40 protein-coding genes and 1 pseudogene are annotated in these 48,324 nt (G+C 58.6%); 24 read left to right on the top strand and 17 right to left on the bottom strand.

What is annotated here, in order from left to right; all coding sequences use genetic code 11:
- The first annotated feature begins 97 nt into the window (after positions 1-97).
- A complete protein-coding gene (locus GAL01_RS14385; RefSeq protein ID WP_082790608.1) occupies positions 98-1,132 on the top strand; it encodes a retroviral-like aspartic protease family protein in 1,035 nt (344 codons plus the stop codon).
- Between the two features lie 3 nt (positions 1,133-1,135).
- Here the strand turns inward: GAL01_RS14385 and amaB are convergent, their stop codons facing one another.
- Entirely contained in the window at positions 1,136-2,674 is a 1,539-nt protein-coding gene (amaB, locus tag GAL01_RS14380; protein WP_062027501.1) for an L-piperidine-6-carboxylate dehydrogenase, read from the bottom strand.
- Positions 2,675-2,910: 236 nt separating this feature from the next.
- Here amaB and GAL01_RS14375 point away from each other — a divergent pair, with 236 nt between their 5' ends.
- Positions 2,911-4,068, top strand: coding sequence for an iron-containing alcohol dehydrogenase (locus GAL01_RS14375; protein WP_062027495.1), 1,158 nt, complete (start codon positions 2,911-2,913; stop codon positions 4,066-4,068).
- A 30-nt stretch (positions 4,069-4,098) separates the two neighbouring features.
- Here the strand turns inward: GAL01_RS14375 and GAL01_RS14370 are convergent, their stop codons facing one another.
- Positions 4,099-4,689: an NAD(P)H-dependent oxidoreductase gene (locus GAL01_RS14370; RefSeq protein ID WP_062027493.1), complete on the bottom strand. Its 591-nt coding sequence runs from the start codon at positions 4,687-4,689 to the stop codon at positions 4,099-4,101.
- Between the two features lie 123 nt (positions 4,690-4,812).
- On the opposite strand from GAL01_RS14370, the gene GAL01_RS14365 reads away from it, so the two are divergent.
- Positions 4,813-5,760 (top strand): LysR family transcriptional regulator, encoded by a 948-nt coding sequence (locus GAL01_RS14365; protein WP_062027491.1) that lies wholly within the window; start codon positions 4,813-4,815, stop codon positions 5,758-5,760.
- Here the strand turns inward: GAL01_RS14365 and GAL01_RS14360 are convergent.
- Positions 5,735-6,637 carry a S1/P1 nuclease gene (locus tag GAL01_RS14360; protein ID WP_174694491.1) on the bottom strand — a complete coding sequence of 301 codons (903 nt, stop codon included), beginning with the start codon at positions 6,635-6,637 and terminating at the stop codon, positions 5,735-5,737. The two genes, GAL01_RS14365 and GAL01_RS14360, sit on opposite strands and share 26 nt — an antisense overlap.
- Positions 6,638-7,182: 545 nt before the next feature.
- Between GAL01_RS14360 and GAL01_RS14355 the strand changes: the two are divergent.
- From GAL01_RS14355 to GAL01_RS14340, 4 genes and pseudogenes are all read left to right on the top strand, one after another.
- Positions 7,183-8,829: pseudogene (locus tag GAL01_RS14355) on the top strand (lactate permease LctP family transporter).
- A gap of 426 nt (positions 8,830-9,255) precedes the next feature.
- Positions 9,256-9,873 carry a sorbitol dehydrogenase family protein gene (locus GAL01_RS14350; RefSeq protein ID WP_062027489.1) on the top strand — a complete coding sequence of 206 codons (618 nt, stop codon included), beginning with the start codon at positions 9,256-9,258 and terminating at the stop codon, positions 9,871-9,873.
- A 20-nt stretch (positions 9,874-9,893) separates the two neighbouring features.
- Positions 9,894-11,531, top strand: a complete 1,638-nt coding sequence (locus tag GAL01_RS14345; RefSeq protein WP_062027487.1) for a GMC family oxidoreductase — start codon at positions 9,894-9,896, stop codon at positions 11,529-11,531.
- The gene (locus GAL01_RS14340) at positions 11,524-12,840 is read left to right on the top strand and encodes a cytochrome c (protein WP_062027485.1); all 1,317 of its coding nucleotides are present in this window, start codon (positions 11,524-11,526) and stop codon (positions 12,838-12,840) included. The genes GAL01_RS14345 and GAL01_RS14340 overlap by 8 nt, the downstream gene beginning before the upstream one ends.
- Positions 12,841-12,921: 81 nt before the next feature.
- On the opposite strand, the gene GAL01_RS14335 is transcribed toward GAL01_RS14340, so the two are convergent.
- The 5 genes from GAL01_RS14335 to GAL01_RS14315 form a co-directional block, all read right to left on the bottom strand.
- The gene (locus tag GAL01_RS14335) at positions 12,922-13,176 is read right to left on the bottom strand and encodes a hypothetical protein (protein WP_062027483.1); all 255 of its coding nucleotides are present in this window, start codon (positions 13,174-13,176) and stop codon (positions 12,922-12,924) included.
- A gap of 187 nt (positions 13,177-13,363) precedes the next feature.
- Positions 13,364-14,902 carry a glycerol kinase GlpK gene (glpK, locus tag GAL01_RS14330; RefSeq protein WP_099253357.1) on the bottom strand — a complete coding sequence of 513 codons (1,539 nt, stop codon included), beginning with the start codon at positions 14,900-14,902 and terminating at the stop codon, positions 13,364-13,366.
- 51 nt (positions 14,903-14,953) lie between these two features.
- Complete coding sequence (locus GAL01_RS14325) at positions 14,954-15,850, bottom strand: MIP/aquaporin family protein (RefSeq protein WP_062028389.1); 897 nt, start codon at positions 15,848-15,850, stop codon at positions 14,954-14,956.
- Between the two features lie 36 nt (positions 15,851-15,886).
- Entirely contained in the window at positions 15,887-17,467 is a 1,581-nt protein-coding gene (gene glpD / locus GAL01_RS14320; RefSeq protein WP_062028387.1) for a glycerol-3-phosphate dehydrogenase, read from the bottom strand.
- 118 nt (positions 17,468-17,585) lie between these two features.
- The gene (locus GAL01_RS14315) at positions 17,586-18,371 is read right to left on the bottom strand and encodes a DeoR/GlpR family DNA-binding transcription regulator (protein ID WP_062028397.1); all 786 of its coding nucleotides are present in this window, start codon (positions 18,369-18,371) and stop codon (positions 17,586-17,588) included.
- Between the two features lie 270 nt (positions 18,372-18,641).
- Here GAL01_RS14315 and GAL01_RS16110 point away from each other — a divergent pair, with 270 nt between their 5' ends.
- Positions 18,642-18,932, top strand: a complete 291-nt coding sequence (locus GAL01_RS16110; protein ID WP_062028385.1) for a hypothetical protein — start codon at positions 18,642-18,644, stop codon at positions 18,930-18,932.
- Positions 18,875-19,030, top strand: a complete 156-nt coding sequence (locus tag GAL01_RS16105) for an RcnB family protein (RefSeq protein ID WP_231865248.1) — start codon at positions 18,875-18,877, stop codon at positions 19,028-19,030. Before GAL01_RS16110 ends, GAL01_RS16105 begins: the two co-directional genes overlap by 58 nt.
- Before the next feature lie 20 nt (positions 19,031-19,050).
- Here the strand turns inward: GAL01_RS16105 and GAL01_RS14305 are convergent, their stop codons facing one another.
- Entirely contained in the window at positions 19,051-19,995 is a 945-nt protein-coding gene (locus GAL01_RS14305; RefSeq protein WP_062028395.1) for a ribokinase, read from the bottom strand.
- 333 nt (positions 19,996-20,328) lie between these two features.
- Between GAL01_RS14305 and GAL01_RS14300 the strand changes: the two genes are divergently transcribed.
- The 3 genes from GAL01_RS14300 (at position 20,329) to GAL01_RS14290 (ending at position 23,439) form a co-directional block, all read left to right on the top strand.
- Positions 20,329-20,556, top strand: a complete 228-nt coding sequence (locus GAL01_RS14300) for a YtcA family lipoprotein (RefSeq protein WP_231865247.1) — start codon at positions 20,329-20,331, stop codon at positions 20,554-20,556.
- A gap of 2 nt (positions 20,557-20,558) precedes the next feature.
- Positions 20,559-21,608: a multidrug transporter subunit MdtN gene (gene mdtN / locus GAL01_RS14295; protein ID WP_062028381.1), complete on the top strand. Its 1,050-nt coding sequence runs from the start codon at positions 20,559-20,561 to the stop codon at positions 21,606-21,608.
- Positions 21,609-21,726: 118 nt separating this feature from the next.
- Complete coding sequence (locus tag GAL01_RS14290; RefSeq protein WP_062028393.1) at positions 21,727-23,439, top strand: FUSC family protein; 1,713 nt, start codon at positions 21,727-21,729, stop codon at positions 23,437-23,439.
- Positions 23,440-23,490: 51 nt separating this feature from the next.
- On the opposite strand, the gene GAL01_RS14285 is transcribed toward GAL01_RS14290, so the two are convergent.
- Complete coding sequence (locus GAL01_RS14285; protein ID WP_062028378.1) at positions 23,491-24,576, bottom strand: glycosyltransferase; 1,086 nt, start codon at positions 24,574-24,576, stop codon at positions 23,491-23,493.
- A gap of 316 nt (positions 24,577-24,892) precedes the next feature.
- Between GAL01_RS14285 and GAL01_RS14280 the strand changes: the two genes are divergently transcribed.
- Positions 24,893-27,100 (top strand): TonB-dependent receptor, encoded by a 2,208-nt coding sequence (locus GAL01_RS14280; protein WP_062028376.1) that lies wholly within the window; start codon positions 24,893-24,895, stop codon positions 27,098-27,100.
- 7 nt (positions 27,101-27,107) lie between these two features.
- Here the strand turns inward: GAL01_RS14280 and GAL01_RS14275 are convergent, their stop codons facing one another.
- Both GAL01_RS14275 and GAL01_RS14270 read right to left on the bottom strand, forming a co-directional pair.
- Positions 27,108-27,749 carry a TetR family transcriptional regulator gene (locus GAL01_RS14275; RefSeq protein ID WP_062028374.1) on the bottom strand — a complete coding sequence of 214 codons (642 nt, stop codon included), beginning with the start codon at positions 27,747-27,749 and terminating at the stop codon, positions 27,108-27,110.
- 79 nt (positions 27,750-27,828) lie between these two features.
- The gene (locus GAL01_RS14270) at positions 27,829-28,191 is read right to left on the bottom strand and encodes a hypothetical protein (protein ID WP_062028372.1); all 363 of its coding nucleotides are present in this window, start codon (positions 28,189-28,191) and stop codon (positions 27,829-27,831) included.
- Positions 28,192-28,397: 206 nt separating this feature from the next.
- Between GAL01_RS14270 and metH the strand changes: the two genes are divergently transcribed.
- The 6 genes from metH to GAL01_RS14240 all read left to right on the top strand — a co-directional run bounded on the left by metH (position 28,398) and on the right by GAL01_RS14240 (position 37,438).
- Complete coding sequence (gene metH / locus GAL01_RS14265; protein ID WP_062028369.1) at positions 28,398-31,904, top strand: methionine synthase; 3,507 nt, start codon at positions 28,398-28,400, stop codon at positions 31,902-31,904.
- Between the two features lie 38 nt (positions 31,905-31,942).
- A complete protein-coding gene (gene purU / locus GAL01_RS14260; RefSeq protein ID WP_062028367.1) occupies positions 31,943-32,821 on the top strand; it encodes a formyltetrahydrofolate deformylase in 879 nt (292 codons plus the stop codon).
- 100 nt (positions 32,822-32,921) lie between these two features.
- Entirely contained in the window at positions 32,922-33,368 is a 447-nt protein-coding gene (locus GAL01_RS14255) for a hypothetical protein (protein WP_145995655.1), read from the top strand.
- 155 nt (positions 33,369-33,523) lie between these two features.
- Positions 33,524-34,942, top strand: a complete 1,419-nt coding sequence (locus GAL01_RS14250) for an FAD-binding oxidoreductase (RefSeq protein WP_062028362.1) — start codon at positions 33,524-33,526, stop codon at positions 34,940-34,942.
- Positions 34,943-34,998: 56 nt separating this feature from the next.
- On the top strand, positions 34,999-36,492 hold the full coding sequence (gene mqo, locus GAL01_RS14245; protein ID WP_062028359.1) for a malate dehydrogenase (quinone): 1,494 nt from the start codon (positions 34,999-35,001) through the stop codon (positions 36,490-36,492).
- A 127-nt stretch (positions 36,493-36,619) separates the two neighbouring features.
- Entirely contained in the window at positions 36,620-37,438 is an 819-nt protein-coding gene (locus GAL01_RS14240) for a DeoR/GlpR family DNA-binding transcription regulator (RefSeq protein ID WP_062028358.1), read from the top strand.
- 23 nt (positions 37,439-37,461) lie between these two features.
- Here the strand turns inward: GAL01_RS14240 and mntR are convergent, their stop codons facing one another.
- Complete coding sequence (gene mntR, locus GAL01_RS14235; RefSeq protein WP_062028357.1) at positions 37,462-37,953, bottom strand: manganese-binding transcriptional regulator MntR; 492 nt, start codon at positions 37,951-37,953, stop codon at positions 37,462-37,464.
- A gap of 169 nt (positions 37,954-38,122) precedes the next feature.
- Between mntR and GAL01_RS14230 the strand changes: the two genes are divergently transcribed.
- On the top strand, positions 38,123-39,457 hold the full coding sequence (locus GAL01_RS14230) for an Nramp family divalent metal transporter (protein WP_062028356.1): 1,335 nt from the start codon (positions 38,123-38,125) through the stop codon (positions 39,455-39,457).
- Between the two features lie 3 nt (positions 39,458-39,460).
- Here the strand turns inward: GAL01_RS14230 and GAL01_RS14225 are convergent, their stop codons facing one another.
- The 3 genes from GAL01_RS14225 to GAL01_RS15565 form a co-directional block, all read right to left on the bottom strand.
- Positions 39,461-40,417, bottom strand: a complete 957-nt coding sequence (locus GAL01_RS14225; RefSeq protein ID WP_062028355.1) for a glutaminase — start codon at positions 40,415-40,417, stop codon at positions 39,461-39,463.
- Positions 40,418-40,559: 142 nt separating this feature from the next.
- Positions 40,560-41,981: a siroheme synthase CysG gene (cysG, locus tag GAL01_RS14220; RefSeq protein ID WP_062028353.1), complete on the bottom strand. Its 1,422-nt coding sequence runs from the start codon at positions 41,979-41,981 to the stop codon at positions 40,560-40,562.
- A 143-nt stretch (positions 41,982-42,124) separates the two neighbouring features.
- On the bottom strand, positions 42,125-42,349 hold the full coding sequence (locus GAL01_RS15565; protein WP_145995654.1) for a hypothetical protein: 225 nt from the start codon (positions 42,347-42,349) through the stop codon (positions 42,125-42,127).
- A gap of 206 nt (positions 42,350-42,555) precedes the next feature.
- Here GAL01_RS15565 and GAL01_RS16100 point away from each other — a divergent pair, with 206 nt between their 5' ends.
- From GAL01_RS16100 to GAL01_RS14205, 3 genes are all read left to right on the top strand, one after another.
- Complete coding sequence (locus tag GAL01_RS16100; protein ID WP_255308594.1) at positions 42,556-42,681, top strand: hypothetical protein; 126 nt, start codon at positions 42,556-42,558, stop codon at positions 42,679-42,681.
- Positions 42,682-42,710: 29 nt separating this feature from the next.
- Positions 42,711-43,298, top strand: a complete 588-nt coding sequence (locus GAL01_RS14210) for an HD domain-containing protein (protein WP_062028349.1) — start codon at positions 42,711-42,713, stop codon at positions 43,296-43,298.
- A gap of 154 nt (positions 43,299-43,452) precedes the next feature.
- Entirely contained in the window at positions 43,453-46,113 is a 2,661-nt protein-coding gene (locus GAL01_RS14205; RefSeq protein WP_062028391.1) for a TonB-dependent receptor plug domain-containing protein, read from the top strand.
- Between the two features lie 6 nt (positions 46,114-46,119).
- On the opposite strand, the gene alr is transcribed toward GAL01_RS14205, so the two are convergent.
- Positions 46,120-47,223, bottom strand: coding sequence for an alanine racemase (gene alr / locus GAL01_RS14200; protein WP_062028347.1), 1,104 nt, complete (start codon positions 47,221-47,223; stop codon positions 46,120-46,122).
- Between the two features lie 284 nt (positions 47,224-47,507).
- Here alr and GAL01_RS15560 point away from each other — a divergent pair.
- The coding region (locus GAL01_RS15560) for a site-specific integrase (protein ID WP_145995653.1) at positions 47,508-48,324 on the top strand (817 nt) is incomplete at its 3' end.

The raw sequence follows: 48,324 nt of genomic DNA, 5'->3' as shown, positions 1-48,324 counted from the left end.
AATCCTGAGCGGGTTGGTCGTATAAACCATTTGGTTTTTATTACAAAACACGACAGTATCCGTTCAGGACTTCCTGACCAGTCAACAAGGATCAGTGATGGGTAAACTGACCTTGTGGTGCAATCTTCCCGCATTCGTGGCAGCGGCTCTCGTGCTCTGCACGCCTGTACACGCTCGAAGCATCCATGACTGCGTTACCATGAGCGAAGTCCTCCCCTTCCTCAACCCGGCTGGCGCTCCCGTCATCCATGCCCAGATCAATGGCCATGATGTCGGCTCTTTCTTCTCGACATTCACAACACGGACCAGCGTCTGGGATGCGAAAGGCTTTGATTTTTACCGGTTCGACCCTGTCAGAACCATGTCAGTCACAGGAACGGGCGGGAACTATTCCACCACGATCGAAAGCCTCCAGATCGGCCATTCCGTACTCAAGGACATGACAGCATTACTGGTCAACGAGCGGCCACCCAAAACGCCGGATGGTCTGCTTCTGATGATGGACCTCGGATGGGACATTCTTGGACAATATCATCTGCTGATCGACAGATATTCGCAGAAAATTGGGATTTTTACTTACGATACCGCTGCGGACTGCCCGGATATCGGAACACTTCTGAAAAACCCGGGGCCAGCCATTCCCCTGACATCCATTGATGATGAGTCCCCGCAACTCAATCAGATGACGGCTCTTCTGGATGGCCACAAGGTGGACATGCAGATCAATACGAGCGCCAACCGCTCCATTATCCAGCAATGGGTAGCGCGGAAGATGGGGATTTCACGGCGTATGCTCGCGCAGGATGACGAAATCCGCGTTGGCGCTGGCGACGTCCTGCTGGGGCACAGGCATCATTTCAGCACGCTGCAACTCGGCTCACACACGCTGCATGACATCACCCTGGATGTCGTCCCTGATGCGGAATTCAATATTCTGGGAATGGACGTCCTCAAGCATTTCAACGTCCTGATCAACCCTATGGCCGGTAAACTCTGGCTGGAGGACTACGTTCCTCCGCCCGGCCATATGGAGGAAAAGGCCCTCCCTTGGTCGCCGACCCATGACCGGCTGAGCATCACTCACGCCAGCGAGGAAAAGCAGGCTCCTCCTCTCCCCGCCGGACCACAATGAAACTCAGGCTTCTGTCGAACCGCCGTCCACGTCAAACGTCACACCCTGTGCCAGCGGCAGCGTGCGCCCATAATTGATGGCATTGGTCTGCCGCCGCATATAGGCCTTCCATGAATCCGAACCGGACTCACGACCACCGCCCGTCTCTTTTTCGCCACCAAACGCCCCGCCGATTTCCGCACCGGACGGTCCCATATTCACGTTTGCAATGCCACAATCCGATCCCCGCGCAGACAGGAACTGCTCCACTTCCCGGATATCGGTCGCAAAAATCGAAGACGACAGCCCCTGTACCACGTCATTCTGAAGCGCGATGGCCTCCTCGAGTGTGTCATATTTCATGACATACAGGATTGGCGCGAACGTCTCTTCCAGAACCGGCCCCACTTGAGACGGCATTTCAACCAGTGCCGGGCGCGCATAAAATGACGCCTCCCCGTTCACATCGACGCGGGTTCCGCCATGAACCGTGCCGCCCGCATCTGCCGCAGCCTTGAGACTGTCCTGCAACATTGTGAAGGAAGCCGCGTCAATCAGGGGTCCGACAAGCGCCGCTCCCTCGATCGGATTACCGACCGAAATGCTCCTGTAGACATTCACCAGCTTGGGCACGAGCGTGTCGTAAACGCTGGAATGGACGAACAGACGCCGTAATGTCGTGCAACGCTGACCCGCAGTTCCCATCGCGCCGAACGCAACAGCCCGCAGCGTCAGATCCAGATCGGCAGACGGCGTGACGATGGACGCATTGTTGCCGCCAAGTTCCAGAATGGAATGACCGAAACGCCGCGCCACGCGCTCGCCCACGTCACGGCCCATACGGGTCGAACCCGTTGCGGAAATGACCGGCACACGGCGGTCTTCTACCATCAGTTCGCCAATATCACGTCCGCCGACGAGCAATGTGCTGAGCGCAGCTGGCGCATCAGTGCCGAAGCGCGCTGCGGCCTTGAGGAACAGAGCCTGGGTTGCCAGCGCGGTCAGGGGTGTCTTTTCCGAAGGCTTCCAGATCACGCTGTCACCGCAGACCAGCGCCAGAGCCGCATTCCACGACCAGACCGCAACCGGGAAGTTGAATGCCGAAATGATACCGACGGGCCCTGCAGGATGCCACTGTTCCGTCAGGCGATGATCCGGTCGTTCGGAGGGGATCGTCAGGCCGTACAGCTGGCGGGACAGACCAACTGCGAAATCGCAGATATCAATCATTTCCTGCACTTCGCCCAGACCTTCGGACGGAACCTTGCCCACTTCCAGCGTCACGAGCCGGCCAAGCGCTTCCTTGTTCGCCCGCAATTCCTCTCCCAGCAGGCGGACAAGCTCACCACGACGCGGCGCCGGCACCGTGCGCCAGACCCTGAACGCCTCTGCCGCACGGCCGATCGTCGCCTTCGCGTCTTCCGCGCTGATTTCCGCAACTTCCGCAATCCGCTCGCCCGTCAGCGGCGACGTTACCGCCAGAGTACCTCGCGTGTAGAGATCAGCCGACACGCCAAGGCTGTCGAGAAGCGTTGTAACTTCGGAGCGGAGAGAGGCAGCCATCGTTCTTCCTGTCTGGGTTTCATAGCACTTATCCCATTCACAAACCGTTACGACCCGCACGTCAAGATGATCCCGGAAACACTCTCCCCTGACAGGCACATATTTTCCGGTCTGGGTGAAACGCCAAAAAACCGTTAGGATCAGGTCAGACACAGCCATGCCGTCATCCTGCACAGGCCACAAAGGCTGCATTAATGACGGCGCAATCAGAAACACCCGCTCTGAAGGCAGCACCTATGCAGAATTTTGAATTCTACAATCCCACGCGCATCATTTTCGGTGAGAATACGATCCCGAAACTGGCGGAACAGGTCCCGGCCACTGCCCGCGTCCTGATCCTGTTCGGAGGAGCGAGTGCGGAGCGCAACGGAACACTCCCGGCCGTGCGCGAGGCGCTTGATGGACGTTTCACACGGGAGTTCGGAGGCATCGAAGCCAATCCGACCTTCGAGACGCTGATGAAGGCGGTCGAACTGATCCGGAACGAGAAACTGGACTTCCTGCTGGCCGTCGGCGGCGGCTCCGTCATTGACGGCACCAAATTCGTCGCCGCGGCCGTGGATTTCGAAGGCGATCCGTGGAGCATCCTCACGACGCATGGTGCAAACGTCAAAGCCGCGATGCCACTGGGAACGGTCCTTACTCTGCCGGCAACCGGTTCGGAGATGAACAGCTTCAGCGTCATCACCCGTCAGGCCACCCGCGAAAAGCTGGCTTTCGGCAGCCCACACGTCTTCCCGCGCTTTTCGGTTCTGGACCCGACCCGCACCTACTCCCTGCCCGTCCGGCAGATTGCAAATGGCGTCGTGGATTCTTTCGTCCACATCATGGAACAGTATCTTACCTATCCGGCAGACGGTCTGGCTCAGGACCGCTTTGCCGAAGGGCTTCTGCTCAGCCTGATCGAAATCGGGCCAAAAGTCGTTTCAGAACCCGAAAACTATACGCTCCGCGCCAATTTCATGTGGATCGCAACACTGGCGCTCAACGGGATCATAGGTGTCGGCATGCCGCAGGACTGGTCCACGCACAGCATCGGACACGAACTGACGGCGCGTTACGATATCGACCATGCCAGGACGCTGGCCATCGTCCTGCCGTCCATGCTGCGTGTCCGGAAGGAAGCCAAACGCGGCAAACTCCTGCAATATGCAGCCCGCGTCTGGAACCTGCATAACGGCACGGAAGACGAGCAGATCGAAGCCGCCATTGTCAGGACGGAGAAGTTTTTCGAAAGCCTCGAGATTCCGACCCGCCTCTCCGCTTACGAGATCGGCAAAGACGGCATCGACCCACTGCTCGCGCAGCTTGAAGCCCATGGTATGACTGCTCTGGGGGAACAGTCTGAAGTCACTCTGGACGTCAGCCGCCGCGTACTCCAGCTGAGCCTGTAAAACTGGGGGCGGCTCAGGCCGCCCCTCCTTTCACGACGCAGTCCCGATGACCTCTTTCAGATGCTGGGCATAGGCTGCGAGCGTTGCGTCCACATTCGGCGCCTTCATCACGTCCGTCGCCAGAAACGTCGGAAGCGCGGACATACCAAGAAATTCGTGGGCCTTGTGAAAGGGAAAATAAACCCCGTCTACGCCGCGCCCCTCGAAGAAATGATCGGGGTCTGTAAAGGCATCTTCCGGCGCGTTCCAGGTAACCGACAACATGTAATTCTTGCCCTGTACCAGTCCGCCGGAACCATATTTGCGCTCCGGATGCGCGCGACTGCGGCCGTCATTGGCATAAAGCTTTCCATGACCTGCCGTCATGACTTCGTCCATGTATTTTTTGACGGTCCAGGGCACGCCCATCCACCAACCGGGGCATTGGTAAATAACCAGATCGGCCCACAGGAAATGTTCGACCTCCTGCTCGACGTCATATCCGTCATCAATTTTCGTCTGGCGAATTTCGTGCCCGCTTTTAGAGAGGATGTCAGCAGCACAGGCCTGAAGCGTGTCATTCAGCCGCCCGTGGGAATGGGCAAAGGCCTTGCCGCCATTCAGAAGAAGAATTCTTGTCATGATTGCATATCCATTGTTGTCCCATTCCGGGTCCGTTAGAGCATCATGGACTTATGAAACCCACTTGATAAGCGTCGCGATCTCCACAAAATCTGTGAAGCAGTTTCACAGATGAGGCAGAAAATGGACAACCGTTTCGGCGAGATGAAAATCTTTCTACGCGTGGTGGAGAGCGGCAGTTTTTCCGAAGCCGCCCGCCTGTCCATGATGACGCCCTCCACGGTCAGCAAACTGATCGGGCGCGTGGAAAGTCGTCTGGGTGTTCAACTTGTAGAACGCTCGACCCGTAAACTGTCCATCACACCCGAAGGACTAGCCTATTACGAACGGGCGCAGGCCTTGATTGCGGAACTTGACGACATCGAAGGCTTCCTCTCCAGAAAAACCGTCCAGTTAACAGGTACGATACGGATCAATGCATCCGTGGCGTTCGGAGCGTTAATGGTGGAGCCGCTGCTGCCGGAATTCTGGGCGACATATCCTGACATCGTGGTGGATCTGTCCCTGTCGGACGAAATGGCAGACCTGTATCTGGACCGAACGGATATCGCGTTCCGGGTGGGAAAATTGCAGGATTCGAGCCTGACCGCGCGTCATCTGGGAAATGTCCCCCGGCTGATCGTCGGGGCACCGGATTATCTGGAGCGGTTCGGTCGGCCTGAGAGCGTGAGCGACCTGGAGCGTCACCGGTGTCTGGGATTCAATTTCCGGCGCGCGGCTCCGGTCTGGCCGTTGCAGGATCGCGGACGGATCGTGGACCGGATCGTCCGGGGGCCGCTCCTGGCCAATAATGGCGAAACCGTCAGACGCGCTGCAATCCGTGGCGCCGGGCTGGCCCGGCTGGCGGAATATCATGTCCGCAAGGATCTGATGGCGGGGCGCCTGGTTGAAGTTCTTGCAGATACAGGCACACGGGACGAGGAGGAAATCCACGCCCTCTATCAGGGCGGAAAACGGGTCCCGCAACGCATCCGGGCGTTTCTGGACTTCGTTGTTCCGCGCCTTCAGGCCAGTCTCAGCCCCGATTTCAGCTCCGGCCGCGACCTCAGTCGTTACCCAGAGCCGTGTTGAGAACGGCAGCCAGGCGCACGCCAGCCTGCTCAAGACGCAGTTGCATGATCGGCCAGGTCAGTTCGGTATAAGCTTTGCCAACATCGGCGCCCTTGTTTGCCGGAAGCGCGCCATAAGCCACGCTGCGAGCCAGTGAATGGCTCTCGTCGGCCCAGTTGACAGTGGCATCGTGAACGTCGCCAGCCGCCAGATCCTGCACCCAGTATTGCGCCTCGTCCGGCGTAATCAAGGCTCCGAGGCGATCGGCTTCCTGCTTCGCGCGGGCGGGTTCGATGCTGTAGAACGGACCAACATGCAGGTTCGCTTCATGGTCGATCACCCCTTCATCCCATAGGGAATGCAGATTCATGTGACCATTCGCGTTATTGCCGAAATAGGTCAGGTGAATCGCATTGCCCCCCATGTCCTTGTTCCGCTCGGCGGCATGCAGGGGTTGGTGGATGTCCCCCATCAGGTGAACGACCCATTTCAGCGCAACCAGACGGTCCTGAGGCGATGCATGCGTATCAGCAAGGACACTGATTTCTTCGGGAAGTTTTTCAACAACACAGGCACGGTCCGGACAGTCGCGGGCCTGATCATAAGCCGGATGAGACACATCGATATCGACGTAATGCCATTTCAGCGTCTCGGGAGCGCCCCCCTTCTTCTTCGGAACATGGCCGATCGTATCGGGCCATGAGGCGACCTGATCGAGGGTCTGATGATTTTCAAGCGCCAGCAGGGCTGTGGCAGCCTTCTGGGCCTGCGGCGTCAAACGCTCTTGTGCGATATCTGCCACGATGGCGTGACCATACGGCCCCCAAGCAAATGCGCTGGAAGAAAAAGCAAGCATGCCGGCCCCGATCAGGGACGCACAGAGAACACGAAACTGCATGAAAAACCTGACTGCCCATCTCTGGAAATGACGTTACCTCTGTTTCTCACCCTTTCGGGAGCACCACAAGGCATGGCGTTGTTACAACACGTGCAGGTCCTGAGGAATTACGCAGAGGAGATCCGCAATAAAAAATCTCTGGAATGGCCTCATATCATTCACAATTTTTGATCCGGGAAATAAATTTTCTTCCACCAAAAAACTACACCACTCAATATTACGGATGATCGACATCCAATCATTGGATTTATTTCATATCATCCCGAGATAGTTTCTCGTTCACGTCGACAGAGAGAGAATTTTCTCCAAAATTCCCTGCATCTATCAGGATACTTTACCGATAAACATGAAACGCCATTCAAATTGAACTGTAGCTTTATTCTTGATAATCCAACTATTAAAAACAGTATGTCATAAAATTTACCATAAGGAACAAAATATCATCATTGCCATTATTATTTTCAAAAAATACCATTTACCCAAGAAAGCACGACAAAGACACAACTCGCTTAAAATCACTTAATTTTTATTTTGGAGGCTCCAGAATGTCACCCTGGGCACAGGTTTACGATCCAATAGGCAACATCTGGATTTCTGGAGCAGTCGCCCTTATTCCAATCCTGTTTTTCTTCTTCGCCCTTCTTTATATGCATATGAAGGGTCATATTGCCTGCACCATTACTGTAGGTATTACTTTCGCACTCGCTGTCCTGTTTTACGGAATGCCTGTTTTCACAGCCCTGGCCGCCTGCCTGTATGGCTTCGCTTATGGATTATGACCGATTTCGTGGATCATCATCGGTGCGGTTTTTCTGTACAAGATCTCCGTCCGGACGGGTCAGTTCGACATCATCCGCCATTCCATTTCCACCGTTTCAAAAGACCAGCGCATTCAACTCCTGCTGGTCGCGTTTGCTTTCGGGGCCTTTCTGGAAGGAGCGGCCGGCTTTGGCGCGCCTGTAGCCATCACGACAGCCCTGCTCGTCGGGCTTGGTTTTCCGCCGATCTATGCCGCCGGCCTGTGCCTGATCGCTAACGCTGCACCCGGTGCATTCGGCGCCATGGGTATTCCCGTGATCGTCGGCGCGCAGGTGATCGGGGCAGAACCTTATGCTGTGGGTCGCCTGGTCGTGATGCAGCTTCTTCTGATCGGCATCATCATTCCGTTCTGGCTGGTCGCGGTTGTGGACGGGGTCCGAGGCATTCGTGAGACGTGGCCTGTCATTCTCTTCACCGGCGTCGTCTTTGCCCTCACACAATCTCTGACGACACTGCTGATCGGACCGGAACTTCCTGACATCATCGCACCGCTGGTGACGATGGTGGCCATCCCGGTCTTTCTGCGGTTCTGGAAGCCAAGCCAGGTTTTTCGTTTCGACACCGGCGATACGGCCGCCGATGCCGTGGTCGACACCACATCCTATACGCCGTCGCAGATCCTGCGGGCATGGTCTCCGTTCATCATTCTCACGATCTTCGTCGCCGTCTGGAGCATCAAGCCCTTCAAGGCGCTGTTTACGGCGGGTGGCCCACTGAACTGGACGGTTCTCGTCATCCAGTTTCCGGGGTTACACAATCTGGTGCTGAAAACGGCTCCGATCGTTGCCAGCCCGACCCCTTATGCCGCAATCTTCAAGCTGGATTTCATATCCTCTGTCGGAACAGCCATTCTGCTGGCCGGTGTGGTGACTGTTCTGTTCCTGAAGATGCGCCCTGCAGACGCCCTGAGGACATTCCGCGACACCCTGCATGAACTGCGTATTCCGATTTACGCCATCGGTATGGTGCTGGCTTTTGCATTTCTCGCAAACTACTCCGGCCTTTCCACCACGCTGGCTCTGGTTCTCGCCATGACCAAGGGCGCTTTCACGTTCTTTGCTCCGCTTCTGGGCTGGCTCGGGGTGTTCCTCACAGGCTCCGATACGTCGTCCAACGCCCTGTTTGGCGGACTTCAGGCAGCAACCGGACGGCAGATCGGGGTGAGTGGAGAGCTTCTGGTTGCAGCGAATACGGTGGGCGGCGCCGTAGGAAAGATGATTTCTCCACAATCCATCGCCGTGGCTTCGGCGGCCGTCGGGCTGGTCGGACGCGAAGGTGAACTGCTTCATTTCACTCTGAAATGCAGCATCATTCTGGCCGTTCTGGTGGGACTGATCACGACAGCGCTGGTTTTCATGGGAGTAGGCACCTGACTCATCGCTGAACTGAGAGCGTTTATGACCGGGCGCAGGAGAATTTCTGCACCCCTTTTCTTTTTCAGGACCTGAAGAGATTGAGGAATTCCGCTACAAAAATTGATTGAGAAGCATTCTCAATAAAAATAATGACCGCCGCAGGAAGATTCTGACACTCCTGTCCCCGGCATGAAGACTCCCAATAATAACGTACCATCGAAATATTCAGAATTTTTCGGGAACCATAATAAGATAACGGGCGTTTTCGCTTTCTATCCTTTCGCCATATCGTCCGGAAACTTTATCTTTCATGGGATTATTTACCGATAATCAGCGCTCCACGGTTGCATGATCACGCGACGTCTGTAGGTTGCAGACCTCTGTAAGGTGACACTGATCACGGTCATGTCATCCGTCTCGAGTGTATGAGAAGAGTGATCCTACATGACGAAAGATCGTCACTGCCCTCTTGTTAACCTCCATGCGTCCTCCCCCAATGCCATGCGCCTGAACCGACTGATGCGAATGTCGCGCCGCGATACGCTGATGACAGGCATGGCGGGTATGGGCGTTCTGGCGGTTGGTAATGCCGTGGCCGCAGACCCCACGACCAGCACTGATCCTGAACTTGAGCGCTTCATGACAGTGTCAGCACGTCTGACAGACCGGGCGTCTCTCGATCCGCGGATCGGTCAGGCATTATACGAGCGCATTCTCCAGTCCGGCCCGGAGCGCAAGGCCCAGCTTTCAAAGCTCGCAGCGCTTCTGGAGAGCGGGACTTACGAAAACGCTTCCGCCTTCGCCAAAGCCGCCGAACAGGCTGATCCGGTATTCAAGGACGTCATTCATGACATCATGACCGGCTGGTATCGCGGTGTCGCGGACGGCAAGGTCGTGGTCTATCGCTCGGCCCTGATGTTCGACGTCACCAAGGACGCGATCTATCCCAAGACCTACGCCGCGGGCGGCCCATTCTACTGGACGACGCAGCCTCCCGAAGTCGACAAGCCGACCGGCGCGCCTGCGCTGTCGCCCTCCAAGTTCGACGTGGAACCTACCTGAGAGCGGGAACAGCATCTCTTATGTCTTCTGATCAGAATCTCTCCGCCGATGTCGTGATCGTCGGGTCCGGCGTGGCTGGCAGTTCCATTGCGAACGAACTGGCGCGCGCTGGCATTTCCGTCATCGTGCTGGAAGCCGGCCCGCGTGTGGACCGTCAGCATTTCGTGGACAATTTCCGCAATCTGGAAAACAAGCCGTCCTATCAGGGCCCCTTCCCGTCCACGCCTTGGGCCGTGCATCCGCCCAACCAGATGACGCCGAACCAGTATCTCCATACGAGCGGCCCGAACGCGGAAGCCTATCAACAGGTCTATCTGCGGATGATGGGTGGCACGACCTGGCACTGGGCCGGATGTGCATGGCGCTACCTTCCGTCGGATTTCGAGCTTAAGACCCGCTATGGGCAGGGCCGTGACTGGGCGCTGAAATACGACGATCTTGAGCCGTTTTATTATCAGGCCGAAGTCATGATGGGCGTATGCGGCCCGGACCCGAAGGTCGAGGATCTGGGCTCTCCCCGCCAGCAGCCCTACCCCATGGAAGCGCTGCCGATTTCCTATGCGGCGCAACAATTCCGCAAGCTCATCAACGAAAAGACACCCTACCGCGTCGTACATGAGCCGCAGGCCCGCAATACGCGGCCTTATGATGGCCGTCCGACCTGCGAGGGACACAATAACTGCATGCCGATCTGCCCGATCGGGGCGATGTATAACGGCGGCTATTCCGTCTATCACGCCGAAGCTGCTGGGGCGAAATTCGTGCCCAATGCCGTGGTCTATAAAATCGAGCGTGACAGCGCGAACAAGAAGGTGACGGCCGTTCACTATTACGATCCGGACAAGGGATCGCACCGCGTGACAGGCAAGTATTTCGTCATCGCGGCGCACTGCATCGAAACGGCAAAGCTGCTTCTGGTTTCGGCCGACGAACAGAGCCCCGATGGCATTGCCAACAGTTCGGGCCATGTCGGCCGTAACATGATGGACCATACCGGCGTGCAGGTGACGTTCATCAGCGGCGACAAGGCCCTGTGGCCGGGACGTGGCCCGCTTGAAACCAACGTGATCGACAATTTCCGCGATGGCGACTGGCGCGGTGACCGTGGCGCGTATCTCGTGCACATGGTTGATGACAACCAGGTTGATTTCGCAACGCAGCTTGCAATTTCAAAGGGTTATGTCGGAAAGGATCTGGAAGATCAGATCCGCTATCTGGCGTCCCACACGGTCCGTCTGTTCAGCCATAACGAGGCCCTGCCCGATCCGGACAACCGCCTGACGCTCAGCAAGACACACAAGGACGCGCTCGGAATTCCGCATCCGGATGTCTATTACAAGCTGCCGGAGTACACGGTCCGCAGTTGCGAGCATACGCGCGGACTGTTCAAAGACCTCATCGGCCTGATGCATGGCACGGATGAACAGTGGACGCCGGGCTATTTCCCGCAGGATCATCCTTCGGGCAGCACCATCATGGGCGTAGACCCCAAGGACTCCGTGGTGGACGGCCATTGCCGGACGCATGACCACGAGAACCTGTTCATCGCAAGTTCGTCCGTGTTCTCCACGGTCGGGACCGGGAACATCACCCTCACCGTCGCAGCCCTTGCGCTTCGTGTTGCCGATACGCTGAAAAAAGAACTGCTCCATGCCTGATTTCAAAACCGTTTTCTGGTCTTTTCTTGTTGGTGGAACGGTTCTGAGTGGACTGTCTGCCCCTGCTGCGCGGGCGGCGGATGTAGATCAGGATGTCATGAACCGTGGCGCCTATCTTGCCACGGCTGCGGACTGCATCGCCTGCCACACCAAGCCGGGTGGCACGCCGTTCGCGGGTGGACTGAAGATCGCCACCCCCATGGGCGACATCATTTCCACGAACATCACGCCTGACGCCGATCATGGGATCGGCAAATACTCGGAGCATGATTTCGAGCAGGCCCTCCGCAGGGGCAAGCGCCGTGATGGCCAGAACCTGTATCCCGTAATGCCGTATGTTTCCTACGCAGCCATGACGGATCAGGACGTTCACGCGCTCTATGTGTGGTTCATGAACGGGGTGAAACCTGTCGCGCAGACGCCGCCCGCCACGCAACTCAGCTTTCCGAGCAATATCCGCCTGACGCTGTCAGGCTGGAACATGCTGGCGGGGACCGAGACGCAGGAAACAGGCGATTCTGCGAGTTATGACAGGATGCGTCGAGGTCGGTATCTGGCCATTGCGCTCGAACATTGCGGAACCTGCCACACGCCGCGCAACGTCATGCTGATGGAAAAGTCGGACCAGTATCTGGCGGGAAGCCCACTGTCCGGCTGGTACGCTCCAAATATCACACCCAGCAAAACAGGCGGGATCGGAGATTGGAGCGAAGACGATCTCGTCCAGTATCTGCGCACGGGCCGGGCAAAAGGCAGAAGTCAAGCAGCCGGACCGATGGGAGAAGCTGTCGAACACAGCACGAGCCATCTGACGGATGCAGATCTGCATGCACTGGCAGCGTTCGTCCGTCAGATCAAACCGATCGACGATGCTTCCGACCATGAGCCGCGTGATGGTTTTGGCAAGGCGAACGATATCCCCGACCTGCGTTCGGGCAACCTGACGCGGATCGATAACCTGTCGCAGAAAGCCCCGGAAAACCTGTTTGATGCCAACTGTGCCGCCTGTCACGGGCAGAACGGCGCGGGCACCGTCGATCAGTATGCGCCGTCGCTTTACAAAAACTCCGTGGTCGGTGCGGGCCGTCCGGACAATCTGATCATGACGATCCTGACGGGTGTGAACCGCAAGACGGCGGATGGTCATGCCAGCATGCCGGCGTTCGGCAGCACTTCAGATGTGCAGCGTCTGGATGATACGGAAGTCGCGAGTCTTGTGAACTATGTCAGTAAGACCTTCGGCAGCGGCACCTATACCGTGACCGCGGATCAGGTCGCAAAGGTTCGCAAGGACCACACTCCGCACTGAGCGCCACCAGTCACGGGCAACGATAAAAAAGGGGAGATGGAGCAGATCCACCTCCCCTTTTTTTATCGAAAAAACTGCGGGTCAGCCTTCGCTGGAAGGGCGCTTTGTCAGGCGCAGCAGGAAATAGGGCACGAAGAAATAGAGCGCGATCACGACCATGAGCGGTTTGAGAAGCCAGTTCATGTTCTGGTGCAGCAGCGACTGACTGAGAAGATTGCTCAGACCCATCATGCAGATCACCGAGAAAAGGCAGGCCAGATTGGCAAAAAATCCACGATCGCCGTTGATCTCGCGCAGTTGCTGAAAAAACGACCTGGACTGCGGCGCAACGCTCATGAGGGCATACTTCCTGTTCGTCGGCAGAGCATGGGAAAAGCACGCCACTCGTGGTTTTCATGCTGCCGGGCGGTGGGGAAGGATACTGCCAAGTTCGGCAGGATCAAAGCCTCAACTCGATGAAGCAGAGCTATTGAAAAAAACCGGCGCCTTTATGGGGCGCCGGTTTTCAGAAGTTATTGACCGCTCAAGCCGCCTGACTGGAGACCGCGGCGACTGTAGCGGGCGCGGCCACAGCAAGAGGCGTCAGCGTGCGACGGACGGCATCATGCCAGCCATCAATCATGATACGACGCTGCGCCGGGTCCATCTTCGGTGCGAAAACACGCTCCTGCTTCCAGGTCGCCGCAACTTCGTCCAGGCTCTTCCACAGCCCGACCTGCAATCCGGCAAGGAATGCTGCGCCAAGAGCCGTGGTCTCGATATTGACCGGCCGCTCGACTTCGGCCTTGAGCATGGAAGACAGGAACTGGGCGAACCAGTCATTAACTGCCATGCCACCATCAATGCGCAGGATACTCGTGCGCATGGCACCATCTTCACGCATGGCGCGGATCAGATCGTAGGTCTGATAGGCCACGGATTCCAGCATGGCACGTGCGATATGAGCCTGCGTCGAGCCGAGCGTCAGGCCGCAGATCAGCCCGCGCGCATCGGGGTCCCAGTGTGGGGCACCGAGGCCCACGAAGGCCGGAACCATGTAAACGCCGTGGCTGTCCGGGATACGGGTTGCCATGTCATCGGTCTGGGAGGCATGCGTAATCAGCTGCAACCCGTCGCGTAGCCACTTGATGCCCGCACCAGCCACGAAAATGGAGCCTTCCAGCGCGTAGAAGGTCTTGCCGCCAATACGGTAAGCGATTGTGGTCAGCAGACGGTTGTTGGACATGATCGGCTTTTCGCCAGTGTTGAGCAGCATGAAGCAGCCCGTACCGTACGTCGCCTTGGCCATGCCTTCATGAAAGCACGCCTGCCCGATGACAGCAGCGTGCTGATCGCCTGCCATGCCGCCGATAACAATCTTCTCACCGAACAGCTTGGCTTCCGTTTCGCCGAAATCGCTGCTGTTGTCACAGACTTCCGGCAGAAGGGCGCGCGGCACGTTGAAAAGCTGGAGCAGTTCGTCATCCCACTGCTGGGTATGGATATTAAACAGCGACGTGCGGCAGGCATTGGTGATGTCGGTCGCGTGTTTACGGCCACCCGTCAGGCGCCACAGCAGGAAACAGTCGATCGTTCCCGCCGCGAGTTCCCCGGCTTCCGCACGGCGGCGCGCATCGGGAACATGATCGAGGAGCCAGGCAATCTTGCTTGCCGAGAAATAGGGATCCAGCAGAAGCCCGGTCTTGTCGCGAACCATGGCTTCCTTACCCTGCTGACGCAGGATGCTGCACTCATGGGCCGTCCGGCGATCCTGCCAGACGAGCGCACGGTGGATGGCCCGGCCCGTTTCACGGTCCCAGATCACGACGGTTTCGCGCTGGTTGGTGATGCCCAGAGCGGCAATCCGCTCCGGACCACCAACCTCGTCGATGGTCTCCCGCGCTGTGGCGAGCACGTCACGCCAGATATCCTCGACGTCATGCTCCACCCAGCCGGGCTCGGGGTAATGCTGCGGGAACTCACGGCGGGAAATGGCCAGAGCCTGCGCATCCTTTCCAAAGACGATGCTGCGGGTCGAGGTCGTGCCCTGATCGATGGCGAGGATGCAGTCTTTCTTGTTCATGATGTGCACTCCGGCAAAAATCTTGAAAGTTCGGGGAATTTCAGACTGATTTCAGGAAACCCTGTTGACGGCCGGGAAGGCAGGATCGTCAGGATTGGACACGACCAGAACCGGCTCGGCGGGATTGATTCCGGCGGGGGAGACGATCACCGTCTGCTCCAGATAGCGCGGCATGAACGGACGCAGACCGAACTGATAGACCGCTGCACCGATCGGGCCACCGATCAGAGGAGCAACGATGGGTACCCAGAAGTAGTTGCCCGGTGCCGGCAGTGCGCTCTGCCCCCAGCCCGCGAAGAAGCAGAACAGGCGCGGACCAAAATCACGGGCCGGGTTGATGGCCCAGGCATCCAGATAGCCGCAGGACGCACCGATGATCGCTACCAGAAGACCAATGATCAGCGCGCTGGAATTCGCCTGAGGTGCCTGTGTATTGTACTGGCAGGTGATCGCAAAAATTCCGAAAACCAGAACGGCTGTCAGAACCAGTTCGTCCCAGAACGCATGCGACACCGTGACGAAATCGCCGGGATGGGTGAAGAACACGCCCGCAGCACCGCCATCAACGCCGCGCGTCAGGTTATGCGCCAGGTTGAAGTGGTCGATAACCGGGACATAGAGCGAGTAAATCAGTGCCGCACCCGCAAAGCCACCCAGAACTTGAGCGCTAATGTAGGGAAGCACTTTTTTCCACGAAAAGCCACGGAACATCGCCAGTGAAAGGGTGACGGCCGGGTTTGCATGGGTTCCGCTGATCGCGCCAGTGGCATAGATGGCCACCGTCACGCCCAGACCCCAGACGATACACACGCCCCAGTAAGCCGTTTTGTACGGGCTGGGGTCGTAGAGCGAGTACATGGCCGCAACGCCATCTCCGAAGAGAATGATGATTGCGACTGCGAAGAACTCCGCAAGGAGTTCACCAAGGTAACGCCTGTTTTCTGACATGACTGATATCCGCCATGAAAAATGAAGCAAAAATGGTCAGGCGACGTTCTGACGCACGACCGGATCGGGATTGGAGACAGAGGCAACACCTGCGGACAGACGCTCCTCCACATAGGTCTGAAGAGCCGCGCGATCGGCATCGCTGACAAACAGGCCAAGCCGTGAACGACGCCACAGGATGTCCTCGCCGGTACGGGCCCATTCGTTGTCGATCAGGTAGTCCACTTCCCGCGCACTGAGCGTATCGCCGAACATCTGGCCCATACCCTGCGCATCCGCTGTGGCGATTTCATACGCCCGCAGGCCGTAATTGCGCATCAGGCGCCACGAACTGCGCTCGGACAGGTGCGGGGCATATCCCCGAAAACGCCGGAGCTGTGCGTCGAAATCCTTCGGAGCAAATTCGCCTCCCGGAAGCGGCGTTCCGTCCGTCCAGCCCGGCTTGCGCAGGACTGGAAGATGCGGCGCCAGCTTCTCGACAGCATGTTCCGCCAGTTTGCGGAAGGTCGTAATCTTGCCGCCGAAAACGGACAGGATCGGCGCGGCAGTCGCATCCACATCCAGCACATAATCGCGCGTCACAGCCGAGGCATTGCCCGAATTGTCGTCATAGAGCGGACGCACGCCAGCGTAAGTCCAGACGACATCATCGGGACTGACAGTTTTCGTGAAATAGCGGTTCACGCTCTCGCACAGATAGCTGATTTCGTCAGGCGAGATGTCGACCTTCCCAGGATCCTTCTCCCACGGAACGTCCGTGGTCCCAATCAGGGTGAAGTCCTGCTCGTAAGGAATGGCGAAAACGATCCGCTTGTCCGGGTTCTGGAAAATGTAGGCCTGCGCCCCATCAAAGACGCGCGGAACCACGATGTGGCTTCCTTTAACCAGGCGCACCTTGTTGCGGCTCGGCACGTTCAGGCGATCCTGAAGCAGTTCCGCAACCCATGGACCGGCGGCATTAATGAGCGCTTTCGCCTGAACGGTGCTCTGCTCGCCCGTACGGGTGTTTTCGAGGGTTGCGGTCCAGTTTTTCGGGCCACGAACAGCCTTGACGAGGCGAGTGCGGGTCTGAACGTTCGCACCGACGCGCACGGCATCCATGGCGTTCAGAACCACAAGCCGACTGTCCTGCACCCAGCCATCCGAATATTCGAAGCCGCGCACATACTCCGAACGCAGCGGTTTGCCCGCCAGAGCAGACCGCAGGTTCAGCGCCTTCGTCTTGGGAAGGGTCATGTTCGGGCATAGATGATCGTACAGAAACAGCCCCGTACGCAGCAGCCAGGCCGGGCGCAGCATTTTCGAATGCGGCAGGACAAAGCGCATCGGCCAGATGATGTGCGGCGCAATCTTTAGCAGACGCTCACGCTCCATCAGGGCCTCGCGGACCAGCCGGAACTCGTAATATTCGAGATAGCGCAGACCACCGTGAATGAGCTTGGTGCTGGCAGACGACGTATGGCTTGCAAGGTCATCCTGCTCGACGAGAAGCACACTCGCTCCCCTGCCTGCGGCATCTCTCGCAATTCCGCAACCATTGATCCCGCCGCCAACGACCAGCAGATCGTAGGGCACGGACGGGGTGGCCGCAGATGAAACCTCGTGAATCGATGACATCATGATCTCCTGTCATCACGCTCCAAAACGAGCGGTCGATGTTCGTTTTGGAGCATGTTGAGCGATAAAGAAAGAGTTTTATGTTATTCGTAACGCAATAGTGTTAGAAGATGCGGCTTTATTCGTGATTTTCAGCCACATGCAGCGTGACGCCTGCAGCTTCCAGAAGCCGCTGGAAGGATTCGGAGACCGGACGATCAGTGATCAGATCATTGATGTCGCGCAGATCCCCTACCCTGCCCAGCGGGTGTCGCGTGAACTTCGTATGATCCGCCAACAGCAGAACACGTCGCGAGTTCCGGATGATTGTCCGGGCACACTGGATTTCCTCCAGATCGAAATCCAGCAACGTGCCGTCTTCCTCGATCCCGCTGATCCCGATCACGCCAAATTCCGTGCGGAACGAGGACAGCGTGTCGATGGCTGTGGCGCCGAGAATGGCGCCATCCTGCGGGCGCAGCTGCCCCCCCGCAATGATGGTATGAAAATCAGCCCGTCCCGACACCAGCGAAGCCACATGCAGGTTGTTCGTTACGATCCGCAGATCCCGGTGGCTCGTCAGGGATCGGGCAAAGGCTTCCGTCGTGGTGCCGATATTGATGAACAGGGACGAACGATCGGGAATCAGTGCCGCGGCATAACGTCCGATCGCATCCTTGGCAGAAGAATTGAGGATCTGGCGGGCGTCATAATCCAGATTTTCTACCGTGGAGACCGGCGTCGCGCCTCCATGATGGCGACATAGCAAACCCAGTCCCGCAAGATGGGTCACATCCCGGCGAATGGTCTGGACCGCAACGCTGAAATGCTGCGCCATCTCCTCATTGGCCATGTAACCCTGACTGCGAACCAGACGTACGATCTGGTCCTGTCTCGGGCTGGTGGAGGACGGATCGTAGGGCATGATATGTGGTCCGGACACGAAATGTGAGAAAGCGAACATAAGCGCACATTTTCTGTCACGGGAAGCCCGCAATATTCCCAAAACCTTCCTTCCAGATGCAGGAAAGCAACCACCGGGCCTCACAGGCCGTTACATATCGTGCTCCAAAAGCCATATTCCGGCCATGTCAGAAGATTTACCTGACGCTAGCATGCCCGGAACGGAACAACCGGGTCTGAAGGTGAGTTATGAAGACAAGATTATTCGCAGGATTGATGGCAGGCTGCCTTCTTGCCGCAGCCCCTCTCGCTTCCGCCGACCCGCGCGACGCAGGCCCCCGGGGCGGACCAGGGAATGGGCCATCGGGAAATGGTGGACCCGGATGGCATGGGGGCCCGGGACGGAATGGCGATTATCGCGGTGGCGGCCGAGGCGGCCATGACCGCGTCTGGCGCCGGGGGGATCGTTATGACGGCCCTCGTGGCGGCCGTTGGGCTGTCAACAACTGGCGTAGCTATCGCGGCCTGTATGCCCCACCCCCTGGCTACTACTGGACGCGATATAATAACCAGTTTCTGTTGACAGCTCTGGCGACCGGTCTGATCGCAGGAGTCGTCACTGCCAATAACATGACGCCTCCTCCTCCTCCGCCGCCCGGATATGGCCCGGGACCGCGCTGAAAAACAGCTTCCCGGCTGCTTCAGCCCTGAATCAGCGCCGCGACCTCGCTCCACTCCGGTGCAGCGTCCGCGGCGCCATGACGCGTCGTGGCCAGAGCGCCACAGGCGGAGGCGATCCGGGCGGCTTCCGGCAGGGTTTCTCCACGGGCCAGTGCAACGGCGAGTCCTGCATTGAAGCAGTCCCCGGCGGCTACGGTATCGACGGGAACAACCTGAAATGGCGCCAGATGCCCTGATGAAGTGCCATCGTGCCAGAACACCCCCTTCGCCCCCATCTTCACCAGAACGGCGCGAACACCCTTCTTCAGAAGAGCTTCCGCAGCGCTCTCTGCCTCTTCTACCGTTGTCGGCCGCAGACCGGTGAGGCTGAAGGTCTCGCTTTCATTGGGCGTAAGAATGTCGATCTCGGCCCAGAGGGCCTCAAGAAGCCCCTGTTCAGGAGCAGGAGCAGGATCGAGCACGACCAGGCCCCCTGATCGCTTCGTCTGGCGCGCCGCTGCCAGAACCGCCGTCTGCGGGATTTCAAGCTGAAGCAACAGAACCTTCGCCCTGTCCAGCCAGGGCGAGGCCAGCATGACATCCGTCTCGTTCACCGCCATGTTCGCTCCTCCAGCGACGGTGATGCAGTTCTCTGCCGAGGCGTCGATCCCGATCAGGGCAATGCCGGTCGGGTGCTCGGGATCATCACGCAGCGGCGACAGATCGACGCCGAACCCCTCAAGGCTGGCCCGCGCCTGCGCCCCGAAAGCGTCGCACCCTACACGCCCGGCGAGGGCGACATCCACATCGAACAATCGCGCCAGCCTTGCTGCGGCGGCAGCCTGGTTACTGCCTTTTCCACCCAGCCCGATCACATAACTGTCGGCATGAACGGTTTCGCCCGGTCGGGGAAGCCGCTGGCTGCGGGCCGTCAGATCAATATTGATACTGCCGAAGGAAAGGATCAGAGGCGTCCGCAAGGTCATGTCCATCAGGCCGAAAACTGGAGAAAGAGAGAATTTTTCAAGCCTGCTTATCGGCTGGCCCGCCCCCCTTCAAGCGCGCCAGCCGACAGACCTACGGCAATGAAACGCCAGGACATCATTATCCCTCTTCCAGTCCGGATATGTGCCTTCTTTGTGCAACTTTTCGCAGAAGCAGCAGTTTTCTTTTCTCGACTTCCCTCCCGGGTCGACAGGACTGTGCCTTTCGCAAATGAATGTGATAGGCTTCAGCACTCCTGATGGCCGCGCGAAAGTTTCCCGTTCCTTATGCGACCTGCCCGCCTTCGATCCTGCATTTCCGGCCCCGCTTTTCTCATGACGGGCGGATGCACTCTTCGCGGCGCTCCGGCTTTTCCGATCATGGGAGCCTATTTTCCGGGCTGGATGGCCTGCGCCCTGATCGGCGTGGCGACGGCTGTGGGCCTGCGCGTCCTCTTTCTGCTGACGGGGCTTGATGCGCTGCTCAACTTCCGCCTCTTCACCTATGTCGCCCTTGGCGTCATCGCCGCACTGACAGTGTGGACACTGGTATTCGGACCCTGAACGTGCAGCGCATTCCTGTTTCCAGCAAAAAACCGGTCGGCATCCTCATCGCGGTCCTGTGCGTAGGGGCGGCTACCGCCTTCGGCATCCACGTCTCTCACGAGGACAGCGCGCACCCCTCTTCTGACAGCGGCATCATCGACGCGGAGGTGGTGCATATCGCCTCGGTCGTGGGGGGACGCCTGAAAGAACTCAACGTTTCGGTCAACCAGCATGTTCACAAGGGCGACGTACTGTACCGGATCGACCCGGAGCCTTACGAACTGACGCTCCGACAGGCCAGGGCCAATCTGGATCTGGCCAGTGCGGAAGTGGAGAACCAGACCCGCCTGCTCAGCGTCAAGACCTCCAACGCAGCCACCGCCGGAGATCAGGTCTCCCGCGCCCAGACCAACCGGGATCTGGCGGCCCGGACGGTAGAACGGCTTCAGCCTCTGGCCGGAAAATCCTATATCCCCTGGCAGCAGTACGATCAGGCCCGCGTCGCCCTGCATGATGCCGAAATATCGTTGGCCCAGTCCCGCATCCAGTCCACAGCCGCCACAACCGCCATTGGCGACCTGAAAAGTTCCATCGCTGCACGCGACGCCAGTCAGGCAGCGTATGACCGCGTCCGGTATGAACTGCGACAGACGACGATCATTGCCCCAGCGGACGGATATGTCACCAGCCTGCGCGTGAAGGTCGGTGAGGTCCTGGCCCCCTCGCAGTCCCTGTTCACGCTGATCGCGGATAACGAATGGTATGCCATGGCCAATATCCGGGAAGGCGATCTCGATGCCGTCGGGATCGGCGACTGCGTGACGGTCCACTCCATGATTGACCGCAACACGCCGATCCGCGGTCATGTCGAGAGCATTGGCTGGGGTGTTCTTTCGGTAGATTCTTCCGGAATTGCCCGCTCCCTCCCCCTTGTGCCGCGACAGATGGACTGGGTCCATGTAGCCCAGCGTTTTCCGGTCCGTATCCAGCTGGAGAAGGCAAATCCGCTTCTGCTGCGGCTCGGCGCTACCGCGACAGTCGAGGTCCGGCATGGTGCTGCCTGTCCCTGAAACCTCCCATCCTCCGGATGTCCCGGTGGATCGGGACGTGACCCGGCCCGCACCGCCAGTACGCCCATTGGGACTGGCGCGGATCTGGCGTCTGATAGGGGACCCTGCACCGGGGCGCATGGGCTATGCTCTGCGCATGGCCGCAGGCTGCACGACTACGGTTCTGGTTGGAGAAATCTGGCAGGTCCCCGATCTGGGCGTTCCAGCACTCGTAACGATGGCGCTCTGGCAGAAAGATCGCGTTACCAATGCTCTCGCCGGTGTGGCGGTGAACATCGTGGTGGTGCTCCTGCTCCTGCTGATCTATGGCCTGATCCAGCTCACGCTCGATCATCCGATGGAACTGGTGATCGTCATCGCCATCCTGTCGTTCGGATTCTTTTTCCTGGGATCGGCCAGCAAACTCAAACCCGTGGCCTATCTCTTCGGCCTGATTACCGTATTCGGGCTGGTCGTGATTGATCAGGTCCCGGTCGGGGAAGTCATCACACGGGCAATTCTTTATACGGATCTGTTCCTGGCTGTGCCGGGAGCCGTCATGATCGTGCTCGGGCTACTGATCTGCCCGTCTCCCCGCAGGCTTCTGACCGACGATATTGCAGCCCGCCTTCGCATGGCGTGCCGCCTGCTGCGCGGCGCCGATGATCGCACCCGCGAGCAGGCAACGGACATGCTGCGTACCGGCACGACGGACATGATGAAGTCTGCGAAGATGGCCAGCCTTGAAAAAATCTGGGCAGCCAGAGATCTGGCCTGCCTCAGACAGTCCGCGAGCAGCAGCGTCGCCGTTCTTGCCCTCGCCGATGAAGCAGGCCGAACCGGAATACCGGCAGAAGACGCAGCCCATCTGCTGGAAACCCTTGAAAAGATGGCTGCCATTTTCACGGATGGAGACTATCCGGCTGCCATAGAACGGCCTGCTGTCAGCCCTGCCTCTCCTGCAGCCTCCGCTCTGGCGGATATGCTGCCTGATTTTGCAACGCCACCGCCAGAGGGCGCCGCACCTGGCCTGAAGGAGAAAAAATCCGGCTTCTTTGCGGATGATGCTTTCAGCAACCCCGAGCATGTGCGCTTTGCGGTCAAGGGCACGGCTGGAGTCATGCTCAGCTATCTGGCGTTTATGGTGCTGGACTGGCCCGGTATCCACACCTGCATCATCACCTGCTTCATCGTTGCACTGCCCACGATGGGAGAAATGGTTTCCAAGCTAACCCTGCGTATCTCAGGGGCTCTTGTGGGCGGGGCAATTGGCATTGGCTCCATTATTTTCGTCATGCCCCATCTGGACGGAATCACCGGCTTTCTGGTGCTGATTTTCGCGGTGTCCCTGCTCGCGGCCTGGGTCAAGACCGGCGATGAGCGGATTGCCTATGCCGGGTTTCAGATCGGCCTGGCCTTTTACCTGTCGGATCTGAAAGGCTTTGGCCCCACCAGCGACATGGAGACCGCCCGGGATAGGATCATAGGGATCATGCTGGGCAATTTCATCACCTATGCCATGTTCACAAGCTTCTGGCCGACGAGTGCGCGCGACCGGATTGGAGAAGGTCTGCGCAAACTGGCCGAGACCCTGCAACGACAGTCTCAGGCCCTGACGCCACAGGCGCGTGCGGAGGCCATTGCCAGCACCCAGTCCACCCTTCTGGAAAGCGAACGCACTCTGGAATATGTCATGGCGGAACCCATCAACACGCGCGTTGACCTGCCCCGCCTGCAAGAAACAAAACAGGCACTTGATGACGCTGGCCGTCTTTCGGAAGACCTGCTCGTCAATCCTGACAGAACAGACCTGACCGATCACACGGCGCGACTGGCAAGACTTGCTGGATAAGCTGTGGGGAATACTGCCACTTTCATGGAAATACTCCCCTGAAACCCCGCACTAGGCGTCCAGAAGTTCCCGTGACAGTTCAACATGCTTGCGGGCATATTGCACAGAGTTAATGGCGTTCTGAACCCGCTCCTGAGCGGCTTCAGCCCTTTGCAACGCAGCAGCCGGGTCAGCACGCACAGCGGAAATCGCCTCTGCCAGCGCTGTCGGATTCTGTGCCGGCACATAAAGTATGGAGTCCGGGCCAAAATAATCTGTCAAACCACCGCAATCCGAGGAAATGACTGGAACACCCAGAATAATGGCTTCCTCCACAACGGTAATGCCCGAAGCATGACGATTGTCCTGAAGAGGAACAACCACAATATCAGCTTCAGAATAAAGACCGATCAGCTCGGAATTATTTTTTGCCCGCACCAGTTCGACGTTGGGAACATTCTTTGCCGCGTCAGATGCGGCGCGAGCGCTGCTTGCAATACTGAACTCAACGTCCGGAAGCGCCTCCGCTGCCGCACAAAAGGTTTTCCAGTCCCTGTGTTCATCGTTCCCGAGCGAGAGAACCTTGAGCTTTTTCCCCTGGCAGGTTTTGCGAGCCGGCTTCATGTCGTCCGCCCGGATACCAAAATGTACCCGCTCGATACGAAGCTCCGGAAACAGTTGACGCCCGTCATCACGGTTGCAGACCGAGAGGACAGTCAGCAGATCGAGGTGCTTCATAAGGAACCGGAAAAACCACCGTCTCCAGAACGGCTGCTTACGCCACCGGTCCATCAGCCAGACGACCTGCCCAAGAATTTTGGGCCTCTGCGTCGGCCTCAGAATGCGGAAGAGCAGCAGAACCGCCAGCATCTGCGATTCCGTGTGGGTCCATACCACATCGGCCGCAAGCAGTTGTTTGCGGTTATGCCATGCATGAACAAAGTCGAAACCCAGCACGGCGCGAGCGCCGTAACGCACAAATTTCTGAGGTAGATTTTCCTGCGAATCTTCGGAATAGACGATTTTTACATCGTCAGAGGCAGCCCGGGAGTAGCCATAAGCCTGCTCCTCGTTCAGCCCCAGAATGCGGCCTGCTTTCCAGCGTTCCCGCCAGGCCGTCCCTCCAAAACCGTACGCAAGCTGCACAAAAACTTTCATCGCATAATATCCAGCTGTAATACTTAAAAATACTTTAAAACATAAGGTGACATCAATAAAAAATTAATGAAAGATTAATGAAAAATAAGCCTTCCTTTTTCCGGCAGACGGTCTGTGGTTTTGATTGTCCGATCCAGATGTAAATCCCAAGCCACCCTCTGTGGGGACAGGCCCTCCCCGTCTGTGTCTTTCAGGAAACAGTCATGGGGAAACGCACAGGATACCGGCGCTAAAACTGGCGAATCATTTTGACACTCAGTGCCATAATGTGGACAGGAGACATCAGCCTACCCATACCGACTGATCAGGACCGCTCATGAAATCCGCACGTCTGCTGCTTTGTCTTCTTTCCGGATCTGTCCTGAGCAGTATGCCCGCCTTTGCAGCCGAGACACAACCGGCCCCCAAGCCCAAGACGACCGCGGCTGCGTCGTCACCCCACACCGCATCGCCTGCACCAAAACCCGAAACAATCACGGTTCACAGCCGCAACGGCTCCGGAACCGCTGCGGATTATCTGAACAAAGACGTGGCGCTGGGGCCACTTGGAACACGTCCGGTGCTGGACACCCCCATGTCCATCATGGTTGTCCCGCATGATGTGCTGGTGAACCAACAGAGCCGCAATATTAATGATCTCGTAGCGTATGTGCCGTCCGCCCAGCTTGAAATGCGCGGGGATCCAAATACCAGCCGGCCCCAGTCCCGTGGCTTTGAAGGCGATGTGATTGCCAACACCCGCATGGACGGGCTGAACATGGTCATCACCACGCCCTACGCCGCCGAACAGTTCGACAGCCTTCAGGTTCTGAACGGTCTGGCAGGCGCGCTTTACGGGCCGCAGAACCCGGCTGGCACGTTCGACTTCACGCTCAAGCGTCCGACGGACCGTATGACCGAACGCTTTGTCGTGGGGACGGATTCCATCGGTTCTCCTCTGGAGAGCGCGGATGTCTCGGGGCGCGTAGGAAAAAACAGGTGGTTCGGATACCGCCTCAACCTGCTGAACCAGAACGGCGAAGGCTATGTCGAAGGTTCGCATCTTCGGCGTGACCTCGTCAGTGGCGATTTCGACATTCACCTCTCGGACAAGACTGTCATCCAGCTCGATGCCAGCCAGTACACCTATGCCGAGCGCGGCTATCCGGGCGGTTTCGCCTACAGCACCGCAATCCAGCTCCCCCAGGCACCGGACCTGAGCCAGAAGGGTTATGGCCAGCCTCAGGCGGGCTACAACATGGAAACCGATACGGCTCTGGCCAAGATCATCCATAATTTCAACGACAACTGGAGCCTCAAGCTGGGCGGTCTGTGGCAGAATGCGGCGCGCAATGTCTTCAGCACGTCCAACCAGCTTCTGAATTCCTCGGGCCTCTACCGCCAGACGATTTCCGCGGCCCTCACGGCCAATGATTTCGTTGCAGGGAGCAACATGGCTTACCTGAACGGCAAATTCCGCACCGGTCCGCTGCGGCACCAGATCGAACTCGGCACGAATGGCTATGTGATGGGGAACTACAACCCCACCTCTTCCACCGGCACCCTGACACTGGGGGAGGCCACGATCGGCCATCCCAAGAGCTTCTCAAGCGTTCAGCCTTATTATTCCGGCCGCTACAAATCCGCTGATACGATGAACCAGTCGCTGCTGGCAGGCGATACCATTTCGCTGGGCAAGCACTGGTCGATCATGGGCTCCCTCGCCTGGAGCTGGCTGAGCACCAACAACTACGCCAAGACGGGCACCAAGACATCCAGCTACACACGCGCCGCCGCATTCAGCCCGATGACGAGCCTGATGTACAAGCCGACGGACAGCCAGACGCTGTATTTCACATGGGGACGTTCGCTACAGGCGGGAACGACCGCCCCGGTGGGGTCGGTCAACGTGAATGACGTCACGGCACCGCTGCGGTCGGAAGAATATGAAGTCGGCTACAAAATCCTGATCGCCAAGCGCATGCAGGTCAACATTGCGGGCTTCCGCATGTCACGTCCGTTCGGCTTCACGGACCCTGTGACGCATGTCTATGCGAATTACGGCACGCAGCGGAACTATGGCGTCGAATTTCAGGCATCGGGCAATATCACCGATAATCTGACATTTCTTGGTGGCATGACATGGCTTGATGCCCAGATGCTGGGCACGGGATCGTCGCTGACGGCCAACAAGCAGGTTGTGGGCGTCCCGCCACTGATGGCGAATGCATTGCTGGATTATCGCCTGCCGTTTCTCAAAGGCGCGGCCGTCAACGCGAATGTTCATTATATGGGCCGTCGCGCTGCCAATGTTTACAACACGACCTTTGCGCCGTCTTACGTCACGCTGGATCTGGGCGCACGGTACGCGACCCATGCCTATGGCCAGCCGCTGGTGTTCCGCTTTGGTGTGAACAACGTGACGAACCAGAGCTACTGGGCTTCCGTCTATCCATCCAGCATCAATGGCGTCAGCAACGCCACCAACTCTGCCGTGGCCGGTCTGCCACGGACGTACCATTTCAGCATCGAGCTGGACCTCTGAGCGGGGTTCAGCCTGAACTCATCGGGAAATCGTTCTGCCACAGCAGGGGCTGAAGCGTGAAGGTCCGGCGCAGGATGGTTTCAAGATCCGACCGGCCTTCGGTCTTGACCCATTCGTCCAGAGCCGTCCGGAACGTCGCAATCGCCGTCCGGGCCAGCAAACGGGCCACGAGGGACGGCATTTCGGTGGCGGGCAAGCGGGCGATCAGGGCGGAAGCGAGTGTTTCCTCCCATTCGGAATAGCGACGCAGGGCCATGTCACGCAGCGCGGGCGTCTGTTCCACCAGCCTGACGACCCCATAGGCATCCATCCGGTCGGACGAATAACAGGCGACGACCGGCACAAGCCCTGCCAGAACGGCGTCCTGTAGCGGAACGTCCAGCGGCACGGCGCGAATGGCATCGGTCAGGATCGTTGTAACGCCGTGGGTCCAGGCGAGAATGATATCGGCCTTGCCCGGAAAATAACGAAAGAGCGTCCGACGCGAGATCTGCGCGGCTTCTGCAATTTCATCGACGGACGTTTCTTCATAACCATAAGTCGAAAACAGGCGCATGGCTTCGCGCACCAGCGCGGCATGGGTGCGGTCCTTCTTGCGCTGCCGCAGCGGCCCGTCCTGTTCGCCATCCTGTTGTGCGTCTGTCGTCATGTCGTCCAGTTATCCCGAAGTCCCCAGCGAGCATAGACCCGAACTGCTGAAGCGTTCCAGAAGACAGAAACCACCGGCTTCAGGACACAAGCCGGTAACGCGCCCGGACCAGCACGTCATTTTCAAGCTGCTGCCGGAGCGCCGACATCTCCTGCGGGGCAGTCAGAACCGCCACTTCGTGAAAAAACGGGCGTCTGCCCGTCACGCGGTCCTGGAAAGCCTGTGCCAGAACCATGGCCACCGGATCACGGCTGCAACACAGGCATCCCGTAGCGTGGCGGTTCCTGAAGGGCGACGGTGCGGGAATGGCGGCGACATCGCCCCACGCCTCCTCAGGACGTGCGTTGCCGATGAGCAGCGCATGACGTCTGCGCTCTTCCGGCCATGAAGACGCTCCGGACAGGAAGTTCAGGGGGATCAGGGACGTGCGGGACGCGGTCATTGCATCCTCTTTAGCAGGGCCAGCGCAACCGGGCAGCATTTTCATGTCCCCTATTTTATGCCCCGATTTTCCTGTCCGGGATTCTTTGCCGCCGCGCAGGCGTTTTGCTACACCGTCCCTGCCTCTCGCTGTGTATGGAGGCGCTGCCTTGATCGCGGGTTCCCGAACCCGTCTCCCGTCCTTTCCAGTTACAGAGCCTGCTGCCCATGTCCTCACGCCCCCATCTGCTTGACGCCCTCGCCGATCAGGTCCTGCTCTGTGATGGCGGTATGGGGTCCCGGGTGCAGATGCTGGATCTCGAAGTCGAGCGCGATTACTGGGGGCAGGAAAACTGTACGGAAATCCTGAACCTTTCGCGTCCGGAACTCGTCCGCGAAATCCATCGCGGCTATTTCGAAGCCGGTGCGGACATGGTGGAGACGAACACGTTCGGCGGCTCCATCGTCACGCTGGCGGAGTTCGGGCTGCAGGACCGTACACGCGAAATCAACCGTACGGCTGCGACGCTGGCCCGTGAGGCGGCCGAAACGTTCTCCGACGGACGGCACCGCTACGTCATGGGCTCCATCGGTCCGGGCACGAAGCTGCCGACGCTGGGCAACATTGCTTATGACGATCTGGAAGCCGGTCTGGTCGAACAGTGCCGTGGCCTGCTCGACGGTGGCGTGGACGGGTTCCTGATCGAGACGTGTCAGGACACGCTTCAGATCAAGGCGGCCGTGAATGCTGCCAAGATTGCGCGGATCGAACTGGGTTCGGATGCGCCGATCTTCGTGCAGGTGACGGTCGAGACCACCGGTACGTTGCTGGTCGGCCCCGATATCGCCGCGGCCGCCACCACCGTTCAGGCGCTGGACGTCCCCTCACTCGGCCTGAACTGCGCGACCGGCCCGCAGGAAATGGGCGAGCATGTGCGCTGGCTGTCAGAAAACTGGCCTGGCCTCATTTCCATGCAGCCCAATGCCGGCCTGCCCGAGCTTGTGGACGGCAAGACCGTCTATCCGCTCAGCCCCGAAGAAATGGCCGTCTGGATGGAGCGCTTCGTCAAGGAAGACGGGTTGAACCTGATTGGCGGCTGCTGTGGCACATCCACGCCGCATATTCAGGCGCTGGACGGGATGCTGCGTCGTCTTGGTGGCACGAAACTGCGCCCTGCCCCGGTCAAGCGCAGCACGGTCTGGATGCCGTCGGTATCCAGCCTCTACACCCAGACACCGCTCCGTCAGGAGAACAGCTATTTCTCCATCGGCGAGCGCTGCAACGCCAATGGCTCCAAGAAATGGCGCGAGCTTCAGGAAGCCAATGACTGGGACGGCTGCGTCGCCATCGGTCGTGAACAGGCCGCCGAGGGCTCCAATGCGCTCGACATCTGCACGGCATTCGTCGGACGGGATGAAGTCCGTGAAATGAACGAGGTCGTCACACGCTTCACGTCGTCTGTGAATGCGCCGCTGGTGATCGATTCCACCGAAACCCCCGTCATTGAGGCCGCGCTCAAGCTGCATGGGGGCAAGCCGATCATCAACTCGATCAATTTCGAGGATGGTGAGCAGCAGGCCCATGACCGCATGAAGCTGGCCCGCAAGTTCGGCGCGGCGATGATTGCACTGACGATCGACGAAGTCGGCATGGCGAAGGAGCCGCAGGACAAGCTGCGCATTGCCGAACGTCTGGTTGATTTCGCCTGCACCCAGTACGGGCTGCCGCAGTCTGACCTGATGATCGACCCGCTGACCTTCACCATCGCGACGGGCGTGGAAGATGACCGCAAGCTCGGGCAGTGGACGCTTGAAGGCATCAAGCTGATCCGCGACAAATTCCCCGACATCCAGATCATTCTCGGCCTGTCGAACATTTCCTTCGGTCTGAACCCGGCTGCGCGTGCGGTGCTGAACTCGGTGTTTCTCGACCATGCCGTCAAGGCGGGCATGACGGGCGCGATCGTGCATGTCTCCAAGATCCGTCCGCTGCATCTGATCGCTGCTGAAGAGGTCAAGGTTGCGGAAGATCTGATCTTCGACCGTCGCACCGAAGACTACGATCCGCTCCAGAAGCTGCTGGAACTGTTTGCGGGCCGGAAAGCCGCCGATGCCGTCAAAAAGCGTCGTGCGGAAACACCCGCAGGACGTCTGAAGGACCGGATCGTGGACGGTGACCGCAAGGGCATCGAGCAGGATCTGGAAGATGCGATGGCGGAAATGCCGCCGCTCGATATCATCAACAATGTTCTGCTGGACGGCATGAAGGTTGTGGGCGAGCTGTTCGGTTCGGGCAAGATGCAGCTTCCGTTCGTTTTGCAGTCCGCCGAGACGATGAAGACTGCCGTCGCCTGGCTTGAGCCACATATGGAGCGCACGGAAGGCCAGCATCGCGGCACGATGGTGCTCGCCACCGTCAAAGGTGACGTGCACGATATCGGCAAGAACCTTGTGGACATCATCCTGACCAATAACGGCTACCGGGTCATCAATCTGGGCATCAAGGTGCCACTGGCGGACATGATTGCGGCCGTGAAGGAACATAACGCCGATGCGCTGGGCATGTCCGGGCTTCTGGTGAAATCCACGGTTATCATGCGCGAAAATCTCGCGGAAATGCACCGTCAGGGCTTTGACCTTCCGGTTATTCTTGGCGGCGCGGCCCTGACGCGGAATTACGTCGAGGAAGAATGCGCCCGCTCCTACGGTGCCGGTGAACCGGGACGTGTAGCGTATGCGCGCGATGCGTTCGACGGTCTGGGCCTGATGGACAAAATTGCCAACAACGACCTCGATTCCTATCTGGGCGCTATCCAGACGCGCCGCGCCAGCCAGGCGAGCCGAAAGACGGAACGCGCGCCGGAAATCGCGGAAACGCGGGGCTTTGGTGAGGTGGATCGTGACGCTGCAAAAGCCCGGCGTGAGCGCATTTCAGGCTCCGAGCCTGTCATTACGCCACCGTTCTGGGGAGCACGGGTTCTGGAAGCGACGCCGAATGCGGTTCTGCCGTTTCTCAATGAACGGTCACTGTACCAGTTTCAGTGGGGCTTCAGGAAACAGGGGCGCTCTCTCGACGAATTCATGGAATACGCCAAGATCGAACTGCGCCCCGTGCTCAAGCGGATGCTGGCGCTGAGTGCTGAACAGGACATCATCCGGCCGCAGGCGATTTACGGGTACTGGAAGGCGGCGGGCGACGGGAACGATCTCGTGCTGTTCGAAGAGGACGGCAAAACGGAAGCCGCACGCTTTGCCATGCCGCGCCAGCCCAAGGACGACGGCGAGTGCATCGCCGATTTCGTGCGGGACATCAGCGATGACGTGCGCGATGTGGTTGGGCTTCAGGTCGTAACGGTCGGGCAGAAAGCGTCCGATCTGGCGCGGGTGTGGTTCGAGGACAACCGCTATCAGGACTATCTGTACCTGCATGGCCTGTCGGTCGAGATGGCGGAAGCCATGGCGGAATACACCCACAAGCGCATTCGCGCCGAACTGGGCTTCGCGGGCGATGACAACCGCGACATGGAAAAGCTGCTCTCACAGTCCTATCGCGGCTCGCGCTATTCCTTCGGTTATCCCGCCTGCCCGCGCCTGGAGGATCAGGAACCGATCCTGAAAATGCTGGATGCCGAACGCATCGGCGTGTCGCTTTCGGACGGCTATCAGTTGCACCCGGAACAGTCGACATCAGCCCTTGTGATGCTGAATCCTCGGGCAAAATACTTTACCGTCTGAGGACGGCAGACTTTCATAAAGACGGGAAAAGACCTTCCATGACGGCCTCTTCAGTTCCGCAGACGACCTATGTCCTGACGCTTTCCTGCCCCAACCGCCCGGGTATCGTGGCGGCCATCAGCGGGAAGCTGGCGGAGCTGGATGCCAACATCACGGAAGCTCAGCAGTTCGATGACCGGGACAGCACGGTCTTCTTCATGCGGATCGTCTTCGAAGTCGCACAAGACCGGACCGGCATGCAACAGCTCCAGGAGGCGCTGGCCATTCTGGGGAACAGTTTCAGTATGGAGTGGGCCCTGCATGATCGCAGCGTCAAGCCGAAGGTCCTGCTGATGGTCTCCCGCTTCGATCACTGTCTGGTCGATCTGCTCTATCGCTGGCGTATCGGGGAACTGCCAATCGAGCCGGTTGGTATCGTATCGAACCATCCACGCGAAGTGTTCGCGGATCTGGATTTCTACGGCATTCCATTCGATCACGTGCCCGTCACGAAAGAAACGAAGCCCGCGCAGGAAGCCCATGTGCTGGAACTGCTGGCATTGAGCGGTGCCGAACTGGTTATTCTCGCGCGTTACATGCAGGTTCTGTCAAACGAGATGGCCGCCAGCCTGTCCGGTCGCTGCATCAATATCCACCACTCCTTCCTGCCCGGCTTCAAGGGTGCGCGCCCGTACCATCAGGCTTTTGCCCGCGGCGTGAAGCTGATCGGTGCAACCGCCCATTACGTTACGCGTGATCTGGATGAAGGTCCGATCATCGAACAGGATGTGGAGCGTATTTCCCATGCCGACACGCCTGAAGACCTGATCCGCAAAGGACGCGATATCGAACGTCGCGTTCTGGCACGTGCAGTCCGGTATCACATCGAACGCCGGACCATCATCAACGGCAACAGGACAGTCGTCTTCACGCCCTGAGACGGGTTTTTATTTGACGGGACATAAAAATTTCGCACGACATCCTGAATATTCTCTCCTACGCTCAACCGGCATTTTCACTGTCGGTGGCAATATTCAGATGAACGCTCGCAAAATTCTCTGTTCACTGGCCCTGTTTGCGACTTTGATCAGTCAGGCAGCCTGTTCCGGCAACTGGGTTCTTGAAAAAAGGCTGACACCGGCCGACACGCTGCAGGCAACATCCAAACGGACCGTCGTTCCCGGTACGTTTGTCATGACCGTCAAAAGCGTGAATGTTTTTAACAAGATGGTCTTTCTCAACTCCGAAGACACGTATCTGGACCGGGCCAATGTCGCCGTACAGATCACATCTTCGGTCGCCTATAATGCCGATATCCGGTTTGGTGGCGATTTCCGCAACATGGTGCTGAACAGGAAAATTCTGGTGATCGGCTCGGCCATGAAAGTCGGGGCGGATCTCGAACAGGGGATCATCGTCAACACCAAGGGTGACGAGCGGACGTATATTTTCGTCAGCCGGGCAAGCAATATTTTCTTTGAGTAAGCTTCATCTCTTGCCGGAATGCGCCCTGATCTTTCAGTGCGGATCCGGTTTCAGACAGATTATTTCATTCTATACCCCCATATTAATCAGAAGATATTTCCCAAGCCTGAGATCCAGCCTATGAAGAGCGTCCTGTCTTTATGCCGGATCCAGTCATGACCGCCTCTTCCCTTCCTGCTCAGGACCGCCTGCAGGCCATTCTCAAGGCCCTTCAGCCCGTCATGGGAGAGCAGATCAGCACCGCACCCTCCGTTCGTGAGGAACACAGCCACGGCGAGGCCATGAATGCCTCCCGACTGCCCGAGGCGGTCGTGTTCGCGGAAAGCACGCAGGATGTCGCAACCGTTTTGCGGCAGTGTCATGAATGGCGGGTTCCGGTTGTGGCATTCGGGGCCGGTACCTCGGTCGAAGGGCATGTCGTCCCGCCTGAACAGGCCATCAGCCTCGACCTGTCGCGCATGACCGGCATCGTGGAACTGAACGCCGAGGATCTGGACTGCCGGGTTCAGGCTGGCATCACGCGCCAGACGCTGAATGTGGAAATCCGCGATACCGGCCTGTTTTTCCCGGTCGATCCGGGTGGAGAAGCGACGATTGGTGGCATGTGCGCCACCCGCGCCTCGGGTACAGCCGCCGTGCGTTACGGCACGATGAAGGAAAACGTGCTTGGCCTGACCGCTGTGCTTGCAACCGGCGAAATCATCCGCACGGGCGGACGCGTCCGCAAGTCCTCCACCGGCTATGACCTGACGTCGCTGTTCGTCGGCTCGGAAGGGACACTGGGGATCATCACGGAAGTCCAGCTTCGGCTGCATGGACGCCCCGAGACCGTATCCGCGGCCATCTGCCAGTTCGAGAGCCTGCATGACGCGATCCGGACCGCCATGGAAATCATCCAGTGCGGCATTCCCATCACCCGCGTGGAACTGATGGACAGCGTGCAGATGACGGCCTCCATCCAGTATTCCGGCCTCACGGAATATCAGCCGCTGACGACACTGTTCTTCGAATTCACCGGCTCGCCTGCGGCCGTGCGCGAACAGGTCGAGACGACGGAAGCCATTGCGTCAGGCAATAACGGGCTGGGTTTTGCGTGGGCGGAGAGTGCGGAAGAGCGTACCCGTCTGTGGAAAGCGCGGCATGACGCCTACTGGGCGGCAAAGGCCATTGTTCCGGGCGCGCGGGTCATTTCCACGGACTGTATCGTTCCGATTTCGCGTCTGGGCGAGCTGATCGAAGGCGTGCATCGCGATATCGAAGCGTCCGGCCTGCGCGCACCGCTTCTGGGCCATGTTGGGGACGGCAATTTCCATACTCTCATCATTACGGACGACACACCCGAAGGGCATGAACGTGCCCTCGATCTGGACCGGAAAATCGTTGCCCGCGCCCTGTCGCTGAACGGATCATGCAGCGGTGAGCATGGCGTTGGCATGGGCAAGCTGGAATTTCTGAAAACCGAGCATGGTGCTGGAAGCCTGGGCGTGATGCGGGCGCTGAAAAACACGATGGACCCGCATCATATCCTCAATCCCGGCAAGCTCCTGCCTGCGGGCCCTGTTTACACGGGCTGAACTTTCGGGGATCTTTTGTCCTCTTTTCTTTCCAGCCCTTGCCGGATTTCAGCCTCATGCCGTCAGTTTCCAGCCTCTGCCCCGATGTCGTTCTGATCGGTGCGGGGATCATGAGTTCCACACTTGCGGCCCTGCTGCGCGAGCTCGATCCGTCGCTGTCGATGATGATGTTCGAGACGCTGGCCGATTGCGGGCAGGAAAGTTCCTATGCCTGGAACAATGCCGGGACCGGACATGCCGGGAACTGCGAACTGAACTATACGCCACAGCGCGCGGATGGCAGCATCGACATTTCCAAGGCGCTGGCGATCAACACGGAATTCGACCTCTCAAGGCAGCTCTGGGCGCACTGGGTCCGCGAAGGCCGCATTGCCGATCCGGCCTCCTTCGTGCAGCCCTGTCCGCATATCAGTCTGGTCTGGGGGGCAGAAAACGTAGCCTTTCTCAAGGCCCGTTACGAGGCGATGGTCGCCCATCACTGTTTTGCGGATATGGAATACACGTCCGATCCGGCCGTCATCGCGCAATGGGCGCCCCTTGTGATGGCAGGGCGCGATACGTCACAGCCCGTTGCGGCTACGCGCATCAGAGGAGGCACGGACGTCAATTTCGGCGCCCTGACCCACGCGCTGACGGCCTCTCTCAAGACAGACCGCAACATCGCCATTCACTACAATCATCGCGTCACCGGCCTGACACGCACCACGGACGGCCGCTGGCGCGTGACGGCCACAGATACCGAAAGCGGCTACACGACCACGGTTCTGGCGCGTTTCGTGTTCATCGGCGCGGGGGGCAATGCGCTGCCACTGCTTCAGGCCTCCGGAATTCCCGAAGCGGCACATTATGCCGGTTTCCCCGTCAGCGGCCTGTGGCTACGCTGCATGGATCCGGCCATTACCGGGCAGCACCACGCCAAGGTTTACGGCAAGGCCGCTGTCGGTTCGCCCCCCATGTCGGTCCCGCATCTCGATACGCGCGTCATCGACGGAAAATCATGCCTGCTCTTCGGGCCCTATGCGGGATTTTCCACGAAATTTCTCAAAAGCGGCTCCTGGACGGATTATTTCCGCTCCCTGACGCCTCGAAACATCATTCCCGCCCTGACCGCCGGAAAGGACAATCTCGGACTGCTGGACTATCTCGTGCGTCAGGTTCTCCAGACGAACGAGGCCCGCTTCAAAGCCCTTCAGGACTTCTACCCGACGGCCAGACCCGAGGACTGGACGAAAGTCGTGGCCGGACAGCGCGTCCAGATCATCCGACCGGACACAGGACTGCACGGAACACTGCGTTTTGGCACCGAACTCGTCAAAAGCGCCGACCGTTCCCTCATGGCGGTTCTCGGCGCCTCTCCCGGAGCGTCGATTGCAGCCTCCGTGGCCCTTCAGGTTATCCAGCAGGTCTTCCCCGGACGGCTGACAGAGGCGGACTGGCTGCCTCGTCTGCGTCAGGTCTTTCCCGCCTACGGGATTGACCTGACCAAAGACGCGCAGGCGTGTGCATTACTGCGGGAAAATACCGCGCATGTTCTGAAAATCACGGGTTAAGACCAGTAGTCACCTTTTTAGAGCCGGATTTCGCTCAACGGACGTTACAGGTTCCTTCCGCTCTGATATGATATGTATGATTTTACATTCGTCTGTTTGCTTTCACGCTCAGGAATCGATTTTACACATGACTGATGGTTCGGGCTCCGTGATCACCACCGCCTCGCCGCAGAGTTCGAAACGGCGGGATAATTCGGCCCGGCAGAAACAGATCCTCGACGTCCTTCTCGAATCCGGAAGCGCCACCATCGAAGGTCTGGCGGAGCGTTTCGGGGTCAGTCGCATGACAATCCACCGCGACTCCCACGCCCTCGTGCAGCAGGGCCTGATCGACAAGCTGCATGGCAGCATCGTCCTGCGCAACAAGGTTACGACGCAGAAAACCGTCAATTTCCGACGCTCACGCGCGACAGATCTCAAGGACGCAATCATCCAGCGTGCCGTCTCGCTGATCCAGCCCGAGCAGGTTCTGGTTCTTGATGACTCCACAACGGTCGCGGCCATGCTGCCGCTTCTGCCCGCTCTTGCGCCCCTGACGATCATTACCAATGCCGTCGGTGTGATTCAGGCGCTCTCGCCCTATCCCAACCTGAAACTGATCTGCCTTGGCGGCGACTATAATCCGCCGCGCAATGCGTTTTTCGGTCTGGTCTGCGAGCAGGCCGCGCAATCCCTGCGGGCCAACATGATGTTCCTCTCGACGTCCATCATCCATAACGCCACCGCGTTCCAGAACGATCAGGATGTGGTCAAGGTCAAGCGGATCATGATGGATATGGCGGACCAGTGCGTCCTGCTGGTGGACAGCACGAAGTTTCGCAAAGGTGGCCTGCACCGGCTGGCGTCCCTGTCGGAATTCGACCATGTCCTGACTGATTCCCATCTCAAGCCATCCATCGCGAAGGCTCTGGCGCAGGAAGACGTCAATCTCGAAATCTGCACCTGAGTGCAGATTTCAGACACGGAATATCAGGCGTCCGGCAAGTCCTGCATGAACTGCTTCAGATTGCCCCGGATCGCCTTTTCAAACAGCGTCAGAGTCTCGCTTCCGACGTAGTGCTCCACGCCTTCGGAATCGACGCGGGCATTTTCTTCACTGACGCCGAGCGCCAGCAGAAACGCCTCTACGATCCGGTGCCGGTGCCGCGCCCTGTCCGCCATTTCCTGTCCGGAAGGCGTCAGAAATACCCCTCTGTAAGGTTTCTGCGTGACGTAGCCTTCCGTCGCGAGACGGGCGAGCATTTTCGCCACTGTCGGCTGAGACACGCCCAGACGCCCGGCGATATCGACCTGCCGGGCTTCCTGCCCTTCCGACAGCAGATCCGAAATCAGCTCGACATAGTCTTCCACCAGAACGTTGCGCCGCGCCTCACGATTGGCGCGGAAGCCTTCGGAATGGGTTTCGACATCAGGCAGCGTCTCCTTCGGCGCGGTGTCCTTCAGCCGTTTTTTCCGTTCCATTCCCGTCCTGTGCCTCTATCCAGAAAACATTATTCACGGCGGAATAAAACATTCCGGACCGCTGTGCCAGTCCGGACGATCACGATTTCCAGAGATTCCGTATTTTTCATGAGGCTCATCAATATAGCATATTGAATATAAATTCCGGATGGGATTGAATACAATCCCGATGCCTGACACCAACGCCCCCCGTACGCCCTCCCCAGCCATGCGCCCGAGCCTGCCCGATGTGTTCTCCAGCATCCGCGTTCCGGGTGCGGAAGCGTCGTGGTTCAGCCGTTTCATGGCGTTCGTCGGGCCGGGATTCATGGTCTCGGTCGGCTATATGGACCCGGGAAACTGGGCCACCGACCTTCAGGGCGGCGCGCGGTATGGCTATACGCTGCTCTGCGTCATCATGCTGTCGAACCTCATGGCGATCCTGCTTCAGGCACTCTCCGCCCGCCTCGGGATTGCGACGGGGCAGGATCTCGCACAGGCCTGCCGGAGCCATTTTTCCCCGTGCGTGAACATCGTTCTGTGGCTAGCCTGTGAACTGGCCATCATTGCCTGCGATCTGGCGGAAGTCATCGGCACGGCAGTGGCGCTTCAGCTCCTGTTCGGTCTGCCCCTCCTCGGAGGCGCCCTGCTGTCCATTCTGGACGCGCTGATCGTGCTGATGCTGATGAACCGGGGCTTCCGGTATCTGGAGGCGTTCGTGATCGCGCTTCTGGGGATCATCGCCCTGTGCTTCGGGGTCCAGCTCGTCGCGGCAGCTCCGCCCGTTCACAGCATTCTGGCTGGTCTGATCCCCGATCCGAAAATCGTGACGACGCCGGGGATGCTTTATATCGCCATCGGCATCATCGGTGCCACGGTCATGCCGCATAACCTGTATCTGCATTCCTCGATCGTCCAGACCCGCGCCTACGAACGCACTCCGGCCGGACGGCGGGACGCAATCCGCTGGACGACGTGGGACAGTACGATTGCCCTGACGCTGGCGCTGTTCATCAATGCGGCCATCCTGATCGTGGCGGCAGCGGCGTTCCATAATTCCGGCCATCAGGATGTGGCGGAAATCCAGGATGCCTACAGACTGCTCTCCCCGATCCTCGGGCTGGGCATCGCCTCCACGCTGTTCGCGCTGGCACTTCTGGCGGCCGGAACGAACTCCACAATCACCGGCACTCTGGCCGGACAGATCATCATGGAAGGCTTTCTGCACCTTCGCATCCCGCACTGGGCGCGGCGGCTGCTGACCCGCGGGCTGGCGATCATTCCCGTGGCGATCGTCACGCTGATCTATGGTAACCGGGGGGTGGGCGATCTGCTGATGGCCAGTCAGGTCATCCTGTCGCTGCAACTGCCCTTTGCTGTCATACCGCTGGTCATGTTCGTCTCGGACCGGCGCAAGATGGGCGAATTCGTGATCTCGCTGCCCGTTCGCATCCTGTCATGGGGCGTGGCGGGGCTCATCCTGTTGCTGAACTTCAAGCTGCTTTACGACACCCTGGCGGGCTGAGCGTCAGGTCGGGTTGGCGACCCACGGGCTGGCCCGGAACACCGACCATCCCGTATGCTGCACGAGCCGTTCCAGCGCACGCGTGCCCAACAGGGAATTGCCCTGCGCGTTCAGCCCCGGCGACCACACCGCGATGGACGCCACACCCGGCGCAATCGCGAGAATGCCGCCTCCGACACCGGATTTTCCGGGCAGACCCACACGGATGGCAAAGGCCCCCGAACCGTCATAATGGCCGCACATCATCATCAGCGCGAGGATCGTCTGGGCGTTGCGCTCTGACATGACGCGCTCGCTGGTCAGCGGGTTCAGGCCGCCCGTCATGAGATAGGTCCCGACCTGCGCGAGCTGCTGGCAGGTCATGGTGAGGGCGCATTGATGGAAATAGAAATCCAGCGTGTCTTCGACGACATTACGGATATTGCCGAAGGTCCGCATATAGTTCGCAAGCGCCATGTTGCGAAAGCCGGTTTCGCGTTCCTGCCGCGCGACATCCGTGTCGATGTCGATCGAGGCCGGATCATCCACCAGCGGACGCAGGAAATCCAGCAGGCGCGTGCGGGCATTTTCGCGGCCATAGCGGGACACCAGAATATCGGCGATCACGATGGCGCCCGCATTGATGAACGGATTACGCGGAATGCCGTGCTCGTTTTCAAGCTGGATGATGGAGTTGAACGCGCTGCCCGAAGGCTCCTGACGTACGCGCCCCCACAACTCCTCCCCCATCGCATTGAGCGCCATGCTGAGGCTGAACACCTTGGACACGCTCTGCACCGAGAACGGAACAGCCGCATCCCCGACCGTGTGTGTCTCTCCATCCATCCCCACGACGGCCATGCCGAAGCGGTTAAGGTCCACTCGTGCGAGGGGAGGAATGTAATTGGCAACAGCACCCCGTTCGGAGGCCGTCCGCATTTCCTCTGCGATCGAGACGATAATGGACGCAAGTGTGGTCATGGGGCCTCGGTGTGTGGAACGCGATGTGACTGAAAGGACAGGAGTTTCACAGGCTGCCCGACCTTCGGGCAACCCGCACGGGCGTGAAGAGGGATATGCATTCATAGCATGGCTGAAAGAGTCTCCCTTCACGCCATGCAGATCAGGGGGAAATCACCCGATGCCGCACCACCTGCCCCACGATCACCAGCGCAGGCGATTTCACCCGCGCTTCGGCCGCCTGTTGCGCAATGGTGCTCAGCGTCCCGGTCAGCACACGCTGAGACGGCTGTGTGCCGCGCTCCACGATCGCCACGGGCCAGTCTGCCGGCAGTCCCTTTTCGAGAAGTCCGGCGGCAAGCTGCGGCAGGGTTGAAATCCCCATATAGATCACGACTGTCTGCCGACGATCGGCCATGTCGTCCCAGGGCAGATCCAGAACCCCGTCGGCTTTCGCATGTCCTGTCACGAACAGGCAGGCCTGCGCACAATCACGATGTGTCAGGGGAATGCCGGAATAGGCCGCGCATCCGTTCGCTGCGGAAATGCCCGGAACCAGCTGAAAGGCGACCCCGGCCTCTACCAGCGCTTCGATTTCCTCTCCACCGCGGCCGAAAATGAACGGATCGCCCCCCTTGAGACGCAGGACGCGTTCGCCCGCCTGTGCGCGGCGGATCATTTCACGGTTGATCTCATCCTGCGGCAGGGCATGCCGGTCCCGCTGTTTGCCAACAAACACGAGTTCTGCGTCCCGGCGAACCATGCCGAGGAGGGCCGGAGACAGGAGATTGTCGTAGAGGACGCAATCCGCATTCTGCATCAGACGCAGCGCCTTGAGGGTCAGCAGATCCGGATCGCCGGGCCCGGCTCCAACCAGCCAGACCTCTCCGGGTTTACGTTCCGCGTCCAGAAGCGCGTTCAGCAGTGCATCCGCTCGGATCGCGTCGCCATTCCGGGCGGCTTCCGCGCCGGGGCCATCCAGAAAATCCTCCCAGATGCGCTTGCGGTCCTGCACCTGTGGGTAATGCTCCGAAACCCGTGCCCTGCGGGATTGCATATAAGCGGACAAACGCCCCGTCCCCTCGGGCAGGAGCGCCTCGATCTGTTCACGCAGACGGCGTGCCAGAACCGGAGCGGCGCCCCCTGTGGACACGGCCACTCGCACGCCGCCCCGGCGGACCTGAGCCGGTGTGATGAAGCTCGACGGCTGCGGATCATCTACCGCGCAGACAGGAATGTTCAGCGCATCGGCCAAAGCCGCAACCTGCCGGTTGACCTCGCGGCTATCGGTTGCGGCATAGACCAGCCGACAGCCTGGCAGATACTCCCTCAGGGCCGCCTCATCCGCCCGTCCACCAACATGGCGCACCGCGCCGCTCTCAACCCAACCCTGCACAACCGGATTGAGGGTCTCGGCCAGAACATCAATCCGCGCGCCATGATCGAGCAGAAGCCGCCCCTTGTTTACGGCGATTTCTCCACCTCCTACCAGCAGAACGCGCGCCCCCGCGAGCCGAAGGGAGACCGGAAACCAGCCACCCTCTGGAAGGGCGTCTGAACTGGAATGAGAAGGCTGGCTGTTCATTGAGGCACGGATTTCCGGATCTGGGGCAGGCAGAGGCTTATGAAGCCGCATTCAGCGACAGCCCGGCCACGACGTCAAATCCGAAAATCATGTCTTCAGGGGCGGGGCACGCATCCGCTGTCAGCACAGGCCCGCAAAGGCAGTTACCAGCCGCCCTGTCCGCCCGGACCGCCGCTTATGCCACCACCGCCCATACCGCCACGACCCTGGCTTCCCATGCCCTGGCCGACCATATTCTGACCATACCCCCTGTCGCCATGATGATGGTGATGCCGGTCATTGTCCCGACGGCCATCGTAAGGGCCGTCACAGGCTGCAAGCGACAGCGTCAGAGTGGCCCCGAGAACCACAGCTAGAATTTTTTTCATGAGATACTCCATCACGACTGTGTCGATGCCCATCATGCCCGGCGAAATATGGCGTTCTCAAGGACAGCACGGTAACGGAAAATGACAATCCCGGATCGTGGAGGAATATTCCCGCAGACGGCACGGCAGAAATGGCGTAATTCTTCAGAAGCAGAGAGGCTGTTGACTGGCCTCGCGGACTGCACTTCTTTCAGGGAGCGTGTCTCATGGCTGGATTGATGGTCAAAATCTTCAGATCCCTCCAGCAGGGGCCCGGCTTCATCATCCTGCTCGTGCTGCTGGCCGTTGCCTCCTTTGTGGGGTATGAAATCCTGTACGCGCTTGTCCGATAAGGCGCTCACCACAGACTGGACTTTGCTTCATGACGAAAGGCGATCTTGAAAAGCGCCTCGATTTTCTTCGGGAAGCATCCCGGCTGAAGGATATCCTCAGACGGACCTATACCCATGGTGGGCAGACCGAAAGCACGGCGGAACATACCTGGGCCCTTTGTCTTCTGGTCATGACTTTTGCCGACCAGCTTGAAGGCATCGACCTTCTGAAGCTTCTGAAAATCTGCATTCTTCATGATCTCGGCGAAGCCATTCATGGCGACGTCCCCGCAATCTCCGCTCATGCGTCCGCCAACAAAGCGGCGCAGGAGCGCGAAGACCTGCTGACGATCATGGCCCCCCTGCCTGATGAGCTTCAGGAGGAGTTTCTGGCGCTGTGGGACGAGTATGAAAACGCGGCTTCTCCGGAAGCACGGCTGGCCAAGGCGTTCGACAAGATCGAGACCATCAGCCAGCACAATGCCGGGCTCAACCCGGATGATTTCGACCATACGTTCAATCTGACCTATGGCCGAAAATATACCGATGCGACCGAACTGACGCGCCGGATCCGCGACATTCTGGACGAGGAAACGCGCCGGAACATGATACGAAGCCGGAACATGGTGGCGGGCTGAACCGCCCTTTAGGCTCGACATGCGGAGGCAAATCCGTCAGAAGCGGCTTCAAATGGCCTTCCGCTGTTACGAAATCCTTACGGATTCGTGACATTCTGCATCTGATGTGGACGTTCAGGCCCGCACGACAATGCAGGAGCAGGCAGAAGAGCGCATGCCAGACCATGACCTGAAAATCGGCATTCTTCCGTCTGTGAGCCGCCCGCTGCTCTGTCCGGTTCTCAGGGTTGTCTGGGGTATCGGGGGGCTGATGTGCAGCGCCTCCGCATTCGCACAGACCACGCCTGCTTCCACTGCGACACCGCCCGCAGCACAGAGCAGCGGCACAAGCGTTACGACATCCACGACCTCCGTGAACGGAGACGAAAAGATCGTCGTCAAGGGCCACAAACCCGCCGGAGCCGTTCTGGGGGATGCCAAGGCGATCATGCAGATCCAGTCCGATGAGATCCGTTCCTATGGCGTCGATACCGCAGCCGATCTCCTGACGGCCATTGCCCCCGAAACCCGTTCGGGCCGGGGCGCTACCGGGAATACGCCGGTTGTGCTGCTCAACGGCAAGCGCATTTCGGGAATGCAGGAAGTCAACGACCTGCCCTTCGAAGCCATTGCCCGTATCGAGATCTTCACCGAGGAAGAAGCCCTGCGTTACGGCTATCCGGCTGATGAGCGCGTGGTGAACATCATTACCGTGAAGAATTTCCGCGCTGTCCGGATGCGTGCCTATGGCAGCACTTCCACCGATGGTGGGGGAGACGACGGGGTTCTGGGCGCGAGTTTTACGAAACTCTCAGGCGAACGGCGGATCAATCTGAGCGCGCGTTATGAGGCGCAGGCCCGTCTGCTCGACAGTGATCGCGGTGTCACGCCCCCGTCCGCAAGCGGCCTGTATTCCAACGCGGGCAATGTCACGTCTGTCAGTGGTGGCAGCCTCGATCCGGCTCTGGATGCGCTGGTCGGGCAGAGCGTTACATCCGCAGGCGTACCATCACTGGTGGCAGGGCAGGTTCCGACGCTTCAGGATTTCACGGCCTATGCCAATGCGCCGCATGTCAGTTCGAACGCCTCGGATTACAGCCTGCAGCCCCGAACACATGAACTGAGCCTGAACGGCGTCTATGCCGACCAGATCTTCAAGACTGTTTCGGCGTCATTCAATGCCAGCTACACCCACAGCAATTCCGAAAGCCTTCAGGGACCGGCACGCGGCATCCTCACCCTTCCGGCTGACAGCCTTTATTCGCCGTTTTTCCAGGACACGCTGCTCTACCGGAACTACACCACCGTTCCCGCCCTGCAACACACGGCGCATACGGACACCGTTCATGCCGGGTTGAATTTCAACGGCGATGTCGGGGACTGGAAATGGAACAGCACCGGGAGTTTCGACCGCTCCACCACGTCCACCAACAGCCAGACCGGCCTTGACCTGAGCGCCGCCCAGACAGCCCTGACCAGCGGCCTCGGCAGCTTCGATCCGTTCTCTGAAGTGGACCGCAACTGGCTGAACAGCCGTCTGGTCAATCGCGGCCACACTACCGGCACGAGCGGCGAAGTCACGGGCCTGCTGTCGGGCTCGCTCTTTTCCCTGCCCGCGGGGGATGTCTCCACCAGCATCGCGCCGACCGGCACCCTGACGGAACAGAACGCCACCTCGCTCAGTCAGGGCAAGCTGCAACGCACCCATATCAGCCGCGACGTCGGAACCCTTCAGATCGACGGCGATATTCCCATTGCCAATGCGCGCAAGCATGTCCTGTCGTTTCTGGGCAAGCTCGATGCGAACATCAATGGTGCCATCAGCCAGGTGTCCCATTTCGGAACGCTGGGAACGATCGGCGGCGGCGTGACGTGGGAGCCTGCGCCGTGGGTCCAGTTCCCGTTCTCCGTCACCGACCGCACCGAGGCCCCCGGCGCCACGGACCTCATTGCCCCGCAAATCGAGACGCCCAACGTCACGACCTATGATTACGTCACCGGACGGTCGGTGCAGGTGACGACGATTTCAGGCGGCAACCGGAACCTTCAGGCCGCAGACCGGCACGAAATCAGTATCGGGACGATTATTTCCCCGAGCTTTCTCGACGGTGCCCGTCTGCATGTGAACTACGTTCGGGACCGGAACCACAACCCGGTCATGAGCCTGCCCACCGCGACCGCCGCCATCGAAGACGCTTTCCCAGACCGCTACCAGCGCAATTCGGACGGAATTCTCGACGTCGTCGATATCCGTCCGGTCAATGCGCTGATGGAGAAGCGCAATGAGTGGAACGCGACATTCTCGTTTTCCAGACCGCTTGGAAAAAAGCCGGAAGGAAAAGGCGGGAAACATGCTGCGGGAGGACGGTATTATATTGTTCTGACGCAGGTCTGGCGCCTCAAGGACACCGTGCAGCTCCGCGGGGGGCTGCCTCCCATCGACCTGCTCAACGGCGGGACCATCGGCGGAACAGGGGGCCAGCCACGGCATGAAGTCGAGCTTCAGGGTGGTGTCTTCAAAAACGGGTTCGGCTTCCGCCTCGTGACCAAATGGCAGTCCGCAACGTCAACGCTCGCCAGCACCCATGCCAGCAGCCTGTTCTTCAGCGATCTGGCCACGGTGGATACGACGGCCTTTGCCGATCTGGGGGAAATTCCGCGCTGGCAGAAGCGCAGCTGGGCCAAGAATTTCCGGGTCATGGTATCGGTCAGCAACCTGTTCAACAGCCGCATCCGCGCCCGTAACGGCCTTGGCGTGACACCGGCGGGCTATGAACCCGCTTTTCTGGATCCGCTGGGCCGGACTGTCTCCATCTCGATCCGCAAATCGGTCTGAGACAGGTTAGCCCGCCGGCACATAAACACGATGAAAGCGGCTCCCCAGCGCGGTCAGGACTTCGTATCCGATCGTCCCTGCGGACCGTGCCAGCGCATCCACATCCTGCTGCGGGCCGAGAACGGAAAGCACATCTCCCGCTTTCAGGTCGGCAGGCGCCTCGGTCATATCCACGGAAATGCTGTCCATTGAGACACGCCCGATAACCGGGAGCCGCGTTCGGCCATACCAGACACTTGCCTGACCGGCCTGAGCACGGAAAAACCCGTCTGCATATCCAAGGCCGAGCGTGGCAACCCGCGTGGCTTTCGGGGCCGTCCAGCTCAGGCCATATCCCACCCGGTCTCCGGCCTGTATCGTCCGGATCTGTGCAATCCGTGCATCGAGCGAAACGACTGGCGCGAGAACACGACGTCCTTCGGAAGGCGCAATTCCATAAAGGGCCGCGCCGGGCCGGATCAGTTCAAAATGATAGTCCGGACCAAGAAAAATTCCCGATGATGCCGCCAGAGAGCGGGGAACACCGGGAAAAGCCGCTGCCATCGTCACAAAACGCTGTCGCTGCATCTCGTTGGCCGAGCTGTCAGGCATATCCGCACAGGCCAGATGGCTCATGACGAGTTGCAGGTTCAGCCCGTTGAAGAGGGCGCGTTCCGCCAGATCCTCAATACTCAGACCGAAGCGCGACATCCCGCTATCGAACTGGAGCGCCGCCGGAAAAGCCTGCCCCGCCTGCTCGCAGAACCGTTTCCAGCTCCGTACCTGATCGAGACTGTTCAGAACGGGGATGAGGCCGTGAGCCGCCATACTGCCCTCACAACCCGGCATGAAGCCATGCAGCACGAAAATCCGTGCCTGGGGCAGGACAGCCCGTAGCGCAATGCCTTCATCAAGATGCGCGACAAAGAATGTTCCGGCACCCCGCCCGGCCAGAGCCTGCGCCACCTGCGCCGCTCCCAGTCCATAGGCATCCGCCTTGACCACCGCGGCACATTCAGCCCCCGCGCCGAGCCCGGCTACAAGATCGTAATTATTGGCAATGGCTTTCAGGCTTACGGTCAGCCATGCCCCCGCCCTGGCGGATGCGTCGTCCTGAGAAAATATGTGCATGGGGCCGTCCGCAAGGATGTAATGCCCCTTTATGGCACTCCCGTCGCACGAAGCAACGTTCTCACCCCTCTTTTCAGAACGGAGATTCTGCGCAACAAGACGCTCTTGTCCGTATACGAACGCAATTTTCCGTCACAAGCAAAAGTAAGAAAATACCGTTTGTTTTCAACGACCTATGAACGCTTGACTATACCCCTTTAGTAAGCACTTAGCGGTAAGTGATGCCGCAAAACATATTTTTGGCATCCAGTTTATGGCCTTAAAAAATAAGGGTGCGTTCAATTATGCCAAAAAGCCCATACACACTTTACAAGCAGGACCGTTCACCAAATTGGTCTGTTCGTTTTACCGTAGATGAAAAAGTAATTCGGAAATCTTTAAAAACTGAAGATGAAACTGAAGCCCGCACGAAGGCGCAAAAAATATATTATGATATAATATTAAAAAAGGAAGCTGGAATTAATATCAATTTTTCAACTTTTGATAGCTTCATAGATCATTATATAAAACATAAAGACAGCAAGAAAAAAGATTGCAATTTTAATCTTATATTTTCTGTTGTTATAAAAAAATTCTTTCAAAACAAAAAGCCCAATGAAATTTCGCAGGAATATATAAACCGATATCCTGACTTCAGACGAACATTCGGAAGAACATACACCGGAAGAAAATATAAACTTCGCAAAGAAATTGCTGATGGCACCATCAAATTAGAAATTAACTGGATCAATTCGTTTTTGGGCTATTGTGAACGCCAAAGGTTTGTCACAGACATCCCCAGAATTAAAACAAATATCCAGATAACACGACGTTCAGCTTTTAATGATACTGAAATAAAAGTTGTCAGAAATCAGTTAGAAGAAGATATCGAATATGCAAGACGCGGATTTGGTAAGCAGCTTATAAAATATTATTTTGAATTTCTTCTATATACCGGATGCCGCCCTTGCGAATGGTTCAATTTGAAATGGCAAAACATCAATACAACGGATGATCTAATCACTATTTTTGTTCATGGAAAAAACAAGCAGCGTGAACTTGTCGCATTGCCAGAAATCCGCTTGATCCTGTCCAACTTGTATAAGATGCAGACCAAGCGAC

The sequence above is a fragment of the Gluconobacter albidus genome, assembly GCF_002723915.1.
GTDB classification, from domain to species: Bacteria; Pseudomonadota; Alphaproteobacteria; order Acetobacterales; family Acetobacteraceae; genus Gluconobacter; species Gluconobacter albidus.
Note: the sequence above shows the minus strand (reverse complement) of the source record. Positions and strands in the feature narration are given on the sequence as shown.

What these genes read in the sequence shown, in the direction of transcription:
- GAL01_RS14210 (WP_062028349.1), top strand. Translation starts at nt 42,711, where the DNA reads ATGACGAAAGGCGATCTTGAAAAGCGCCTCGATTTTCTTCGGGAAGCA.
- GAL01_RS14270 (WP_062028372.1), bottom strand. Translation starts at nt 28,191, where the DNA reads ATGACCGCGTCCCGCACGTCCCTGATCCCCCTGAACTTCCTGTCCGGA.
- GAL01_RS14315 (WP_062028397.1), bottom strand. Translation starts at nt 18,371, where the DNA reads ATGCCCTACGATCCGTCCTCCACCAGCCCGAGACAGGACCAGATCGTA.
- mqo (WP_062028359.1), top strand. Translation starts at nt 34,999, where the DNA reads ATGCCGTCAGTTTCCAGCCTCTGCCCCGATGTCGTTCTGATCGGTGCG.
- glpD (WP_062028387.1), bottom strand. Translation starts at nt 17,467, where the DNA reads ATGTCATCGATTCACGAGGTTTCATCTGCGGCCACCCCGTCCGTGCCC.
- GAL01_RS14335 (WP_062027483.1), bottom strand. Translation starts at nt 13,176, where the DNA reads ATGAGCGTTGCGCCGCAGTCCAGGTCGTTTTTTCAGCAACTGCGCGAG.
- GAL01_RS14360 (WP_174694491.1), bottom strand. Translation starts at nt 6,637, where the DNA reads ATGCAGTTTCGTGTTCTCTGTGCGTCCCTGATCGGGGCCGGCATGCTT.
- GAL01_RS14275 (WP_062028374.1), bottom strand. Translation starts at nt 27,749, where the DNA reads ATGACGACAGACGCACAACAGGATGGCGAACAGGACGGGCCGCTGCGG.
- GAL01_RS14285 (WP_062028378.1), bottom strand. Translation starts at nt 24,576, where the DNA reads ATGAAAGTTTTTGTGCAGCTTGCGTACGGTTTTGGAGGGACGGCCTGG.
- GAL01_RS14385 (WP_082790608.1), top strand. Translation starts at nt 98, where the DNA reads ATGGGTAAACTGACCTTGTGGTGCAATCTTCCCGCATTCGTGGCAGCG.
- GAL01_RS14225 (WP_062028355.1), bottom strand. Translation starts at nt 40,417, where the DNA reads ATGACCACACTTGCGTCCATTATCGTCTCGATCGCAGAGGAAATGCGG.
- cysG (WP_062028353.1), bottom strand. Translation starts at nt 41,981, where the DNA reads ATGAACAGCCAGCCTTCTCATTCCAGTTCAGACGCCCTTCCAGAGGGT.
- GAL01_RS14255 (WP_145995655.1), top strand. Translation starts at nt 32,922, where the DNA reads ATGAACGCTCGCAAAATTCTCTGTTCACTGGCCCTGTTTGCGACTTTG.
- GAL01_RS14345 (WP_062027487.1), top strand. Translation starts at nt 9,894, where the DNA reads ATGTCTTCTGATCAGAATCTCTCCGCCGATGTCGTGATCGTCGGGTCC.
- GAL01_RS14365 (WP_062027491.1), top strand. Translation starts at nt 4,813, where the DNA reads ATGGACAACCGTTTCGGCGAGATGAAAATCTTTCTACGCGTGGTGGAG.
- GAL01_RS14340 (WP_062027485.1), top strand. Translation starts at nt 11,524, where the DNA reads ATGCCTGATTTCAAAACCGTTTTCTGGTCTTTTCTTGTTGGTGGAACG.
- purU (WP_062028367.1), top strand. Translation starts at nt 31,943, where the DNA reads ATGACGGCCTCTTCAGTTCCGCAGACGACCTATGTCCTGACGCTTTCC.
- GAL01_RS15565 (WP_145995654.1), bottom strand. Translation starts at nt 42,349, where the DNA reads ATGAAAAAAATTCTAGCTGTGGTTCTCGGGGCCACTCTGACGCTGTCG.
- metH (WP_062028369.1), top strand. Translation starts at nt 28,398, where the DNA reads ATGTCCTCACGCCCCCATCTGCTTGACGCCCTCGCCGATCAGGTCCTG.
- GAL01_RS14300 (WP_231865247.1), top strand. Translation starts at nt 20,329, where the DNA reads ATGACGGGCGGATGCACTCTTCGCGGCGCTCCGGCTTTTCCGATCATG.
- mntR (WP_062028357.1), bottom strand. Translation starts at nt 37,953, where the DNA reads ATGGAACGGAAAAAACGGCTGAAGGACACCGCGCCGAAGGAGACGCTG.
- amaB (WP_062027501.1), bottom strand. Translation starts at nt 2,674, where the DNA reads ATGGCTGCCTCTCTCCGCTCCGAAGTTACAACGCTTCTCGACAGCCTT.
- GAL01_RS14250 (WP_062028362.1), top strand. Translation starts at nt 33,524, where the DNA reads ATGACCGCCTCTTCCCTTCCTGCTCAGGACCGCCTGCAGGCCATTCTC.
- GAL01_RS14325 (WP_062028389.1), bottom strand. Translation starts at nt 15,850, where the DNA reads ATGTCAGAAAACAGGCGTTACCTTGGTGAACTCCTTGCGGAGTTCTTC.
- GAL01_RS14280 (WP_062028376.1), top strand. Translation starts at nt 24,893, where the DNA reads ATGAAATCCGCACGTCTGCTGCTTTGTCTTCTTTCCGGATCTGTCCTG.
- GAL01_RS16100 (WP_255308594.1), top strand. Translation starts at nt 42,556, where the DNA reads ATGGCTGGATTGATGGTCAAAATCTTCAGATCCCTCCAGCAGGGGCCC.
- GAL01_RS14305 (WP_062028395.1), bottom strand. Translation starts at nt 19,995, where the DNA reads ATGACCTTGCGGACGCCTCTGATCCTTTCCTTCGGCAGTATCAATATT.
- GAL01_RS14370 (WP_062027493.1), bottom strand. Translation starts at nt 4,689, where the DNA reads ATGACAAGAATTCTTCTTCTGAATGGCGGCAAGGCCTTTGCCCATTCC.
- GAL01_RS14240 (WP_062028358.1), top strand. Translation starts at nt 36,620, where the DNA reads ATGACTGATGGTTCGGGCTCCGTGATCACCACCGCCTCGCCGCAGAGT.
- glpK (WP_099253357.1), bottom strand. Translation starts at nt 14,902, where the DNA reads ATGAACAAGAAAGACTGCATCCTCGCCATCGATCAGGGCACGACCTCG.
- GAL01_RS14230 (WP_062028356.1), top strand. Translation starts at nt 38,123, where the DNA reads ATGCCTGACACCAACGCCCCCCGTACGCCCTCCCCAGCCATGCGCCCG.
- GAL01_RS14205 (WP_062028391.1), top strand. Translation starts at nt 43,453, where the DNA reads ATGCCAGACCATGACCTGAAAATCGGCATTCTTCCGTCTGTGAGCCGC.
- alr (WP_062028347.1), bottom strand. Translation starts at nt 47,223, where the DNA reads ATGCACATATTTTCTCAGGACGACGCATCCGCCAGGGCGGGGGCATGG.
- GAL01_RS14375 (WP_062027495.1), top strand. Translation starts at nt 2,911, where the DNA reads ATGCAGAATTTTGAATTCTACAATCCCACGCGCATCATTTTCGGTGAG.
- GAL01_RS14290 (WP_062028393.1), top strand. Translation starts at nt 21,727, where the DNA reads ATGGGCTATGCTCTGCGCATGGCCGCAGGCTGCACGACTACGGTTCTG.
- GAL01_RS14350 (WP_062027489.1), top strand. Translation starts at nt 9,256, where the DNA reads ATGACGAAAGATCGTCACTGCCCTCTTGTTAACCTCCATGCGTCCTCC.